Source organism: Nocardia anaemiae NBRC 100462 (assembly GCF_001612725.1).
Classification (GTDB): domain Bacteria; phylum Actinomycetota; class Actinomycetes; order Mycobacteriales; family Mycobacteriaceae; genus Nocardia; species Nocardia anaemiae.
The window spans coordinates 1-57,671 of the sequence record NZ_BDAZ01000051.1 but is presented as its reverse complement, the minus strand read 5'-3'; the positions used below and the strand labels follow the sequence as shown (position 1 = coordinate 57,671).

Here is a 57,671-nt window from a genome sequence, read left to right as displayed (position 1 = left end):
CAGGCGCCTGCCCGAGAACGTGCAGACCGTCGCGGATCTGCACATCCTTGATCTCGCACAGCCAGCCGTCGACATGCAGCAGCATATCGTCGAAGACATCCTCGTCGGGGCGTTCGGCCAGGCCGAGGTCGTGGTCCATTTTCGCCGCACGCATGAGCGTCCAGATCTGCTGGCGGATGGCGGGCAGTTTGGCCGGGTCGAGGGTGGAGATATTGGCGTGTTCGTCGAGCAACTGCTCCAAACGCGAGATATCACCGTAGCTTTCGGCGCGGGCCATGGGCGGGATGAGGTGATCGACGAGGGTGGCGTGCGCACGGCGCTTGGCCTGGGTGCCCTCGCCCGGGTCGTTGACCAGGAATGGATAGATCAGCGGCAGCTCACCGAGGGCGGCGTCGGTGCCGCAGGAGGCGGACATGCCGAGGGTCTTGCCGGGCAGCCATTCCAGATTGCCGTGCTTGCCGAGGTGCACCATGGCGTCGGCGGCGAATCCGTCCGGCGCGGCGATCCAGCGATAGGCGGCGAGGTAGTGATGGCTGGGCGGCAGATCCGGGTCGTGGTAGATGGCGACCGGGTTCTCGCCGAAGCCGCGCGGCGGCTGCACCATCAGCACGATATTGCCGAAACGCAATGCGGCGATGACGATTTCGCCCTTCGGGTCGGCGGATCGGTCGACATAGAGTTCGCCGGGCGGCGGTCCCCATGCCTCGATCACTGCTTCGCGCAGATCCTCGGGCAGGGTATCGAACCAGCGGGTGTACTGATCGGCGCCGATGCGGATCGGGTTGCCTTCGAGCTGTTCGGCGGTGAGCCAGTCCGGATCCTGACCGCCCGCGGCGATCAACGCGTGGATCAGCGCGTCTCCGTCGCGTTCGGCGAGGCCAGGGACCTCGCCTTCGTCGCCGAGATCGTAACCGGCCGAGCGCATCTCGGTCAGCAGCCGGATCGCGCTGGCGGGTGTGTCCAAGCCGACGGCATTGCCGATACGGGCATGCTTTGTCGGGTAGGCCGACATCATGATGGCGATGCGGCGCCGGTCGGCCGGGATGTGGCGCAGCCGCGCGTGCCGGACCGCGATACCGGCGACCCGGGCCGCGCGCTCGGGATCGGGCACGTAGGTGGACAGTCCGTCAGCGTCGAATTCCTTGAAGGAGAACGGAACCGTGATAATGCGGCCGTCGAATTCCGGGACGGCGACCTGAGTGGCGACGTCCAGTGGGGAAAGTCCATCATCGTTGGCCTCCCATTGGGCGCGGCCGCTGGTGAGGCACAGGCCCTGCAGGATCGGCACATCGAGTTCGGCGAGCGCGGCGACATCCCAGGCCTCGTCGTCGCCACCGGCCGATGCGTTGGCGGGCTTGGTGCCGCCCGCCGCGAGCACGGTTACCACCAGTGCGTCTGCGGTGCGCAAGGTGTCGAGGAGTTCCGGTTCGGCGGTGCGCAGCGAGGCGCAGTACAACGGCAGAGCTTTCGCGCCCGCGTTTTCGATTGCCGTGCACAAGGCATCGATGTAGGCGGTGTTTCCGGCGAGATGCTGTGCGCGGTAATAGATTACGGCCACTGTCGGCAGTTGCTCGGCCGTTGTGCTCGACGAGCGCTCCAACTCACCCCAACTCGGCAGCTGCACCGGCGGTTCGAAGCCGTGGCCGGTGAGCAGCACCGTATCCGAGAGGAAGTTGTGCAGTTGACGGAGGTTTTCCGCACCACCGGCGGCGAGGTAGTTGTGCGCGTCGGCGGCCACACCACCGGGCACCGTCGAGCATTCCATCAGCTCAGCGTCGGGGGCGACCTCACCGCCGAGCGCCACCATCGGCACACCGCTGGCGCGCACAGCGGCGAGCCCGTCCTCCCAGGCGCGCTTGCCACCGAGGATCCGCACGATCACCAGATCGATGCCGTCGAGCAGTGCGGGCAGGTCGTCGACCAACAGCCGAGCCGGATTTCCCCACCGGTATTCCGCACCGCTCGCACGGGCGCTCAATAGATCGGTGTCGGACGTCGACAGCAGCAAAATCACAGGTGGCAGCCTTCCTCGGGGTGACGCGCCCATCGGTAACGGTGCTCGCCGGAGAGGGTCTGGCTTTCGACAGTGGCGCGACCGCACCGGAGTTCCACCGGTTTCCTCATCGCCCGCCGAGCAACCCAGATGCTAGCCCGCCACCCCACGCCACTTGCCGACAGGTAAGTGCCCCGCGGTCAGGTCAGGTCGGCGTTTCCGTCGATCACCTTGAGGTGGTAGTGGAATTTGTCGACACGCCAGCCCGCGGCGGTGCGTTCGGCCCCGATGCTGTAGCTGCCGACGAAGGTGCGCGTCTTGCCTTGGGACGCATCGTTCTTCACGTGCACCGCGATGGCGTCGGCGTGGACTTCGGCGTGCTCGCCCTGCAGATCGACCAGGTAGTTGCCCGACTGATGATGGACACCGTCGAGGTCGGCGAGGCCCGTGCGCCAATCGCCGACGATATCGGCCGCGGGTCGCACCGCCACCTCGCCACCGAAGCCACCATCGAAGTCGACTTTCGGCGTGAATACCTCCGCGAGCAGGTCATCCCAGCGCTTCTGATCGGTGTAGACGAACATCCTGGTGACGACGTCGATGATGGCGAGTCGGTCGGCAACGGTGGAGATTTCACTCATTCCGCCAACCTTAGTGGCGGGCGGTGGTCTACGCCGACCGGTCGGTCGCCATCGACCGGACGCTCCCGCGCGTTCGTGCGAGGCAGCGTCTGATTCGCGGCCGGGGCCGTCGGCCGCCAAGTCGGGCCACCATCGCCGGATTCACGGCCCGGCGCTCACGCCGACCAAGCATCACTGCCATCGACGATCACGCATCACCGCCATCAACAGTTGCGCGGCCCGGCATTGACGGCGGTCATGCGTCGCAGGTGCCGCCGGTTGGGGGCCAGGTGCGTCGTAGGCTGGACAGGTCATGACGCGTACGAATGCTGATTCCTGCCCCGGTGTGCTGCGGCTGCATCAGGCGGCCGATGGGCCGTTGGCTCGAATTCGGCTGCCCGGTGGGCGGCTGGAGCCTGGGCAGTTGCAGGTTCTGGCCGAGGCGGCCGCCGAGCTCGGCGATGGGAATATCGAGCTGACCTCGCGGGGCAATGTGCAGTTGCGGCAGGTGCGTGATGCGGCCGCGCTGAGTGAGCGGTTGGCGGGTGCCGGGCTGTTGCCGAGCGATACGCATGAGCGGGTGCGCAATATTGTCGCCTCGCCGCTGTCGGGTCGGATCGGCGGCTTGGCGGACGCACATGCGCTCGTTCCGGCGCTCGACGCGGGTTTGCGCGCCGCACCGCGGTTGGCCGAATTGCCCGGGCGCGTGCTGTTCACCCTCGACGACGGTCGCGGCGACATCAGCGGCCTCGGTGGTGATATCGGCGTACACGCCACGGACACAGCCGAATTCGCGCTCGTGCTGGCCGGTGGTGATTCCGGCATCCGCGTATCCGCGGCCGACGCGGTCCAAGTAATGCTGGCCGCCGCGCACGCCTTCCTCGATCTCGCAGCGGGTCAATGGCGATTGCGCGAAGTCGCCGACGGTGTGCGGCGAGTGATCGATATCCTCGGCCTGGCCCCCGGCCCGGAACGCCTGGAATTCGGTGCCTCCCATGACATTCCGATCGGCTGGCTCGACCAGGACAATGGTCTGGTCAGCCTGGGCGCGGCCGTTCGCCTCGGGTCCCTGCCCGCCCGCATCGCCGAGTTCATCGCAGCCGTCGAACGCCCCATCTTCATCACCCCATGGCGCAGCCTGGTAATCACCGATCTAGACGAATGGCCCGCCGAACAGGTCGTCCGCGTACTCGCCCCCATGGGCTTGATCTTCGACGCCAACTCCCCCTGGCTCCAGGTCAGCGCCTGCGCGGGACGGCCCGGCTGCGCGAAGGCGCTCACCGATGTACGCGCGGACGCGACGGCCGCCGTCGAATCCGGTCGCGTACTGCCGCCCACCGAACCGAGCGATACCAGCGGCGCAGCAGATCTCGGCGCGACCATCGAAGTGCACAGCGCCGACGATGTCACGGTCGCAGGTCGTCAGCACTGGTCCGGCTGCGAACGCCGCTGCGGCCGCCCCCGCGGCCCGGTCACCGACATCGTCGCCACCGAAAACGGTTACCGCATCGGTTGACGTCTGCGCAGCGGTCACAGGCGACCGTGTTGCGCCGCCGTCCGCAAACCGACGCCGTCTTGGTTTGCTACCGGATGAACTCCACGCCGCGAGCGACCGATCAGGAACATGGCGCACCAACCTCCCGTTCCGACGACCAACGCGCTTACGAAGCAACAGCGGTCGGCGCACTCCGCGGATCATCGTGGATCTCCAAGGTGCAGCACTTCACCCCACCACCGGCCTTCAACAACTCCGACAGATCGACGCCCACTGGGTTGTAATCCTGCGCACGCAACTCCGAAGCCAGATTGTCGGCCCGACTGCTGATGAAAACATTCAGCCCATCGGAAACGCCGTTTAGCCCGAGAACCACGGCATCGGCATCGGTGGCGAGGATGGCGTCCGGATAGAGCTCGGCCAGTTTCGCCTGACTCGCGGCACTGAACGCGGGCGCGAAATACGCCACATTCGTGTCATCGAGGACCATCAGCGCCGTATCCAGGTGATAGAAGCGCGGATCGACCAGTTCGAGTGAAACCACCGGCAGATCGAAGTATCGCTGCACCTCACGGTGCGCGGCAATCGAACTCCGGAATCCGGTCGCGGCCAGCATGCGCTCACCGACGAGCAGGAAATCACCTTCGCCCTCATTGATTTCCTGCGCCCCGACCAACTCCACCAGCCCCTGCTGCGCGAACCAGCGATGATACGCCGGACCCTCATCGGCCCGCTCGGCATGGGTGAACCGCGCAGACATCGCCCGATCGCCCACGATCAGGCCACTATTCGCGGCGAAAACCATATCGGGCAGTCCGGGCTCGCCCGGCACCACATCGATGCGATGGCCGTAGTGCTCGAATGTGGCACGCAGCGTCTCCCATTGCGACAGCGCCAGCGCGCGATCGACCGGTTCCTGGGGATTCATCCACGGATTGATCGAGTAGCAGACGTCGAAGTGATCCGGACGGCACATCACGAACCGGCGTGGCGATGGCTGCCGCCCGGGCTCGAATCGGAGGGTGGCTACAGAGGTCAACGTGTCTCCCGGAGGTAGGCGCGGATCATTCGCTGACACGAAGGTAATTCGCCTAGTATTGCGCCAGAAACAACGATTCATTGCGCATGAGTGACCAGATACAGAGAATCATTGCGCCGATTGAGAGTGGGTGTGGCGTGGATGACATCGACCGGCAGATCCTGGCGCATCTGCTCAAATCTGCACGCGCCTCGTTCCAGGAGATCGGCGCGAAGGTCGGATTGTCCGCGCCCGCAGTGAAGCGACGCGTCGACAAGATGGTCGCCAGCCGCCAGATCACCGGCTTCACCGCACTGGTCAACCCCGCCGCACTCGGCTGGACCACTGAGGCCTACGTCGAGGTCTACTACCGCGACAACATCACTCCCACCGAACTCCGCCGCAGCCTCGAACCGATCCCCCAGGTAGTCGGCGTCTGGACCATCGCAGGCGAAGCCGACGCCCTGGTCCACGTCATGGCCACCGACATGGCCGAAATCGAATCCACCGTAGAACGCATCCGCGAGAACACCCGAGTAGGCCGGACCCGCAGCTCCATAGTCATGTCCCGAATCCTCGAACGCCCCAGAACCTGACCCGCCGAGAATGCATTCAGGCAGGCGCTCTCTCGATGTTTGCCGCCATCCCCGCATTCTCGACCCGCGCCGAGGGTGGGGAGGGAGGGCTCATATGGTTTAGGGCATGTCCGTTTATGTCACTGATGGGGCCGAGATTTATCGGCGGTCGTTTGCGATGATTCGGGCGGAGGCGGATCTGGGTCGGTTCCCGCTGGATGTGGCGCAGGTTGTGGTGCGGATGATTCATGGGTGTGGGCAGGTGGATCTGGCGGGGGAGGTGGCATTTTCGGACGGGGTGGTGGCGGCGGCGCGGGATGCGCTGCGTGCGGGGGCTCCTATTCTCTGTGATGCGCAGATGGTTGCTTCCGGGGTGACGCGCAAGCGGTTGCCTGCCGACAATGACGTGATCTGCACGCTCGGCGATCCGCGGGTGCCGGAAATGGCTGCGGCAATGGGCAATACGCGGTCGGCGGCGGCGCTGGAGTTATGGCGTGATCGGCTCGAGGGCGCGGTGGTCGCCATCGGGAACGCACCGACCGCGCTGTTCCATCTGCTCGACATGATCGAGGCGGGTGCGCCGCGACCTGCCGCCATCCTCGGTATTCCGGTCGGCTTCGTCGGCGCCGCCGAATCCAAGGACGCGCTGATCGAATTCGGCGGGGTCGAATATCTGACGGTGCGTGGGCGGCGCGGTGGCAGCGCCATTACCGCGTCGGCACTGAATGCGATTGCGAGCGAACAGGAATGAGCAACGGCAAGTTGTGGGGCGTCGGACTCGGCCCCGGTGATCCGGAGCTGGTGACGGTGAAGGCGGCGCGGGTGATCGCCGAGGCCGATGTCATCGCCTTCCACAGCGCACGCCACGGCCGCAGCATCTCGCGCGGCATCGCCGCACCGTACATGCACGCGGGCCAACTCGAAGAACACCTGATCTACCCGGTGACCACCGAGACGACCGACCATCCCGGCGGCTATCAGGGCGCCATCGACGAGTTCTACGAACAGGCCGCCGAACGCCTGGCAACCCATCTGGCGGCGGGCCGGTCCGTCGCGCTGCTCGCCGCGGGCGACCCGCTGTTCTACAGCTCGTACATGCATATGCACCGCCGATTGGCCGACCGGTTCGAGGCCGAGATCATCCCCGGCATCACCTCGGTGAGCGCGGCCTCGGCCGCCCTCGGTACACCGCTCGTCGAGGGCGAGCAGGTGCTCACCGTCCTACCGGGCACCATGCCAACCGACGAACTCACCCGCCGCCTCCGCGATACCGACGCGGCCGCCATCATGAAGCTCGGTCGCACCTATCCCGGTGTGCGCCAAGCCCTCTCGGATTCCGGTCGCCTCGCCGACGCCTACTACGTCGAACGCGCGAGCAGTACCCGTGAGCGTGTGCTCCCCGCCGACGATGTCGATGACGCGGACGTCCCGTACTTCGCGATCACCCTCGTCCCTGGGCCCCAACCGACAACCACGCTCCCCCTCGCGAATTCGTCGAAAAACCAGCAGTCCGCCGTCGACACGACAACCACCCCGATCCCGAACGCCGGGTCGAATGCCAGTGGAGAGTCCGCGGTGGACCACACACTCGTCTCCCCCGGCGAAGTCGTAGTCGTCGGGCTAGGCCCCGGCTCGCCCGACTGGACGACACCCGAGGTCGAACGCGCACTCGCCGAGGCCACTGATCTGGTCGGCTACACGACCTACATCAACCGGGTGCCGTCGCATCCGGGGCAGCGCAGGCATGCCAGCGACAACCGGGTGGAATCCGAACGTGCCGCCATGGCATTGGATCTCGCGAAGCACGGCGCCAAGGTGGTTGTCGTCTCCTCCGGTGATCCCGGGGTTTTCGCGATGGCGGCCGCGGTTCTCGAGGAATCCGCCGATCCGCAGTGGCAAGGGGTGCCGGTGCGGGTACTGCCCGGACTCACCGCGGCCAATGCCGTGGCCAGCCGGGTCGGCGCGCCGCTCGGCCACGACTACGCGATGATTTCGCTCTCGGACCGGCTCAAGCCGTGGGACATTGTCGCGCAACGGCTTTCGGCGGTCGCCGCGGCCGATATGGCGATCGCGATCTACAACCCGGCGTCCAGCCAGCGCACCTGGCAGGTTGCGGCGATGCGTGACGTGCTGCTCGAACATCGCAAGCCCGACACCCCCGTGGTATTCGGTCGTGATGTCGGCGGACCCACCGAATCCGTCCGTGTGGTGACCCTCGCCGAATTGGATCCGGCCGAGGTCGATATGCGCACGCTGCTGATCATCGGCGCCTCCACCACCGCGGTAATCGAGTCCGAGCAGGGCGCCAGGGTTTACACTTCGCGCCGCTACCAGCGTTGAATCCGGAAAGGCAACCAGATGCGCAAGCTCAAACTCCAGGTCCAGGCCACCATCGACGGCTACATGTCCGGCCCGAACGGCGAGATGGACTGGATGACATTCCCGTGGTCCGATGACCTCGCCGCCCGCATCTCCGCCATCACCGCCGAATTCGACACCATCGTGCTCGGCCGCAAACTCGCCGAGGGCTTCATTCCGCACTGGGCCTCCAAGCCCGAACACGAGCCCCAGGTGGCCATCGACAAGATGAACAACACGCCCAAGGTCGTGATCTCCAACAGTCTGACCGAATCGCCCTGGGAGAACACCGTCGTCGCGGGCGGCGACCTCGTCGAGACCATCGACAACCTCAAGGCCCTGCCGGGTGGCGACATCATCGCCTACGGCGGCGCCACCCTCGTCGCGAATCTAATCGCCGAGGGCCTCATCGACGACCTGCACCTGTTCGTCAACCCGACCGCGATCGGAGCGGGCCTGCCGGTCTTCCGCGGCACCGCCCGACTCGACCTCGTCGCCGCCACCGGATTCGAATGCGGAGTTACCGAGCTGCACTATCGACCGAAGAGCGCCTGACCGCAGCTTCGTCGGGGATGCCGATCGGCATCCCGCGACGTGGATTCGTTTCCGCGCTGATCAACTCACCACCAGGCAACGCGCCGGTCAGAATGCGTTCCTCGACCTCGCGATAGGCGAGTCCGGCGTATAACATTCCACTATGGAACGTTGACAGGGAAGGAGCAGTCGGTTGGCGAACACCTCGACACAACGCAAATCGCTGAATTCCACGGCGGCCTCGCTGCTCGGATTTCTGCACGACGGTCCGATGTCGGGCTGGGATCTGGTGACCCAGGCCCAGGATCGGATCGGCGACTTCTGGACCATTACCCAAAGCCAGGTCTACCGGGAACTGGCCGCCATGGACGCGTCCGGACTCGTCGAAAAGGGTGAGACCGGGGCGCGTGAGCGCACACCATATCAGATCACCGACGCCGGTCGCGAAGCGTTCCTCGAATGGATCGCCCGCGATCCGGGCGCGGAGACCATTCGGGTGCCGCTACTGTTGACCCTGTCCTTCGGCAAGCACGTCGATCCCGATCATCTCGATCGAATCATCGCCGCCAACAAGGCAATTCACCAGCAGCGCCTCGATCGCTACCTCACCGACGACCACACCGACATGTCCCCGTTTCAACGCGCCACGCTCGAATTCGGCATCGGCTACGAGCGCACCGTACTCGCCTGGTTCGACCGCCTGCCGGAAATTCTCGGCCGCTGACCACAGCTCGGATGCAGACCCGAACCGACGACGCCCGGTCGACTACGAATCGCCGGATGCGATATCCCGCAACCACTTCCACGCTTCGGCAACGGATTCGACGACTTCCGCGCCCAGCGGCAGCACCGGACGATCGACAACGACCACGGGAAGGCCCGCCGAGCGAGCGGCGTCGAGCTTGGCGGCGGTTTGATCGCCGCCGCTGTCCTTGGTGACCAGCACGTCGATCCGGTGCCGCGCTAGCAGACGCTGCTCATCCGCGGGCGAGAAAGGTCCACGCGCGAGGATCAATTCGTGGTGCGGCGGTAGCGCGCCGGTGGGCGGATCGATGGCACGGATCAGAAACCACTGCTGCGTCAGGCCCGCGAAGGCGGCGACACCTTGGCGGCCGATCGTCAGGAAGACGCGCTCCCCCAGCTCCGAAACCTCCTGCGCGGCCGCGTCGAGATCGGGCACCCGGATCCACCGATCGCCCGGCTGTTCGGACCATCCCGGCCGCCGCACATGCAGTAGCGGTAGACCGAGATCCGTTGCGGCACCGGCCGCATTCGCACTCATCGTGCCCGCGAACGGATGTGTGGCATCGATGACGACCGTTATCTCGTTATCCGCCAACCACTTCCGCAGACCTTCGATGCCCCCGAAACCGCCGATCCGAACCGGCCCCTCCGGCAGCAGCGGGTCGCGAACACGACCGGCGAGCGAGGAGACGACATCGAATCCTCGCTCGCCGGAAGCGATATGGGCGATTTCCCTGGCTTCCCGGGTGCCGCCCAGAATCAGCGTTTTCAGGGCTGCCCACTGAAGTAGGCGATGCCCGCATTGATCAGGTTCGGACCGCCAGCGATGAGCAGGCCGATCAGCGCACCAACGGGCAGACCGATGCCGAAGAAGAAGAATCCGATGATGCCGCCGATCAGCGCGCCGAGCGAGGCGCGCTGCAGTTCGCTGAAGAACCACTCCTGCGAGGAGATCGCCTCGGCACTGAGTGCGGCGGTCGGCTCGACCTCCGGTGTCAGCGTCAGCTGTTGCCCCGCGGCGTCGATGGTGGCCGCGATCGGGATCAACTGGTCACCAACCTGTGCCTTCAGTGGAATCGAGGTGACGACCGCGCCTTCGGCGTTCTGTACGGTGACGTACTTCTGGTCGGCATCCAGACTGAACGCGCCGCCGGTGACAGCCGCGACGATCGACTTGTCGACCAGTTGCACCGCGTAGTTCAGACCGTCGCCCGCACCATGCACGGCGGACGCGGTCCGGTTCTGCACGGCCGGAGCGGGTGCCGCGCCGGACGTACCCGCCGCAATAACGGTGGCGGCAACGGCCATCATCGCGGTGGCGGCGAACTTCTTGTACTTCATAAATCTCCCCAAGAGGACAGGGATCCGGCGGTTACGGCCGGATCTCGGGCACCGACCCTACCGCCGGTTGCACCCGCGAAGCGCGATTTTCAGACAGAGCCGCATTTCACAACAGCCAACTGGGTGACCGGCAATTGCGGCCGCCAAGTGGTGAATTTGCCGAGCGCTTCGGCCCGGTAAATCTGAAACTTCCGCAGTTCACCGCCGTGTGTGGCAGCCCAACTCAGTAGCAGTGCTTCGGATTCCGCCGTCACGGCATTCGCCACCAATCGGCCGCCCTGGCGTAGATGCGACCAGCATGTCTCGAGCACGCCATCCTGGGTGAGCCCGCCACCGATAAATATTGCGTCCGGAGGCGCCGATTCGGTAGATTTTCCGATGTCGGTGCGTATCTCTCCGAACACATCGATGTATGGAACACCAAGGGCGGCGGCGTTGTCGGCGATCTGCCGCCGCCGGTGTTCGAGCCGCTCGAAGCTGACCGCCCGGCAGCTCGGATGTGTGCGGCACCATTCGATCGCGATACTGCCCGAACCCCCGCCGACATCCCACAGCAATTCCCCGGGCGCGGGTGCAAGCGCGGCCAGTGTCAATGCCCGGACCTCGGATTTGGTGAGTTGACCGTCACCGCCGAAGAGTTCATCCGGCAGTCCGGGTACGCGGGTCGCGCGCAGGTGTTTCGGATCGGCGACGCAGTCGATCGCGACGATATTGAGTGGATCACCGGCCGCACGGTCCCACCTGGCCGCGCGATCGCGCACGACCCGTTCGCCCGGGCCGCCCAACTGCGCCAGCACCGTCAACGTCGACTCCCCGAAACCATTGTCCCGCAACAGTTCCGCGAGCCGTCCCGGGGTGTGCTCGTCCGCGCTGAGCACCAGCACCCGCCGCCGGTCCGCCAACTCGGGCAACACCGTCTCCACCGGCCGCCCCACCGCACTCACCACCGGAGTTTCCGCCAACGCCCACCCCAGCCGGGCACATGCCAACGATGCCGAGGATGCCTGCGGAAATACCCGCAGGTGCTCCGCCCCGAACAGCCGCGCCAATGTCACCCCGATGCCGTAGAACATCGGATCTCCGCTGGCCAGCACGCATATCTGCCGACCGGTGCCGTCGGCGAACAATCCGGGCAGTGCGGGCACCAAGGGCGAAGGCCACTCCCGCCGCGCCACCGTAATGTCGCGCGGAATCAGTTCGAGTTGCCGCGTCGACCCGAATACCAGCTCGGCCTGCGAGATCGCTTCGCGTGCGGCCTCGCCGAGCCCGCCCCACCCGTCGGCGCCGATACCGACTACGACGATCGGCGGCCCACTCCAAGCTGCCGTCACCGCGGCATCCGACGCCAGATGGATTGGGGCAGTAGGCGGATCGCGAAGATGACCGGACGCAGAATGCCGGGAACCCAGACCCGACCGGCACCGCGACGCAAACCGCGCACGACCGCCTCCGCCACCTGGTCCGGGGTGCTGGACATCGGGGCCGGGTCCATACCCTCGGTCATCCGGCCGATGACGAACCCGCAACGCAGCAACAGCAGGTGAACACCGCTGCCGTGCAACGCATCCGCGAGACCGCTGGCGAATCCGTCGAGGCCCGCCTTCGCCGAACCATAGACATAGTTGGCCCGCCGCACCCGCGCGCCCGCGAACGAACTGAATACGACGAGCTGGCCGCTGCCCTGTGCGCGAAGCAGATTCGCGAGAATGGTGAGCACGCTGACCTGCGCTACGTAATCGGTGTGCACCACCGCGATCGCATGGGCCGGATCACGTTCGGCCCGCGCCTGGTCCCCGATCACTCCGAATGCGACCACCGCGACCCCGATGCCCCCGTATTCGGCCGCGATTTTCTCCAGCAGCGCGGGATGACTCGCCGTATCGTCCGCATCGAACTCGACGGAATGCACTGCCGTCGCCCCGGCCTCCGCAACCGCCGCACTCTCCCGCGTCAACTCTGCGCTGCGCCGGGCCGCGAGGATCACCACTCGCCCCGGCGCCAGCCGCCGCGCCACCTCGAGCCCGATCTCACTGCGGCCCCCGAGTACCAGCACCGGGCCTTCGGCAATTCCACGCGATCCCATGCCGCCAGTCTTTCATCCCGCCCCGATATGCCGATCCGCCAGGTCAGACGATCTCGAGCTGGTAGGAGGCCTCGACCCAGAAGCCACCCGGCTCGTATTCCCCGCCGAAGGTGAGGATGTAGTCGCCGCGAATCAGGTCGTCGAGCCTGCACCAGAGTCCCCAGGCGGTCGCCTTGAAACGGCCGGTCACCGGGAATGGGCCCCCAGCTGCCGCGTTGATGGGGAATGCGGCGCGGTTGGTCACCTCCAGCAGCGGCAAATCGACGCCGTTGAGCTCGGCGTGACCGCTCGCCGTCGGTACTACCGGCGGCCTACTGCCGAATTGGAAAAACGATCTTTCGACCTTCTGGAACATATTGAAGGCGGGGAAGAAGATCGGGCGACCGTATGGCACCGAACAGCTTCGACCGACCTTGCCGCCGAATGTTCCGGCGAGGAACCAGACATCGTCGGGCTGACCTTCGGCCGCGCAGGCTCCGGTCTCGTCGCAGACCGGATTCTTGGCGATCGGAATCGACATGGCCCACTGCCACCATCGGGCGGCCAACTGGACATCCGTGCTCTGCATCCCTGAACCCCTCGATTGTCGATCTCGCGGTCAGAATATCCGAGCACCCCGCCACATATTGAACGAACCAGTCGGTACTGGAAGCCGACTCGGTATGTGCTGGAGACGGGCGGTCCGCCTACCGCTACGGTCATGGAATGCCGACCAGCACCGCACAGCTGTCCACCGCCGCACTCGAATTCGTCGCCGAGCGCCACCTCGCGACCTTGACCACCCTGCGCGCCGATGGCACGCCCCATGTGGTCGCGGTGGGTTTCACCTGGGATCCGGAAGCCGGGATCGCCCGGGTGATCACCAACGACGGCTCGGTCAAGGTGCGCAATGTGCGGCGCTCCGGTTACGCGGCGGTGAGCCAGGTGGACGGGATCCGTTGGATCACCTTGGAAGGCCCGGCCACCGTGCTCGACGATCCGGAGAACGTCGCAGAGGCTGTCGACCGATACGCGGGCCGCTACCGAGTCCCCCGCGAGAACCCGACCCGCGTCGTCATCGCCATCCAAGTCCAGCGCGTCCTCTCCAGCAGCACCCTCGCCCATACCCCTGCCTGAACCCACCGCCAAGCCCGCCTGGCAAGTCGTTCCACCCCAAGGCATTTCGCCGTCCCACGGCTTATAGCAGCGCATGCGAGCAGCAGACCCATCGAGCGGGGAACCTCATTCACGTCCGCGGCCCACGCACCACCTGCTAGCGGGCCAGACCCGTCCAGTCAGGGAGCGTCTTCACCCTCCCGAATTCGCGGGGTCCGGCTGCGGCAACTCGACAACCATCCATCGGCGGCTCCCCAGCGACGCATCGCATCTGCGCGCTCTGCCCTGGCCGTCTCACGGCCTCGCCGACTATCCCGCCCCCCGGTTCATCGACTCACCGCACACCGCAAGGCAACCGCCCCTGGCCAGCGCCGCTCAGAGCACTCAACAATAGGACGGCCGCGATTGGCAATTCCCTCCCAACGCATCGCATCTCAGCGCTGTTGCCGGACCGACCCCGCAGCTCAGCAAAATGTCACACCAGGCCGCCGCTGCTACATCAACTCACGGCCACCCCAGCAGCGCACTCTGCACCCAGCTCGCAGTCTCATCAGCCCCACGCCGCGACGGACATACAGCCACCAAGACGCGCCGCACGCCGGTGCATTCCCAAGGATCTCAGCTCAGAGCACTGTCAACCCGTGCGGCCGCTGGTTCATCGACTCGCAGCCGTTCTCGGTCACCACCACGATGTCCTCGATGCGTGCGCCCCAATCACCGCGGAAGTAGATCCCGGGTTCGATGCTGAAGGCCATACCGGGTTCCAGGACCAGGCTGTTTCCTTCGACGATATAGGGCTCCTCATGGACCGAGAGGCCGATGCCGTGGCCGGTGCGGTGGACGAAGGCGGCACCGAAACCGGCTTCGGTCAACAGGTTTCGGGCGGCCGCATCAACGGATTCGGCGGTGACACCGGGACGGACGGCGGCGACCGCGGCGGCTTGGGCGCGCTCCAGTTCCCCGAATTGCGCGGCAACGGTGGGCTTGGGTTCACCGAGGACGTAGGTGCGGGTCGAGTCCGAGTAGTAGCCGGGATCGACCGGACCGCCGATATCGATCACCACCACATCTCCGGCTTCGATGCGACGGTCGGAGACGCCGTGATGCGGGTCGGCACCGTGTGGTCCACTGCCGACGATGACGAAGGCCGCCTCGGTATGTCCCTCCTCGACGATGGCCGCCGCGATATCCGCGCCGACCTCGGCCTCGGTCCGCCCGACCCGCAGGAATTCCGCCATCCGCGCATGCACCCGATCGATGGCCGCGCCCGCGCGGCGCAGTGCCTCGATTTCGGCCTGGTCCTTGATCATTCGCAGTTCCCGCAACACCGGCGTCGCCGAAGTGGGCAGGCCGCTGACGGATTCGGCCAGCGGCAGCAGATGCAATGCGGGCATGACATCGGTCACCGCGACCCGGGAGCCGACGTGCAGCGACGACTTCACGAGCTGGTACGGATCGACGCCGTCGACCCAATCCAGCACCTGCAGCCCGAGCTCACCGACGGCCGAACTCTCCAGCGAGGCCAGTTCGAGCTTCGGAATCACCACCGACGGGGTGGCGCCATCGGCCGTGATCACCAGACAGGTCAGTCGCTCGAAGGACTCCGCCGCCGAGCCGATGAGATAGCGCAGGTCCGGCCCAGGCGTAATCAATAGTGCGTCCAGATGAGCGGCGCGCATCAACTGCACCGCCCGTTCGAGTCGATCACCGTAGACATCCGCCGCGAATCGGGACTCCGTGTGCGAGCTCATACCGCCCGACGTTACCCGCCACCGCCATCGACCCGAATGCGAATACCGATCACCCGGGATTGTCGTTGCGGACAGGTAGCCTCAGCGGCGTGAACACTGCGACTTCCGGCGGGCCCCTGCTCTTGCTCGATGGCGCGAGCCTGTGGTTCCGCGCGTTCCACGCGATTCCGGAGAAGATCACCGCACCCGACGGCCGATCGGTGAACGCGCTGCGCGGCTTCACCGATATGGTCGCCTCGCTCATCACCAAGCACAAGCCGAGCCGGTTGGTCGTCTGCCTGGACCTCGAATGGCGCCCCGCATTCCGAGTAGCGCTGGTGCCGACCTACAAGACCCACCGTCTCGACACCGCCGCCGACGCGGCACCCGGCGCCGAGGACGTGCTGGACACCCTGACCCCGCAGGTCGAGATGATCCTCGACGTGCTCGCCGCGGCGGGCATCGCCACCGGCGGCGCGGCCGGACTCGAGGCCGACGACGTGCTCGGCACCCTCGCCACCCGTGAGCGCACCGATCCGGTGGTGGTCGTCAGCGGCGACCGCGACCTGCTTCAACTGGTCCGCGACACTCCGGCGCCGCCGGTGCGCGTGCTCTACGCCGGTCGCGGCCTTGCCAAGGCCGAATTGTTCGGCCCCGCCGAGGTTTCCGCGAAATATGGTGTGCCAGTGGAGAATGCGGGCCCGGCCTACGCGGATATGGCGACCCTGCGCGGCGACTCCTCCGACGGCCTGCCCGGCGTCGCCGGTATCGGGGAGAAGTCCGCCGCGATGCTCATCTCCCGCTTCGGCTCGCTCGACGCGCTCACCGCGGCCGTCGACGACCCCGCCGCCGACCTGGCCCAGGGCATTCGCGCCAAACTCCGCGCCGCCGAGACCTATCTGAAGGCCGCCGCCCCGGTCACCCGCGTGGTCTGCGACGCCGATGTGGAACTGTCCCGCCCCGACCCGCTCCCCACGACTCCCGCCGACCCGGACCGGCTCCGTGAACTGGCCGTCACCTACAACGCGGAAAGCCCCATCACCCGCCTGATCACGGCACTGACCGCAGCACACTCGGCGTAACCGCGCACCGGTGATCACGGGGCCCCGCAGCCCCAGAAATGGCCTCGCATAGCCAGTGACGACCTCGCAGAGGTTGCAGGCTGTGCGAGGCCCTCACTACCTCTGCGACACCACTGCCTGCCCTCTTCTAGTCCCGCCACCGGCAACGGAGTCGGACGAGGCACTGCGCATCAGTGCTCGGCTCAACAGCCGGGCCTAACACGAGCAGAGCTGCCCCAAACAGAACCTGGTCGCCGTGCCTACGTCTATGCGCTCGCCTACCTACGACGAGCAGCGGGGTCGCCCCACCGACACCCGCTCGCCAACTGCCAACCGAACAACGTCAGTTCGGGCGGCCGACCTCGTAGGTTCCGTCGTCCTTGGTGATCTTGACGGTGACCTTCTTCTGCTCACCGCTGACCTTCAGGTCACAGGTGAAGGTCGCATCGACCTTGACCTCCTGGCCGGAGGGGCATGAGACATCGGCGACATCCTGGATTCCGTAGGAATCCGAGAGCACCTTCTTGACGCCGTCCTGAACGGCGGCCTGGTCCAGCTGATCCTTGCTGGTCAGCACGAGCACGAGCACCACAATGGCGCCGATGACGGCGACCGCGAGTACACCCAACCCGATGAACAGGCCCTTGCTCTTGCCACCGCTGCTCGGCTGCGGGGTCTGCTGCTGCCACGGCTGCTGCTGGCCCTGCTGCCAGGGCTGTTGGCCCTGCTGCGCGGACCAGTCCTGCTGGGCTGGCTGCTGGCCCCACTGCGGCTGACTCGGCTGGCTGGGCTGGGGCTGGCCCCACTGCGGCTGGCTCGGCTGGCTCTGCGGGTTCGGCTGCCCCCACTGCGGTTGACTCGGCTGGCTCTGCGGATTCGGCTGACCCCACGGCTGCTGCTGCGCGTTCGGATCGCCCCACTGCTGGGTCGGCTGCGCCTGCGGGGTACCACCCCACTGCTGGGTCGGCCCGGCCGCACCGGGTGCCTGTTGTCCGCTCCACTGCTGGGTGGGATCGTTGCGTCCCTCCCCGGGACCAGGGGCGTCGTTCGGTCCGTACGGGCCGCTCATCTGGTTGCCTCCACTCGCATCGTTATACACACGGTAGCCCCCCGCGTGAGACTCGTCGCACAACAGGACCAATCCGGTGTGAGGTGCGATCCTGTCCGACTCCTCCGCCACGGTCGGTACGCGAAAGAAATCAAATCACAATCGAATCGGCTACGCGGCGTCCACGGCTACGACACCCCGTCGGATCGCGCGGACTGCCTTGGCCGCGGTCCCCGCGACCTCCACATCGTCGGCGGTTCCATGGATCTGATCGAGCAGATCGATCACCTGTCGGCACCACCGCACGAAATCGCCCGCGGACAGCGGCGCGTTCTGATCACCGCTGGCCAGCAACGACTCGGCCAACCCATCGCCGCGCGCCCATTTGTAAACACCTGTCACGAAACCGAGATCCGGTTCGCGGGTGGGCGGCAGCTTGTGTCGCGCCTCATCGGAGCGCAACTCGCTCCACACGCCGACGGTCGCGCCGACGGCACGGCGGACCGGTTCGGTCGGCCCGGTGGCGCCGAGATAGCCACCCTCCTGGCGGGATTCGTACACCAGAATGGAAACCACCGCGGCCAATTCGGCCGGACCGAGCCCGCGCCACAGACCCTGCCGCAGGCATTCGGCGACCAGCAGATCGCTTTCGGCGTAGATCCTGGCCAGCCGACGACCGTCGGCCGTCACCTCGCCGACGTCCACGAACCCGCGCTCCTCGAGCAGACCGAGGATCCGGTCGAAGGTGCGCGCCAGCGAATTAGTGGTCGCGGCAACCTTCTGGCGCATCGTCTCGGTCTCGCGCAGCAGCCGGTTGTAGCGCTCGCCGACCCGGCTCATCTGCTCGCGATCGGGCCGGGTATGCGCCGGATGCGAACGCAGACTGCGCCGCAATGTCGACAGCTCGCGGTCCTCGCCCGCCTGTGAACGGTCACCGCGCCGCGACCGGCCCGGCGCGGATATTCCGGTGCTGCGCAATGCCGACGCCAGATCGCGCCGAGTCCGTGCCGTGCGGTGATCGATTTTGCGCGGCAGCCGCATATGCCCAAGGGTCTTCGCGGGCACCGGGAAATCGGCGACCGATACCCGCCCCGCCCATTTGTCCTCGGTCAGTACCAGCGGACGCGGATCCCCCGGCGTGGCATCCGGCTCCAGAATCACCGCGAGCCCGGCCCGCCGCCCGGACGGAATGGCCACCACATCGCCGCGCCGCAGGGACACCAGCGCGTCGACCGCGGCCCCGCGCCGATCAGCCCGACCCTGCTGCGCGATCTGACGTTCACGCTGCTTGATCCGCTCGCGCAGGGAAATGTATTCCAGGAAGCCGCCGTCCTCGCCGCCGAGCTGATCGCGCAATTTGCGCAACTGCCCCTCATTGCGCTCGATCCCGCGCACCAGCCCTACCACCGACCGGTCGGCCTGGAACTGCGCGAAAGACCGCTCGAGCAGTGCCCGCGACTCGTCGGCACCCATCCGATCGATCAGGTTGATCGACATGTTGTAGCCCGGCCGGAACGAACTGCGCAGCGGATAGGTCCGGGTGGAGGCAAGACCGGCGACCGCACTGGTATCGACCTCGGGCTGCCACAACACCACCGCATGGCCCTCGACATCGATCCCGCGCCGCCCGGCCCGACCCGTGAGCTGCGTGTACTCCCCCGGCGTCAGCTCGGCGTGCGACTCACCGTTGTACTTGACCAGCCGCTCGAGCACCACCGTCCGCGCGGGCATATTGATGCCCAAAGCCAGTGTCTCCGTTGCGAATACGGCCCGCACCAGACCGCGCACGAACAATTCCTCGACGGTATGCCGAAAGGCGGGCAGCATGCCCGCATGATGCGCGGCCAAGCCGCGATGCAGCGCCTCGCGCCACTCCCAGTAGCCGAGCACCTCGAGATCGCCCTTCGGCAGATCCCCGGTGTGCTTCTCGATGATCGCGTCGATCTCTTCGGTCTCGTCGTCACGGCTGAGATCCAGTCGCGAACGCAGGCATTGGGCAAGCGCCCCATCGCATCCGGCCCGGCTGAAGATGAAGGTGATCGCGGGCAGCAGCCCTTCATCATCGAGCTTGGCCAGTACCTCCGGCCGTGGCAACGGCCGGAAGTTGCGGTTCCCACCGCGACCGCGCGGTCCGCCCCAGCCGTTCATCCGGTCCGCCGCCTCGCGGTGGCGTATATAGCGCACCAGATCCTCGTCGACGAGCACCTTCTGTTCGCTGGAGTCGGTATCGAACAGATCGAACATCCGCCGCCCGACCATGACGTGCTGCCACAGCGGCACCGGGCGGGTCTCGTCGACGACCACTGCGGTATCGCCGCGCACGGTCTCCATCCACGCGCCGAATTCCTCGGCATTGCTGACTGTCGCGGACAGGCTGACCAGCCGCACATCCGGCGATAGATGCAGGATGACCTCCTCCCAGACCGCGCCGCGGAAGCGGTCGGCGAGGTAGTGCACCTCGTCCATCACCACATACGACAGTCCGCGCAGCGCGTCCGAGGAGGCGTAGAGCATATTGCGCAGCACCTCGGTGGTCATCACGACCACCGGCGCGTCCGGATTGATCGACTGGTCACCGGTGAGCAGTCCGACCTGGTCGCGCCCGTGCCGCTCGGTCAGATCGGCGAACTTCTGGTTCGACAGCGCCTTGATCGGGGTGGTGTAGAAACACTTTCCGCCCGCTGCCAACGCGAGGTGCACCGCGAATTCGCCGACGACGGTCTTACCCGCGCCGGTCGGGGCACAGACCAGCACGCTGTGCCCGCCCTCGAGGGCTTTGCAGGCATTGCGTTGGAAGGGATCCAACCCGAAAGTCAGCTCGGCGGAGAACTTTGCCAGCTCGCCCGCCTGCGACTGGTGATACGTCACGGTCAGAGGGTATCGGAGTAGTCCGACACAGGTCGCGCCGATTTCTCCGGAGGGTCCGTGATCGAATCGGCCGGGTTGATCGGCTCCGGGCCGGAGATCGTGGAGGCTTCCTCATCGGAGAGTGCCGCCAATTCCTCGGCCTCCCGACGTGCGCGTCGCTTGTCGTTGATCCGGGAGATCTGAATGGCGACCTCGAACAGCACCGTGAGGGCCAGCGCCAATGCCAGCATGGAGAACGGATCCTGCGGGGTCACGATCGCGGCGAAAACGAAGAGCCCGAACACGATTCCGCGCCGCCACTTGGCGAGCTTGTCGTAGTGCAGCACCCCGACCAGATTCAATCCGACTACCAGCAGCGGGATTTCGAAGCTGACACCGAAGATGACGAGCAGCTGGATGATGAAGCTGAAGTACTGCGAACCGCTCAGCGCGGTGATCTGCGCGTTGTTGCCGATATTCAGCAGGAAGCTCAACGCGTGCGCGACAACCCAATACGCGAGGACGGCACCGGTCGCGAACAGCGCGCTACCGCAAGTGACGAAGCCGATCGCGTACTTGCGTTCCTTCGCGTACAGACCGGGCGTGATGAAAGCCCAGATCTGATACAGCCACACCGGGGCGGCCAGCACTACACCCGCCGTCATACCGACCTTCAACCGCAGCATGAACTGTTCGAAGGGCGCGGTCGCCAGCAGACGGCAGGCGCCGTCGGTGGTGAGCACGGCTCGCGACGAGGCGGGCAGGGAACAGTAGGGTCCGGTCAGCAGCGAGCCGAGACTTTCGACACCGAAGATCGTGTGCGCGTACCAGAAGAAGCCGAACAGCGTGGTGATGACGACCGCGGCGATCGAGACCAGCAGCCGACGGCGCAGCTCCTGCAGATGCTCGACCAACGACATGGTGCCGTCGGGATTCGTCCTGCGCTTACTGCGCCGGGGATCGAACGGGATTCGCATGGTGGTGTGTTGGCCCCTGGGGTCGACGGTGCCCGCAGCGGTCGGCGGGCAACAGCACTGCGCCCGGAGCGAGTTCGCGACTCACCCCGGCGGCAAAGGCTGGGCTCAGAGTGACTTCGGCTGTGCCTGGTGCTCGGCCTGCGGCTGCGCGACCGTCGGCTGGACGGCCGAGGCTTGCGGCAGTTCGGCGGCCGGTTGCTGGGCCGGTGCTGCACTTGCCTGTGCGCTGCTCTCGTTCTGCATCTGGCTGACTTCGCTCTTGAAGATGCGCAGCGAGCGGCCCAGGCTGCGGGCGGCATCGGGCATACGCTTCGCGCCGAAGAACATCACGAAGACCGCGGCGATGATCAGCCAGTGCCAGATGCTCAGACTGCCCATAATTAAACCTCCAAAGAATGTGGTAGCTCCGATGCTACCGGACTATGACATGCGAGAACGCCCGCGTCGGCGTGCTCCTCCACCGCCGGAGCCTTTTGCCGGTCGCCAGTGCGTCGATGGTTTCGTAGCGGGCCCGCGGTAGCCTGGCCGGGCCATTTCTGGACCTGCCCGACGAGTTGCCAGTGTGCTCTCGGAACGCACCGCCGCTGGCCATGATGCCCTCAGTACCGGGGTTCTGTGTCCAGCTGCTATCTAGTCGTCAAGAATTCGGCCGACGTATGTAGGGCGGTACTGAATGACGGGGTGTGCTGGCCTCGCCCGGTTGGGCCGGGCTGGTGGCGCTCTGCGGTGTCGCCGGGAACCCACCTGAGGTCACGCGAGCGGCCGGGTCTCCAACGTCGGCGGTGTCGCGGGCACAGCCTGAGGCTGCGGCGTGGGTGGTGTCGTCGGGATCAGGCGCGCCGCCTCGTATCTACGGTTCACTGTTCCCGCAGCCGGTGTCGGCCTGGCGGGTGGGTGACGAAGCTGCCGGTCACGGCGGGGATCTGGACGGTGGGTTCGTCGAGTAGTCGGTGCAGCCGTGCGCAGAACGCGTCGATCGACCCATAGCGCATCAGGATCTCGCTGACAAGCTGCCGCATGCTCGCGGCGATCAGGGGATCGGCCACCGTATCGAGCGCCTCGTCCAAATCCTGCCTCCTATGTCCGGGGACAAGCATCCGCGCGGTTCACAGAAGCCGGGCACCTCCACGAGACGAACCAGGCCCGGACTTCTCGCTCCTCGATCGGGCTCCTGTGCGGTCCCGGCTCGTGAGCCCCCAACAGAAACGGCGGTTTGCGCAACCATCCAGTGATTCGACGCCGCGAGTGCGGGTGGATTGCCCGCGATCCGACCGAATCAGCATCGACACCACCTCGACCGGACACTCACCGCACATAGCGCGATCGAAGCCGCCCACCCAGACCTGATCACGGCGATGTAGTGCGGTCGCGCACGAGGCTACGCTGGCGATTCCGCCCTCCCGGTCGGTCCGTCGTCCCGATACCAGGGGGCGAGGTCGATGCCCAGCGAAAGCAGGGCCACCATCGCACTGGCAGGAGAACGAAAAGCGCGCAGGGTCGCGGGCATCGGTTTTCGAGCACTGTTCGATCGGCGAATGGACTGGGAAATGAGCAGTGGTCGCGGCGACCATGACAATGACTCGGCCGTGGCAAGGAGTTCAGGGATTGTGCTGGAGACAGATGTGGGGTTGTTGCGGCTTTCGGTGCTCGGACCGGTCGAGGTGTGGCTCGGCGATGTGCCGGTGGATGTCCGGCAGCCGAAGCTGCAGGCGCTGCTGGCGATGGTCGCGATGCGCGACGGCCGCGCCGTCTCGATCGAGGAGTTGATCGACGGGATATGGGGCACCGACGTCCCTGATTCGGCGGTCAGCGCCGTGCGCAATTTCGTGTGGTCGGTGCGCAGACAGCTCGCTGACAACGGCGGTGCCGACATCCTGGCCTCGGTGCGCGGCGGTTATCGCCTGGCGGTTCCGATCTGTATCGATGCCGAGGTCGCCAAGCGGCGTCGGGATGCCGCTGACGCGTCGCGCGCGGCGGGACGGCTCGCGGAAGCCGAGATGGAAGTGCTTGCGGGACTGGAACTCTGGCGAGGTGGTCCGTTGGCCGGAGTGCCGGGTCCGTGGGCGGCGGCAGAACGAACGCGATTGCAGCGGCTGCGCCGGAGTCTGCAGGAGTGTTCGATCGAGATTGCCACGGCCGTCGGCGAGCACGACCGGGCCATCGCGGAGATCGAACTACTCCTCGGCACGGATCCACACTCCGAGCGGTTGTCCGCACTGCTGATGACGGCGCTTCATCGAGCGGGGCGGCGTGCCGAGGCGTTGGCCGCCTACCAGCACGCCAGACGGCAACTCGTGGAGGACCTGGGCCTCGAGCCGGGCTCGACTTTGGTCGACTTGCACCAGCGGATACTCACCGACGACGCGGTATCCGTCACCACCGCATCCGCTGCGCCCCGCGTCCGGCACGTTCCTGCCCAACTGCCTCCGGACATCACTGACTTCACTGGGCGCTCGGCCGAGGTCGCCCAACTGGAGACCGACCTCGACGGGGTGGACGCGATGGCCGTTGCCGCCGTGCAGGGCATGGGCGGGGTGGGCAAGACGACGCTGGCGGTACATGTCGCGCACCGTGTCCGGCACCGGTTCCCCGATGGCCAGCTTTACGTCGACCTCCGCGGCACGGGGACGGATCCGGCCCGGCCCGATGACGTTCTCGCCGAGTTTCTGCACGCGCTCGGCGTCGCTGAGGACGACGTGCCGTCGGGGATGAGTAGCCGCAGCGCCCTGTGGCGGTCGATGGTCGATGGTCGGCGTATGCTGCTTCTCCTGGACAACGCTTACGACGCCGCCCAGGTGGCGCCACTGCTACCCGGTACATCGGCGAGCGCGGTGCTTATCACCAGCCGCCGTCCGATCCATGTTCCTGGTATCCGAGCACAACGACTCGCCGCACTCGACGCATCGACCGCGGCGGCTTTGTTCGCCAGGGTCGTCGGTCGCGATCGGGTGGCCGCGGAGGCGAAGGCAGCCCGGCGCATTGTGGGTCTCTGCGCAGGTTTGCCGCTCGCCGTTCGCCTGGTCGCCGCGCGGATCGCGAGCCGCCCCGAGTGGACACTCACGACCGAGGCCGAACGAGTGGCCGCGCGGCGGGCGGAGTTGGCGACGTTCGCGTTCGCGGGCGTCACCTTGGACTCCGCCCTCCGCGCCGGTTATGCGCAACTGGATCCGGAGGCGGCCCGTGCCTTCCGGCTCATGGCCCGTGTCGGGCTGCCCGACCTTTCGCTGGCGGTGATCGCGGATGCGCTCGATCGGGACCGCCAGGTCTGCGAGCGTATCTGTGAGGAGTTGGTGGACCACAGCATGCTGGAGTCAGCTGCGCGGGGCCGCTACCACTATCACGATCTGGTGCGGATCTTCGCCCGTGGTTGCCAACCACGCGATGGCGGACCGGTTTCCTGATGGCGACCGTTGGGTCGATAGATGACCGCGACGATTGGAGGAGAGGACATGCTCGCGCACAGCTTGGCCGAAGGGCGCGACCGGGCGTTCGTCGGACGCACGACCGAGCTCGCCTGGTTCCGGGCGGCGGCAGCAGGTGCTGCGGGTACATGCCCGATCCACTATCTGCACGGTCCCGGCGGCATCGGCAAGTCGGCCCTACTCAGAAGGTTCGCCAGCGAAGCCCGGCAAGCGGGCCGCTCGGTCGTCGAAGTGGACAGCCGCACGGTGACCCCCACCCCGGAAGGCTTCACCGAGGCCGCGGGGATCGCGCTGCACGAGCCGGGGGCAGTGCTGCTCGTCGATACCTTCGAGAAATGCCAAGGCCTCGAGGGCTGGCTGTGGGAACGGTTCCTGCCGCAGCTCCCGGTAGGCACGATCGCGGTGATCGCCGGACGAGTGCCCCCTGATCCGGTGTGGACGTCCGATCCGGGATGGGCCGACCTACTCCAGGTCACCGCCCTGCGCAACCTCGCACCGGGTGAGGCCGCCGAGTTCCTGCGCGCGCGCAGAGTGCCCGCCAGCGCACAGCAGGCCTTGCTCGGATTCACCGGAGGCAATCCCCTCGCGCTCGCTCTCGCCGCCGCGGTCGCGGTGAAAGACACTGCGGTGACGCGGAATTGGAAACCGACCCAGGACACCATCGCCACTCTGCTGGACCAGCTCGTCGGCGACACTCCCAGCCCCGAGCACCGCAGGGCGCTGGAGATCTGCGCCCATGCCTTCGTCACGTCCGAATCGCTGCTGCGCGCCCTCCTCGGCGATCAGGCCGCGGAACTGTTCGCGTGGCTGCGCGTGCAGCCGTTCATCGAGTCGACCGCCCTGGGGTTGTTCCCGCATGATGTGGTCCGGGAAGCACTCGAGGCGGACTTGAAGTGGCGCGACCCGGAGGGGTTCGCCGAAATGCATCACCAGATGCGGGAACTACATCTAGCCCAGCTGCGCTCGGCGCCGGTTTCCCAGCTGCTCCAGGCGACCGGTGCGTTGATATTCCTCTACCGCACCGACCGGCAGATGTCGGAGTTCAATGTCTGGCGCGAGGTCGGGCTCGTCGAAGACCGCGCCTACCACGATTCGCAGCGTGAGCGGGTGCTGCAACTGGTCCGACAGACCGAAGGACCGGAGTCGGCCTCGATCGCCGCCTTCTGGCTGGACCGCCAGCCCAGGGCCTTCCGCGTGTATCTCTCCACGCATACCGGAGAGCTCGTCGCGTTCTCGGCATGGCTCGAACTGTCCGAACCCGAAGGGCTGGATATCGATCCGATCGTCGCCGCGGCGTGGAATCACGCCCGCGCCACGGAGCCCTTGCGCTCGGGGGACTATATGGCGTTGGCGCGCTTCACCATTGATGAAAGCTGCTATCAGCGACCTGCGGCCTCAACGACTTTCGCCCAGTGGCGGGCAACCGGGGAAATGATCCGCGGTGACCGGCTCGCCTGGTCGTATGTCGTGATGCGCGACGACGGCTACTGGGACGACCACCTCGGTGATATCAATATGATGCCGATTGACTCGCCCCCGACTGTCGGGGATCACCAGTACGCGCTTTTCGCTCATGATTGGCGCGCGCAGCCCCCAGGCCCGTGGCTGCAGCAGAAGACCGAGGCGATGCTGTCGGGTTCGTCCATGGCCGACCGAGCGGCCCGTGTGCGCGGTGAGCTGGTCGTGCTGTCCCGGCCCGAGTTCGATGCGGCGATTCGCAATGCCCTGCGCGCCCTACGTCAACCGGCAGCGCTGGCCGACAACCCACTCAACCGCAGCCGCCTGGTCCTCGACAGCGGCACGAGCCTGGCCGAGGTACTCGCGGACGCGGCGCAATCCCTGCTCGGCGAACGCGGCGGCGAGAAGCTGCATCGTGCGCTGACCATCGCTCACTTCAAAGGTGCTCCCACCCAAGAGGTAGCGGCCGAACTGCTCGGGCTGCCGTTCAGCACCTATCGCCGCCATCTGACCACCGCGGTCGAGCGGATGAGCGATCTGCTGTGGCAGCGCGAGCTGAACGGACACTGATCGACCGGACCCTTCAGGTGCGTCACGCATGAAACGGCCAGTGGCTGCCCTCCCGGGGGAACAGGGATTCCCAGAAGTCGTTCAACGCCGCTGCGGCCGAGGCCGGGTCCTCCAGCATCCACCAGTGCCCCGCCTCCGGCATGAGGTAGAACGTCGCTCCGAGTTGGCGTGCGACATCTCCGGCCAGGAGGTAGTCGTCGAACTGATCACGCACCGGATTGATGACCAGCCCGGGCACGTCGGATCGCTTCAGCTGATCCCCCCAACCGCGATAGGGATTGGGGATCGCGGATCGGTAGAAGTCGAGGAGCGACTTGCCCATCTCCGCGTCGAACCGCTGCTGCATCCGGATCGCATGGGGATCGGGTGCACCCGCCGACCGTAGGCTCGCCGCGACACTTCCCCGCGCGTCGACATCGGCGGCCACGCCCTGTCTGACGAACTCCTCGCCCGCACCGGCGGTCTGCCAGATCTTGGCCAGTTCGTGCCAGACATAGTCCGGATGCATGCTGCTCGCGATGTCGGCCACCCAACTGCGCAGCGCGATATCGGGTCTCGTCACTATCCGATAGGTCAGCAAAGCTCCGACGTCATGGCCGACCAGGTCGATGGGGCCGCGCATGCGCCGCAGTTCGGCCACCAGCCACTCGGCGTACTCGTCCTTACTGGCACCGAAGGAATCCGGCCTGCCGCGGCCGAATCCGGGCAGCATCAGCGCCACACTGTCGGTATCGATGTGCGCACGCACGCCATCCCAGATGTCCGCAGTCTCCGGGGCGCCGTGTACGAATACGACGGTCACGCGAATTTCCTTTCGAAATGGTTTGGACCGCAACGTGTTAGCGCAAGAGGAGGTTTGCGACCCGCCCGGCGCATGCCAGGGATTCCGCGAGCACGAGCGCGTCCTCCACGGGTGGTCTCCTCGGTATCGCTGTTCTCGACCCGACGGCGCCCCGAATCACCGCTCGGGCATTCGGGGCGCCGAAAGGCTCATTGCGTCGACAGGAAGTCGAGCAGCAGCTCGTTGACGGTTTCCGGTGCCTCGAGTTGCAGCCAGTGGCCGATTCCGTCGAGCCGCTCGTACCGCCAGTATCCGCCGACGTACTGCCCTGTTCCGAGCATCCCCTGCTCGGTCAGATACCGGTCTTCGCTGCTCCAAACACCCATGACCGGTGCGAGTACGGGCGGTAGTTGTGGCGGGTCGACCAGCAGTTGCGGTCCGGCCCCGGTGCGATACAAACCGAGACTGGTGCTGAGCGCGCAGGGGTCGCGGAGCCGCTCGATGACCTCGTATAGGTCCGGATGGGTGGCCAACCATTGTCGAGCGTTGGCGAAATCGTCTTGCGCGAGCCAACGTTCGGCGATCCCCTGGAACTGGAACAGCAAGAAGTACCAGGACATTTCGCGCTGACGCAATCCGGCGTCCACGATCGCCGCGGGGTGCCCGACCGAGAGGCAGGTGAGGCTGGCCACCCGCTCCGGGAAGCTGCCCGCAAGCAGCTGGCCCAACGATGAGCCCCAATCGTGGCCGACGACGTGCGCCCGTTCGACGTCCAGTTCATCGAGGACACCGACCAGGTCACCGACGTACTCCGCGAGCTCGTACTGCGCCAGCTCCACCGGTTTGTCCGAGGCGCCGAACCCGCGCAGATCGGGTGCGATCGTGCGGTATCCGGCGGCGTTCAGTGCGGGCACCTGGTATCGCCAGGTGGCGTGTGTGTCCGGATAGCCGTGCACCAGCAGCACATCCGGTCCGGTGCCGCTGACCTGTACCTGCATTTCGATCCCGTTGGTTTCGATGCGTGTCACTTCGCTCCGATCACAGCGAGCAGCTCCGTGCGTGACGGTCCCGGCTCCGGATAGCGGGTAGCGCCACCGCCGAGCTCGACGATCCGCTCGACCAGTCCGGGAGTTGCCAACGCCTCGTCCGGGGTGCGGTTCAGCGAGCCGATATCACCAAAGGCCCGCAATACATTCGGATCTTGTAGCTTCGCGGCTTCCACCGCGTGCCGTAACGCCCAGTCCTGATCATCGGTTTCGTAAGGGACACCGGCGATTTCGCCGTCGATCTGGGCGAGCCTGTGCTCGTCCCATGCGGCCGTGGCGTGATGAGCCGGGCCCTGCGTGGCCTCGGTGACCTCGTCGAACCGCAGGACGAGCTTCTCCGGATCGCCCAGGCCGACCTCCCGCAGCACATCGCGCAGCAGCGCCGCGTGCGACATACCCATCGTGATCCCCATGCCGAAGGTGGGATTGGTTGTCGCCCAGGCATCTCCGATGCTCAGCAGTCCGGTCGCCACCGGCCTGTCATCGACGACGAATCGGCGATGCCGCGCTTCCATCCCGGACATGGCGAGCACTCCGGTGATCGGCTCCCCATGAGAAGCCCAGTGCGCCATGTTGGGATACAACGCCGCGACCCGTTGCCAGACCTCCGGATCGCTCAGCGCTCGGACGGCGCGATCGCGGCCCGATACGAACAGCGCCAGCGCCCAGGTCCCCGCATCACCCGGAACAGTGGTCATCGACAGGCTGTCGTGGTGGTCCAGTGGCCACCCCGCCTGTGCGGGCATGGAGCCGTCGGCGGAGCGGAAGTAGCGACTGTAGGCCAAGAAGCCGGTCTCGTGCTTGTTCTGAACGGGCGCGGTAGCGCCGATGTCGGTCAGCATCTTGCTCACCGGGGAGTTGCGACCGAGGGCGTCGACTACCAGATCCGCGTGGATGGCCTCACCGTGAGCGGTCAGCACTCCGGTGACATGCGGAACCCCGGCGGCCGATGCGCCGTCGGACAGCAATCCACTGACCGGTGTGCCGCGGCGAACGATGACTCCGGCGGTTCGCGTGGCGGCGTTACCGAGTCCCTCCTCGATGACCGGGCGGCGGGCGGCGAGGGTGTCGAACCGTTCGTCGCCCGGCAGTCGGCCACCGATCGCGGCCAGATCGTAGGCGCCGCCGAGCATATTGTGCCGCCTGGCCCCCACAGCCATCAGCTCATCGATGGCGTCGGGCAGTTCGCGGACGAGCAGGTGGTAGGCCCCCGGCAACATGATGTGCGGGTGCCGGAACTGAGTGACGCCCGGTCGCCGCCATTGGTCCCACGCAGCCTCGGCGTCGTTCCCCGGGCTGCCGGAATCCTTGTCCAGCACTGTGACCCGATGGCCTTCGTGCGCCAGCAGCAGCGCCGCCGTCATGCCAGTCGGACCGCTGCCGAGAACTATCACGTTCCTTGCTCGAGCTGCTCTGGTGATTCGCATGTTCGGTTCCTTGTGACTATTTGTTAGGACTTGGCCAACTTTCGGCTCGGGTGGAGCTCACTTGCCAGACCAGAAAGTGCTCAGTTGCCACAGCGCCCGCTGGGCCGAGCGGAATGTCGACTCGGCACAGCGGGCGCTGGTGGTCAGGAGACGGAGTTGACGGCGTCGACGATGACCTTCGCCACGGCGTCGGGCTGCGAAACCGTGAGCGCGTGCGAGGAGCAGTTGTTCGACGAGGCGGTCCGGTCGGTGCTGCAGGTGTACAGCGAGATGCGCGACGCGATCGTCGAGCTGTACGACGATCCGGCGGATGTGTTCGCCGTGAGTTTTCGGATGACCGGTCGATTGCAGCGCCAGGTGCCGGAAATGGTTCGGGTACTGCTGCATTCGGGCATGTCGGTGCTACCGCTCGATGAGGGCCTGGCACCACGGGCCCGCCGGGACATCATTGCCGCGCAGGACGCGGGCCGCGTGCTATCGCCACCCGACCGTCGGTCGTGGTCGTTGCGGGCCATACCCGCCGCAATGACTGCGCACTGGAGTCAGTGACCGGCCCGGCCACCGGCGATGTCGAGGGCGATGTCGACAATCATGTCTTCCTGCCCGCCGACCAGACCGCGGCGTCCGGCCTCGGTCGACAGAGTCCGTACATCGATGTCGTATGCGGCAGAGGCCTTTTCGGCGTGCCGGAGGAAGCTCGAGTAGACACCGGCGTAGCCGAGTGTCAACGTTTCCCGGTCCACCCGCACCGGGCGCTCTATCAGCGGCCGGATCAGGTCGTCGGCGGCATCGGTGAGCCGGTCCGGTTCGCACCATGCTCCCAGCCGTTCAGATCCGCGACGGCGATAAAGGTTTCCAGCGGCGTATTGCTAGCACCTGCACCGAGCCCGGCCAGCGACACATCTACGCGGGACACGCCCTCCTCCACGGCAACAACACTATTGGCGACCGACAGCGAAAGATTCTGATGGGCGTGGATACCGATCTCGGTGTCATCCGCCAGCACCGCTCGGTAGGCGCGCACGCGTTTGCGGACGCCGTCCATGGTGAGCCGTCCACCGGAATCGGTGACGTAAACTCAATGCGCACCATAGGATTCCATGAGCTTGGCCTGTGCGGCGAGCCGCGCGGGGGTGTTCATATGGCTCATCATCAGGAAGCCGGAGACGTCCATGCCGAGTTCGCGGGCGAAGGCGATGTGCTGGGCGGAGATATCGGCCTCGGTATAGTGGGTGGCCACCCGCACCGAGCCCACGCCGAGATCGTAGGCGCGGCGCAGATCGTCGATGGTGCCGATGCCGGGCAGCAGCAGTGTGGTCAGCCGGGCGTAGCGCAATGCGCCCGCGGCGGCTTCGATCCACTCCCAATCGGTGTGGCTGCCCGGTCCGTAGGTGAGGCTGCCACCATGTAGGCCGTCGCCGTGCGCGACCTCGACCGCGTCGACTCCGGCGGCGTCCAGCGCCGCCGCGACGGCGGCGATATTCTTCGGCGTGATGCGGTGGCGCAGCGCGTGCATGCCGTCGCGCAGTGTCACGTCCTGCAGGAAGATCTCGGGCCCATCCGGCACCTGGCCACCATTGCTCATCGAATCGCGGTGCGATGCTGTGCTCATTTCACACTCTCCGGTGTCGGTGCGGTTGTGGCGAGACGTTCGGCGACACGGAAGGCGGCCGAGGTCATGATGTCGAGATTCCCGGCGTAGGCCGGGAGATAGTGGGCCGCGCCTTCGACCTCGAGGAACACCGAAACCTGGTGTGTCACAACCGCATCACCGACCAGCGTGTGCATCGGCGCGTCTGGTGCGAGCGCGGTGATCTGGATGTCCTGTTCGAGCCGGTAGCCGGGCACATAGGCCGCGACTTCGGCGACCAGCGATCGGTCCCGAGCTCGAATCCACCTGGGAACCAAGCACTTACCAGGGCATCAGTATTTGGGGCCACAAACCCGTCGGCGAGACAGTGTTGGACAAGTTCGCCCAATTCCGGCAGGCAGTTCGGAGCACGACCACGCCGGAGATCACTGTCCCGGAGCTCGCGGGAGGACTGTCGCGATGAACACTACCGACTACGACGTCGTGGTCGTGGCTTTGGGTGCCGATATTGCCCGAGCCGATGACGGCGACTTTGGTGCGAGTCATTGTTCCTCCAGCGTGAAGTCGACGGAGCCGAGTGTCTGTGTGCCGCTGAATAGTTCGGACCGAACGCGGGCGCCGGGACGCAATGGCGCCATCGGTCCGAGCGCACCGGAGAGCACGATCTCACCGGCGCGCAGCGCGGCACCGAAGTCGCGGGCGGTGCGGGCCAGCCACGCCAGCGCGTTGAGCGGATCACCGAGACATGCCGAACCGGTTCCGGTGGAAACGATCTCGCCGTCGATCGCCATATTCATCACGATCTCGCGCGGCTCGAACTCATCGAGCGAGAGCCGCTCGGCGCCGAGGACGAACCAGCCGCTGGAGGCATTGTCGGCGACGGTATCGGCGAAGCTGATATCCCAGCCGGCGATGCGACTATCCACAATCTCCAAAGCGGCAACCGCATAGTCCACCGCACCACGGACGCTGATCGCATCCAACTGCTCGACATCGAGATCAGCAGCCAGCACGAACGCCAGCTCGGCCTCGATCTTCGGCTGCAATAGCGGCGGCCGGTATGCCGCAGGAGTTTCGGTGACGTCCATATCGTCGAACAGCACGCCGAAATCGGGCTGATTCACCCCGAGCTGCCGCTGGACCGCTGGGGATGTCAGTCCGATCTTGCGTCCCACGATCCGAGCACCCGCGGTCAGGCGAGTCCGAACACCGATGCGCTGCACCGCATACGCCGACTCGACATCGGTCAGGGCCGATAAGGTCACGCACCGCAGTGCTCGGCGCACCCGTGGTCGCGGCGATGGACAGCCGCTCGGCCGCTGCACGTACCGCGGTGGAATCGGTCACGAGCTCGCCCGTCATCCGGGCACTGCCCCTCATCGAATCGCTACGCGATACTGAGCTCATCGAGCCTCCTCGAGGTGGTCCGATGGTGCCGCGGCGACGGATTCGTCGCCGTTGCCGTCTGATCGGATATCCGGTACCGGTCGTATGGTCGGCAGATTCAGTCGACGAACGAGGTCACCGACCAGGGCATTTGCGCCGGGCCCGGTGGCCGTGCCGAACAGATATCGGTCGGGGCGCAGGACCGCGACGCCGCCGACACACAAGCCCGCCTTGGCGAACCACCGACATAACGCGCCGGTGTGATCCTCGATATCGATGTAGTCGTCGCCGGTTGCGCGAGCGTCACCCGGCTCGCCTTGCGGGCGTCCGCCGAGCGGATAAACGGTGACGAAACGCGCGCCGAGCATGCGAAGGAAGAGCTGGGCGTCGTCATCGAGCACGCTGCGCGGGTCGACCCCATAGCCGAGCACCGAAAAACCGAGACCCAGCGCGTCATCGAAACGTTGGTGCCGACCGTTATAGGTGCGCACGTCGGGTTGCGGTGCGAGCGTGCCCTCCAGCCCCCACCAGCGTCGCCGAGGCAAGCCCAGGTAAGCGTCGCGCCGGAAACGCGGCACGGGCTTCACCTTCGCGCTGCGAATCCAACCCCCCAACCCCGGTACCCGCAGCGCGGTGGTGATCGCGATATTGCGAGCCGAGGCGGCGAGGGGATTGCGCAGCGAGACGAAGCTCTTCATGAATACCGACAGATCGATCATCGCCTTGGCGTGCGGGCGTCGCTCGGTCTCGTAGCTGTTCAAAATGCTCTGGCTCGCACCGTGTTTGATGATCGCCGTCAGCTTCCACGACAGGTTGTCCGCGTCACGCACACCGGAGTTCATGCCCTGCCCGATGAATTGCGGGGTCATGTGCGCGGCATCCCCGGCGATCAGGATGCGACCGACGCGCCAGCGGTCCGCGACGACCGCATTGAAGGTGTAGACGAGTTTGCGCAGCACCTCGACCTCGTCGGGGTCGACGTAGCGGGAAATGTGGCGGCGTACCGTCTCCGGATCCTCCATCTCCTCTTTCGTCTGTGCGTCGTGCAGCATGAACTCGAAGCGGTGATGACCGCCCGGCTGCGGGCACGACACGCTCGGCAGTTCGGGATCGCAGACGAAGTTGAAGTACGGCAGATGCCGGAACGCGTCTACCCCGTCCTTGGCTTTCAGGTCCACCACCAGCCACCGCTCGGGAAAGCTGGTGCCGGTCATATCGATGCCGAGGTTGGTGCGCACGATACTGCGGCCACCATCGCAACCCACCAGGAACTTCGCACGGACCCTTTCGGCGGTGCGAGGGTCGGATTCGGGCGTGCGCTTGCCGTAGTCGGTGCCTTGGCATTCGGTGTGCTCCACGCTGACGGTGTCCGCGTTCTGGTCGAACTCGACCACCTGCCGACCACGTCGCACCGTGACGTGCGGGTAGCGGTCGAGCGCGCGCGAGAGAATTCTCGAGGTACGGCTGGTACAGGTGGTTCACCACCGGCCAGCCCAGCGGGCGTTCGGTCTGATGGAACTGCGCCAGCAGCGAACCATCCTTGCGCACCCATTGCACCGTGGAGTCGAGGTTCATGTCGGCCGAGAGTTCCTCTGCGGCACCGGCGGTTTGGAAGATCCGCATGCCTTCGTCGTCGGTGTAGACCGCGCGCGCGAGCCCGTAGTACTCCGGTTCCCGTTCGAGCACGAGCACGCTCACTCCGCGCCGCCCCAACAGGTTGGCCAGGGTGAGGCCGGTGGGGCCCAGGCCCACGACCACGACGTCGTAGTCTGTAGTGTTCATCGCGACAGTCCTCCCGCGAGCTCCGGGACAGTGATCTCCGGCGTGGTCGTGCTCCGAACGGCCTGCCGGAATTGGGCGAACTTGTCCAACACTGTCTCGCCGACGGGTTTGTGGCCCCAAATGCTGATGCCCTGGTAAGTGCTTGGTTCCCAGGTGGATTCGAGCTCGGGACCGACGACGATCGGATTCCAGCCGACCTCGAGCTCGAATCCCGACGGCGTCACGCAGTAGTAGGACAGTTCGCGGTCGTTGGTGTGCTGACCGACCGACCACGCCATGCGGAAGCCGAGTTCGCGCACCCGCTGATACGAGGCGAGCATGTCGTCGAGGGTCCCGGACTGAATATTGATGTGCTGCACCGAGGTTCGGATCGGGTCTATCTTGATGCCGCGAATATTGGCGATGGCGATCGAATGGTGCCGTTCGTTGACCCGCAGGAACCGGGCCTTCATCTTCAAACCGGAGATGTTCTCGTCGATGTAATCGCTGATCCGGCAGTCGAAAACGGTCTGGTAATAGCCGCGCATCGACTCGGGTGCGCGCGAAGTGATCGCCACGTGACCCATTCCGGCCTCTCCGGTCACCCAGCCGGAGCTGATCATCCGCAGCGGCTCCGGGGTGGTCACCGGGACCGTGAAGATCTCCTGCACGATGCCCTTCGGCCCGGCGAAGCGCCACAGCCGCTCCACACCCCGCGCCGCGGCCTCTTCGGCGGTGCCCTCGGCGATCGGCACGCCACGGTCGGTCACCCGCGCGACGATGCGGTCGAAGGTCTCATGGTCGTCGACGTGCCAGCCCAATGCGGTGACATCCTCGGCGGGGCCGCGCTGGATCAGGAATCGACAGGTGCGATCGTCCAGCCGGAACCGCAGCCGGTCACGGTCCGGCTCGTCCACGTGCACGCCGATCGCGTCGGCACCGAATCGGCGCCAATCGGTCAGCCGATTCGACTGCACCACAACATATCCCAGATGAACAGCCCCGAACACCGAGTCGGGATTCGGCCGCAGAAAATCAGTCATGTCGTCGCCTCTAGGAAGGCGGTCGTGAGGGTGTTGAACAGGTCCGGGCGCTCCCACTGCACCCAGTGACCGGTATTGGCCGCCATATAGACATCGCAGTTGGGCATCGCCTCGGCGAGCATGCGGGCACCCTGCGGCCGGTTGACCTTGTCCGCGGCACCCCAGATCACCAGGGTGGGATGGGTAACCTCGCGCAACCGCGAGTCCCGGGTGAAATCCATCCGCCACAGAGTGCGCAAGGCCAGCGGCCCGGACGGGCGACGCAGCGGCGGCTCCGCCACCACTTGCGGCTCGATGCTGGCCTGGAAGCGCTTCTCGATCAGCTCGTCGGGCACAGCACTTCCGTCGAACACCAGATACTCGCGGATGAACCGGATGATCTTCTCCCGGCTCGGTCCGCTGCCCCGGTAATAGTTCAGCAACTCATTGAGACCGTCCGTCGGCAGCGCACGAGTGGTGCCGACACCACCCGGCCCCATCAGCACCAGCCGATCCACCTTCTCCGGCCGCTCGATCGCCAGCCGCAGCGCCGCCGCACCACCGTAGGAGTTACCGACCAGATGCGCCGAGGCGATGCCCAGCTCATCCAGCAGGCCACCGATCATCCGGGCCAGATATCCGAACGGATCGGACTGGTCGACGAACTTCGACGACTGCCCGTAACCGGGCAGGTCCGGCACGATCACCCGAAACCGCTCCGCCAGAGTCTCGACGTTGCGCACATAGTTCGACAGCCCATTCGCGCCCGGCCCACCACCGTGCAACAACACCACCGCGGGACCGGATCCGGCCTCGCTGTAGAAGATGTCACGCTTTCCGACCCGGACTGTCCGCCCAGTTCCGACGCCCTTGTCGATGCTTGTCACAGGTACCTCCATCGGGGTTATTGATTAAATCATCAGTTGCGATCATATGCTCTGTCAAACGAAACTGATGAAACCATCACATTCAGGGCGATGACCGACTTGACGGCTCCTCACTCCTGAGATTCACTGAGCTTTAGATCACATATGATGAATTGATCAGGAGATTAGATGGTCGACTGTTTGCTGCGCAGACCTCTCGACATCGGGGCGATGCGAGTCGATGGCCGCCTTTTCAAGTCGGCCACGAGCGAAACGCGGGCAACCGAGGACGGCTTCGTCACCGATGACCTGCTCGCGTTCTACGAGCCGATGACCCGAGCGGGCACCCCGCTGATCGTCACCGGGAACCTTTACGTCTGCCTGCAGGGCAAATCGGCAGGTCGGCAGGCGGGCATCGACCAGGATGACAAGATCGAGGGCCTGCGCGAATGGGTCGCCGTCGCGCATGCGGGCGGTGCCAAGCTCGTGGCTCAGCTCAATCACGGCGGACGGCAGATCGCGAGGCTCGCACCGGGTGCGGACCGCATCGTGTCGGCGTCGAACGTGCGCGAACCGCTGTACGGGACCAAGCCCTCTCCCCTGCGTCTGGACGAAATCCGCGGCGTTGTAGACAGTTTCGTGGCCGCGAGTGTCCGGGCACGCGAGGCGGGTTCGACGGTGTGCAGATCCACGCCGCACATGGCTACCTGCTCGGACAGTTCCTGACCCCGCACACCAACCGCCGCACCGACGAATACGGTGGGCCGCTCGAGCGACGCGCCCGCCTGCTGCTCGAGGTGATGGACGCGATCCGCGCCCGACACGGCGACGATTATCCGGTACTGGTGAAGATGAACAGCACAGACGATCTGCCGTTGCGCCATGGCGCCACGACCGACGAACTCGTGCGCGTCGCGCGGTGGCTGCAGGACGCGGGCGCCAACGCCATCGAAATCTCGCGCGGGCACTACGAGTCGTGGCCGGGGATGGTTCAGGGCAACTATCGCGGATTCCTCAGGGCCAGTGTCAGTGTCGGCCTGCTGATGCACTCGTCGAGGGTGCGCAAACTCGCGCTGGCAGCCATGGCACCGGTGGCCGAACGCGTCGCCGAACGACTGCGGCCACCGCAGGAAGGCTTCAACCTGCCCTACGCTCGCCGGTTCACCGAGGCACTCGACGTTCCGGTGATCGCGGTCGGGGGCTTCCACACCCGTGCGGGCATGGAGAACGCGCTGGCGAGCGGCAGCGTCGACGCCGTTTCGGCCGCGCGGGCCTTCATCGCCGACCCACACCTCTACCGCAACCTCACCGGCGAACCCACCCCCGGACATCCGGTCTGCGGCTACTGCAACGGGTGCATCGCGCGATTCAGTGGCTCGCGAATCGATTGCTACAACGACGAAATCCGGGGAAAACGTGAGGTCATGCTGGCCCTCACTCGATCACCGCAAGACAAGTAAAGGACGAGATGTCGATCAACAACACCCTCGACCGCGCGAGCTCGCGGCGCGGGTTCCTCACCGGCGCGACCACAGCGGGCCTCGCCGCGATCTTCGCGTCTCAGCTGCCGAACGCGGTCGCGGACCCCGAATCCGATCGGATCAAGATGGTGTGCGCGCTCCGATGCCGAGCCGACCTGTCACCGGAACAGTTCGACGACTACTGGTCGAACCGCCACGGCCCCTTGGCCACCGAGCAGATCAAGCTGCTCGGTGGTGACCGCTACGTCCAGAGCCATATCACCGATGCAACCCAGAACCTGCTGCTCGCCACCACAAAGGGCACCGGGGAAGCCTTCGACGGACTCACCGAAGTCTGGTTCCCGTCCCAACAAGCAGTGCTCGCGGCGCTGGCCACAGTAGCCGGGATCGAGGCCAACCAGCGCCTCTCCGATGACGAGAAGAATTTCCTCGATCTACCGCGGTGCTCGTACTTTCTGACCACGGAGCACCTGCTACTCGGCTAGCCCGACAGGCAGTTCTGTCGTTCCGGCCGCACGGATGCGGCCGGAACCCACACCTATCTCCGGCCGAACGCCACGGCCTCCCGACGAGTGTCGAAGGCCGAAGGCATCAAGAAGATTCGCGTGCTCACCGCCGACTGGACCCAGGAAGGCGGCGAGCTCACTCCGAAGCTATCGCTCAAACGCGCCGTCGTACTCCAGCGCTACGCGGCCGAAATCGACGCGCTGTAGTACACCTGAGCGGGTGGCGTGCGGATGCCGAAGGACACGGCATACGCGGTACCAGGTAGAACATCAACCCACGACTTGGCGACGAACATCGGGGGACACCGCCGCCGAAGCGGATGAAATCGCCCGTGCGGCAGTGGAACTGAAACGCTCAGCCTGACGCGGGAGCACCGGCAATTCCTCGGCGCGAAGGCCGCCGAGAAGATCCCTGCGATCGGCGGCAGCTTCGGACAGGGGAATCTCGAACACGTCATCGCCGCCCTCCCGGACCCTCGTCATCGGCCTGGACGGCGTCCACAACGGACTGGGTCCGCGATCCAGAAGCTTCCTCGCCTCCGCACCGGAGGGAGCTGGACCGGACCGCTGGTCGCCACGCTGATCCTGCTCCTCGTTGACGCCGCCCTCAGCCCACGAGCCGCGACCATGCTCGCCTAATCCTCGGGTGCCAATCCACAGGCCTTGCCAATTCCTCGAACGCTGTCCATTCGGCAAGCCGAGCCGACTGACCGGAACATTTGTACAAGATATCGGCGGGCACCGGCGGTGACAGTAGGCCCATGATTATTTCCCAGGAGCTCGATGACCCCGCTGTTTCGATGACGCCGACCTGCGGTTTCCGCACCGGCAGGCTGAAATGAGCAGTGGGACACGGCGCCGGTGGCGCCTTATGATCGCCTCGGCTGTCCTGTTCTTCGTCGTCGGGTTGCTTCTCGTGAACGCGGAGCTGGTGACGCGGCAGAGCGCCGAGGCCAGTGGGAATCCGACCCTGTCCCTCGACGGCGGGAATATCCACGTGCGCCAGGACGGCCCCTCCGATGCCCCGGCACTCGTACTGATCCACGGGCTCGCCGCGTCGACCCGCTCGTGGGACGCGCTTGTTCCGCTGCTGACCAAGTCCCATCGCCTCATCCGGATCGACCTGCTCGGGCACGGCCAGTCGGCCAAACCAGCCGGTGGTGGCTACGGGATGCCGGAGCAGGGACGTCGCGTCGGTCAGGCAATGGACAGGCTCGGCGTCGAGCACGCCGTAGTGATCGGCCATTCCACCGGTGGCGCGGTCGCCACCGCCCTCGCCGAGCAACGCCCCGACCTGGTGACCTCGCTCGTACTCATCGACACCGCGCCACGTTTGGACGCCTTCATCTCGAGCGGCTTCGTCGGCGGGCTCTTGTACGACCCCGTCATCGGGCAGCTGCTGTGGCGGCTTCGGACCGACAGCCTGATCCGCAGGGCCGCGAGCACCGCGTTCAGCCGCCCTGGCTACCAGGTCCCGCAGGAGGTCGTGGACGACGCGCGCGGCATGACCTACCACGCCTTCATTGCGACATCGCAGGCCGGTGACGACTATGTGAACCAGCGTGCGCTCCCCGATCGCTTGATTCCGCTCGGTAAGCCGCTGCTGGTGATCTTCGGTGAAGACGACCGGAGATGGCGATCCTCCTCCGCCGCCGAATACCGCGCCGTTCCGGACGCGAAAGTCGAGTTGCTGCCCGGTATTGGGCACTCGCCCATCATGGAGGATCCGCCGCGGACCGCCGCGCTTCTTCTGGCCTTCACCGCGAGCCACACCACCGATGCGCACTGAACGAGATGATGCGCCGATGGCAGGACCTCGGCATAGCAGGACCGGCCCGCGGTGCGGGGGATCTGGCCGATGTGCGCGAACACATGTATGCCCAACAAACTTCGCCGAGCCTAGGGAGATCTCGATGCCGCACACCAGTTCAAATATTTACTGGCAGGAACACGGCCAGGGCCCACTGACTCTTGTCATGTTGCCAGGATTCGGCGCCACGGCTGACCTCATGACCGGAATCGCGCGCCACCTGAGCGGGTTCCGCGTCCTGATCTTCGACCTGCCCGGACATGGTCAGTCCGTACACGCGCCAGCGGACGGGAGACTGTCCACACTGGCCGCGACCCTGCACGACGCGATCAACGACGCGGGCGTCGAAAGCTACTGCATGGTCGGCTATTCCCTCGGCGGTGCGATCGCGATGCGGATCGCGCTCGACTACCCCGACGAGGTGCGTGCGCTGATCGGAGTCGTTCCGTGGAACGCCGCGGGGACGACTACCGGCGACGCGGTGACCGCTGGCTTCGACGCCGCCTATGGCAATGTCGAAGCGCTCGCACAAGGCGTCGCGGCAATCTCGGTGGACCCGTCGAAGACCTCGAGTCTGGCGAGCAGCATGCTGACCGTCACCGAGCAGATGTGGCACGGCTGGCTGGCGGGCGGTGCGCTGACAAGCCAGGCCGACGAACTGTCCGGGATACGCATCCCGACCTGCTACATACTCGGCGGGAAGGACGTCGTCGTAGATCAAGCCAAGCAGCTCGACGATATCCGGCGCATCCGGGGAGGCCGTGCGGTCCTACTGAGCGAGCTCGGCCACCTGTGTGGTCTCGAGATGCCCGACGTCGTCGCGAACGAGATTTCGAACTTCCTAGAGACGCAGATACGCACCGATCCAGCTGAAAGTCGTTGACAGGCAGGGATGCCGAGGGCGTAGCCAGTGCGCTCAAACTGCTTGCGTGCCATCCTGATCCCCGCGCCATCAGCCAGTGCCTGAGCGCCGCACCCATCCAGTTCGTCCTCCGACCACACCAAGGAAATGGCGAAATCGCCTGCGGCGGACAGGTAGGCGTGAGTGGTGTACATGCCTGTGTCGACCAGTAGGTCGATGGCGCTGCGAACGCATTGGCGCATGGTCTCGTCGAGGTCGGTATCGAGCCCGATCGGGAACCCGAAAACCACGAAGGCGCTCGGTCGAGCGTGCAGAACAGCGGGTGGATGGAGCGTCACATGGTTGCATCACGTCGGCTCGCAATAAGCGTGGGCGACAGTAGAGACAGCGGCAACTAGCCGAACCAACAATGCGGTGTAGCGACGAGGGACCGAAGACTGGATCTACCTACCGTAGCCACACTCGAGTGATGCCTGTCACATTTCCGGTGCAGCGGAACATCATTTCCGCGATCGGAAGGATGAGGGATGGGGATGTTGAGTTGGCGTCGCGGCCGGGCGGACAGTGGACGACCGGAGGATGCAAGACACTCGCCGGGACAGTTGGCCGCCTACGGAGCCCAGCATATTCTGACGATGTACGGGGGTGTGATCGCGCCGCCACTCATCGTCGGCGGCGCGGCTGGGCTATCCGCCGCCGACATCGGATTGCTGGTGACGGCGGCCCTATTCGTATCGGGCCTCGCCACGCTGCTGCAAACCCTCGGAATCGGACCGTTCGGCAGCCGATTGCCCATCGTGCAGGGGGTTTCCTTCGCAGGCGTATCGACCATGGTGGCGATTGCCACCACCGGCGGGTTACGTACGGTATTCGGCTCCATCATCGTCGCCGGGGTAATCGGCCTGGTGCTGTCATCGTTCTTCGCGCAACTGGCGCGATTGTTCCCCGCAGTCGTGACGGGCACGATCATCACCGTTATCGGCCTTTCACTGATGCCGGTCGCCTTCAACTGGGCAATGGGCAACAATTCCACCGCACCCGACTACGGTTCCCTGGCCAACCTCGGATTCGCCGGCCTGACGCTGCTGATCATCCTGGTGATCAGTCGCCTGTTCCAGGGCGCGCTGTCACGGCTGTCGATTCTTATCGGACTGGTACTCGGTACCGTCATCGCGGTCTGCGCAGGCAAGGCCGATTTCTCCGACGTGGGCGTCGCCCGCCTGGCCGCGCCGCCGCAATTGCTGCACTTCGGGTCACCGACCTTCGAAGTCGGGGCCATCGTCGCGATGACAATCGTGATCCTGGTGACCCTGATCGAAACGACGGCCGACATCCTCACGATCGGTGAAATCGTCGGGACCGACGTCGATGCCAGGCGCGTGGCGGACGGGTTGCGAGCCGACATGCTGTCGACGACGGTTGCGCCGCTCTTCGGATCGTTCACCTGCAGCGCGTTCGCACAAAACGTCGGTCTTGTCGCACTGACCGGAATCAAAAGCAGGTTCGTAGTGGCAACCGGTGGCCTGATTCTCCTGCTGCTCGGCCTGCTCCCGGTGGTCGGCGCGATAGTCGCCGGAATACCGTACCCGGTACTCGGCGGCGCCGGACTCGTGCTCTTCGGATCGGTTGCGGCGAGTGGGATTCGCACGCTATCCCGGGTGGACTACCAGGACAACCTCAACATGGTCATCGTTGCGGTCGGCATCGGCTTCGGCCTCATACCTGTTGCGGCGCCACAATTCTGGGACGCCTTCCCCGAAAAAATCGCAGTGGTCCTTGACTCCGGAATCAGCGCAGCCGCAGTCGCCGCCGTCCTGCTCAACCTGGCCTTCAACGAATGGAAATTCGGCAAACGACCGGGGTCCTCCGTCCTCGCCGCAGCCGCCGACGAGCGCGACCGGCTCGACAACGACGTCAAACCATAAGCACCCCGATCCTCATACGGTGACGCGATAGGCAGTATTCAGCGTTCCCTGATCGAACAGGCGATTAGGCCGAAAATGGGCCCAGGCAAGAGAGTTCGAAAATCTCTCTGGCCTGGGCCCCCAGTACCGGCTGCCAATCGCCCGGACCGATCCGCTCGTGCCCGGTGAACCGGCGGTCCTGCGCGACACCGGTGCCCGACGCATCGTCCGCGGCCAGCACAATCTGTGGCGGCTACCCGGGGCGATGGATTTGGCACGGCATCTGTAATAGACGGCGTCGCGGACCAACTCCACCAACATCCTGATCCAGGATCAGTGCCCCGACGACCTGGGCGGCCACAGCGGCCTGTTCGCCGACAACCCCGCGCTGCAAAACATTCACCGTGGCTCTTTCGAACCGCGCGGTAGGCGCATGAGCGTGTTCTAACCGATCATGGGCCGGGTCTCCGGTCCTACGCGAGGATTAGGCAAGGCCAAGCCAGCATCGTTCTACGTTTTCGCAGGTCACGGTGCTTGAATAGGTTGTCTCGTTCGTCACGGCACAGGAATATCCAATGATCGCCAGCGATGACCGTAACTTCGTCCCGACACATCCGAGTTGCCAACGGGAAGTGGCGCATTGGATCGGCTGGCACGAGGTCGGCGGCATGTTCGCGCAAATCGGCGGTGTTGTTGCTGAGTTGGGGGATTGCCTCGAGCCTTCGCGCTTTGTCGATGGTATGGGGCCCCGGAAATGTCGACACTTTTCGAAAGGTAAGGATCTATGACTCGTCGTCTCGACGGAACCGTCGCCCTTGTTACCGGGGCATCCAGCGGAATCGGCCGCGCCACAGCGTCCGAGCTTGCCCGCCAGGGTGCATCGGTGGCCGTGGTCGGCCGCCGCGAGGACCGTCTCAGCGAGCTGGCGTCCGAGATCTCCAATTCGGGTGGGCGGGCCGTTATCATGCCCGCCGACATCACCGACGCCAACGCCGCTGCCGACGCGGTCGACCAGACGGTCGAAAGCCTTGGCCGCCTTGACATCTTGGTCAACAATGCGGGTTTGATGCTGCTCGGACCCGCACCGAGCGCTGACCTGAACGACTGGCGGCGCATGGTCGACATCAACTTGATGGGGTTGATGTATTGCACCCACGCGGCCGTCCCGCACCTGGTCAAGGCGGCCGCGGATGGCCCACGTCAGGTCGCCGACATCGTCAACATCGGCTCGCTGGCCGGTCGGATGGCCTTCGGCATGTCGGCGGTCTACTGCGCCACAAAGTTCGGTGTCGGCGCCTTCAGTGAGGCGTTGCGGCAAGAACTGACGCGTCAGCATGTGCGGGTATCGGTGGTCGAGCCGGGCAGTGTCGATACCGAACTGCGCTCGCACAACGCACCGGCCGTCCAAGAGCAGATCGCCGCCGGTATCGGCGGCATCGAACGGCTGCAGAGCGAAGACATCGCCGACACCGTCGGCTACATCGTCACTCGCCCCCGGCACGTCGCCGTCGCTGAACTCGTTGTCCGCCCCACCGAACAAGCCTGACCAACCGCGCGACGGCGCGCAGACCAACCTCACTAACGGAAGAACGAATTCACCATGGACACACAGGGACTGACGCTGGCAGACGGCCCCGCTTCCTTCACCGCCTCCTACATCACCGTCATGGTCTGTCTGCTGCTGACCGCAGCCGTAATCGTTGCCGGTGCCGGGCTTCAGATAGTGCAGGGAGCCAAGGGAGGCGATGCCACCGCAGACCACATCCACCGCTTCATGGCAGGGGTCTACATCGGCTGGGCTCCCATGTTCGTCTGGGCAGGGATCACCATCCGCGATCACGAACACGGCCCACTGATCTACTTGATGGCTGTACCGATCTTCCTCGGGTTCGCCGGGCGGATGCTCTCCCTCGCGCGGAAAGGCCTTCCGATCCGTCCGGCAGAATTCCTCTCCTTCGCCGCTCTGGAATTCGTCCTCGGATGCGTCATCGTTCTCGCACACGTGCTGGGGTGATTTCGGCTCATGCTGCTCGACGAGCTCTGCATCCTGTTGGACCGCCACGCCCGAGACGACGGGGCGACGGCCATCGAGGACCTGCTGGTCGGCCGGGAGGAGTCGGACTTGCCTGCACCGCCGTCCATGGCAAGAACGCGCATGACACTGATCGCCCAGGGCGCCAAACGTCTCGCCTACGGCGAGCACGTCTACGACTACCGGGCCGGGCAGTACCTGGTGACATCGGTCGCCATGCCCCTCAAATGCCGATTCAGCGACGCCACACCGGAACGGCCGGTGCTCGGCCTGTGCCTGCTACTGCAAGCCTCGGAGGTCGCCGAGCTGGTGTTGCAGGCCGGGCCCGGCACCATTCCGGATACCGATGACACCGCGCCACCGGCAATCGCATTCAGCACCGCCTCCGACGAACTGCTCGACGCCACCGTGCGGCTGGTGCGCCTGCTCGACCGCCCCGGCGACAGAGACGTCCTCGCACCGCTGGTGAAACGGGAGATCCTGTGGCGACTGATCACCAGCGAGCACGGCGCGACGGTCCGCCAGATCGGACTCGCCGATCCCAGGCTCTCCCCGATTGCCAAAGCCGTGCAATGGATCCGGCAACACTACCGAGAGCCTTTCCTGGTCGAAGACCTCGCCGAACTCATCGGGATGAGCCCCTCGGCCTTCTACCGCAACTTCCGGACCGTCACCCGGACGACTCCCGTCCAGTACCAGAAGAAGATCAGACTTCACGAGGCCCGTCTGCTGCTCGCGGCAAATCCCAGAGACGTCGCCAACATCGGATATCTCGTGGGCTACGACAGTCCATCCCAGTTCAGCCGGGAATACCGCCGCCTTTTCGGAGCACCGCCCAGCCAGGACGCGATAGGATTCGCATCCCGCATCCGATCCGAAAGCGATTGACCAGCAGGTAATCCGGCACATCTCGGGTCGCCGGACTGGCACGGATTCGGCGGTCAGGCTGCGGTGATTTCGATTCCTATGTTGGCGTTCTTGCCGCGTTGCAAACGGCTGGCGAGATAGGCGATCCAGTCGTGTATCCCGTAGCGGCGCCTGATCGCATTGCGCGCGTTGACGCTGGCGGCCTCGTCGAGCAGAACGGCGGTGCCTTTCACGATCTCACCGTGCGTCTTGCCGCGGACATTGCATGGTTGCAGAGTCCGAGGGTTCCGGTCATGGATCGAGTTGAGGCTCGATCCAGTGTGTGATCATTCGGGAGGTCGCCACTATGTACTCGCCACGGCGCACGCTGTCGGATTCGAGTGCCGTGCGCAAGACAATGGCGAACATGGTATCGAGCGCTGTGGAGGTCATCCGGCGATGTTGGTGCTCGTCACCGGGACCGAGAATTCGGGTTATCAGCGTCTCGATCACCCTGTGGAGGCGAGGCTCGAATTCGGGAATGACAGTGTCGTAGAACTGCAGATCAGCCACCAATGCCCGCACCAAAGACGCGTTGTCCACCAGCACATCGGTGGCGACGGTCAGAATTGACGCAATCAACTCCGGGCTGGATTTCTCGGCCAGCTCGTCCAGACACTGTTTGATGCGCTGCTCGACAGTCACGAGCAACCACTCGAGAAGCTCATCGACCATGACCGAACGGTCGGCGAAGTACCGATAGACAGTGCCGACGCTCACCTCGGCTTCCGCTGCGATCCGGTTGGTCGAGGTGTTGCCGATCCCCCGTTCACCGAAGAGCTTCGCCGCGGTATCCAGGATGTGCCGACGTGTGGCCTTGGCGCGTTCCTGGGTTGGACTGCGACGCTGCCTCACCTGTTTCGGCGGCATCCCACCCAATCCCTGCTGCTGTAGCGAAAGATGTTGCGGCGTTGAGTATAACTGCTCACCGAGACCGCAAACCGAACGTGCGTCTGCCCCGTCCGCGCAGCACTTCAACAAAGTTGTGATGCTGCGCTACGTAGCCGACTAACAGCCCGTCCGCATTAGTCCGCGTTCGAGTGCGACCCCCACTGCCGCGCGGACCAGATGGCCGCTGGAGCGATCGCCGCCAACCCGACAGGCAATCGATCCAAGAATGCACAACCGGCGGTCGGTGGGTGGGCCACCGATCGCCGGTCGTAGGTATGGATTTGTCATCGCGAGAGCGAGTTGCGCAGATCGGTGACGATGGCGCGGCGCTCGTAGGCGATCCAGGCGAAGATCGCGGCGAGCACCAGTGGGAAAATCCCCATCAAGGGCATGTCGGCGATGAAAGCCTGCGTCCCGGCGGCCAGCACGGTGAGAACCGACAGGCCCGCGGCAGCCAGGGCACTGAGCCGTGGCACCATCAGGCCGACACCGCCCGCGACCTCCGCAACTCCGATGAAGATGAGCAGCCCGAGCGGGATGGTCAGATTCTCGGGGGCGTTGTCCATCAGGGCGTTCGGCATAACGAGCTTCGGCCCGCCGGAGGCGATGATGAAGAACAGGCCGAGCAGGATCTGCAGGGTCCACAGGGCGCGGTTGCGGATCTTGCCGGGACAGGCGGCGACGTCGTTGGAGAAGCTGACGGAGGGGTGGTCAACTCGCAGTGTCGCGATGAAGTGGTCCACAGAGACGAGCAGAACCGTAGCGAATATACGGCTATCAGGTGGAGTCTTGCGAGCCGACAAGACGACAACTGACCGAATGCCAGGCAAGGACGGAAGTGGTGGGTGAAGCCCGGGAGATATTCCTGGGCTTCACCACTTCGATGCAGCCTTGTCGGCCGCGTCGGGCATGAGGGTCCGCTCCACATCCCCGGATTTCACATCGGGACCGGACTCATTGTAAATGTGCTGCGGGTTAGCGGCGGGCGTTTCAGGTGCGCGGATTTCCAGCACCGCTGACACCCGCAGCAAGTTGATCTGGCTCGCTGGGAATCACTGCGGGGCGGCACCGCGCGTGTTTGCGGCAGCGCCTCCGCCACGAACATCCATCCGTTGCGCCCGGCGTCATCGTTTCGGACACTGCCGTCGTCGGGCCCTACGTCATCGGAGTCGGGTCATTGGGCGGTGTTCTGATCCTGCTGGGCAAGGACGAACCCGCCTTGGCCGTGCGGGTCTTGCCCGGTGTCGAGGATCTTGTCGTCCAGGAAGGCTGCGGCCTGCTCGTCCAGGAACACCCGCGCTCCTTGGGCGGTGACGACCTGGTCTTGCTCGTCTGGTCCTGCGGTGACGGCCATCTGCAATGTCTCGGCGCCGTCGGTCGCCGAGATTCGCAGCCCGGCATCCATGGGCGCGTCCGCGGTGGAGGTAATAGTGCGAACGGCCTCGATTGCAGTGGGAGTAAGCATCAACATCCGTCTGGTTCCTTCCGCTGTCGTGAAGCAACTTCTTGGGATGGGTAGGTCATAATCGAGATGCCCTTCCAGGTCCTCATAATTCGAGATAGGGATCTCAGCGGGATTCGTGGATCGAACCTCCCGTGTAATGGTCGCAGATCGCACGTCGCCCCACTCACCGATTCCAACCTGCAAGCTCTCCTGCTCGGAGTTACCGGCCTGAGAGCGGCATCGGCGCGGTTATCCGTGACCGTGCCCGCGCGGAGGAATCCCGTAGCCGTACTCGGAGATGACATGAGCAGCGGGTTCGTGCGTCAAGCTCGCAACCGAGCAGCTGCAGTCCCGGCAGACACTCCAGCAACCGGGAGAGACTGTGCAACAACCGATCACGACGGCTGCGAGTCGAGGGCGGAGGGGAAGACTCAAATCTCTTGTCGCGCAATGGCATTCCCCGCCCCGGCACGCTTCTCACTCCCTGTCGGCCTATTCAGGTGTCCGCCTTGGGCCTGGCGCCATGCACACATTCGACTGATTTCGCGGAATCAGAACACATCCGTTCGAAATCGCTCAACACCAATGCTCCGGCCCGAACAAGGTCCTGAACCAGGTTGTGTTTCACCATATTTCCGATCGGGCGCAGTAGATTCTCGGCGCGGTCGGCCCGACGACGCCGATGCCGCACAGGCGATGGCGCACACCGGTTACGAGTTCACGGCTTGGATCCGCTGCTCCTGGTGGTCATCGGTGCTGGGAGTCCGGGCCGGGTCTGGCGTACCTACCAGGAGCCCGCGTTGGTCAAGGCCGAGTCGCCACGGGAAGGGCAGTGGCGACGGTGTCCCGGTCTCGGATGGCGTCGTGCCAGTCCAACAGGTGCGTCAGGAATGGGTGCGGGTACTGCTGCGCCAGCTCGGACAGCACGGCGCGGTCGGTGCTGGCTTCCCGTTGGATCGACAAGCCGAGCTCATCGGCCAGCACAATGTGCACCTCATCTGGCGATCCGAGGTCGATGTACCGCCCGACCTCGTCGCTGGCCGCGTTCTGTGCGGCAGCGGCCCGCTCGGCGAACCGGCGGTGCAGGCGAGCGAGCAAATAGCCGCCCAGCAGTCGGTCGCGGCCGAAGCGGACGGTGTGGTCCCTGCCGAGCGCGAACAGACCCGACGAATCATGGTGTTGCCCGATATCGGTCATGGGGGGATCGTCGTCGACGAGTCCAGCAAGACCGCCTTGACACGCCGGACCTACCACCGACGATCCGCATCGTTCGTGTAGATCCTCGCCGACCTGCTCGCGTAGGAACGCCTCGGCAGGTGAGTGTCGTGTGGCGTTCCGCCCGGCGTGAGCGCGGCGGCCTGGGAACAAATCAACAAAATCGGTTGTCGCCCGTGTCGGCGCAGCTTACCGTGGATGGGCAACGTATCCCGTTGTTCCCGTTTCTCTTTCACAACCTCAGCCGTGCCGCGTGACGGGCGGCGGTGGGCGCTTCCCGGAGTGCGCAGCCATGACGATCCCTTCCGCTTCGGTCCCATTCGGTCGCCACTCTCTCATCCGGCAGGTCGCGACAGCAGCCGCCGTGCTCGCCGCAGTCCTCGCCGCCGCCACGATTCCCGCGGCTGCGGCGCCGTCTTCGATTGCGCCGCCGCCGAATTCGAGCGTGACCTCGGTGCCGCCTCCACCGACCGGCGCAACCGTGCCGCCGACCGCCCGCATCGACACCAGAGACGGCACCGGCAACAGAGACGGCAGCGGCACCAGCGACGGCTACACACTGATTCTCGAGGTCCCGTCGACGGCGGTGCAGGGTACGACGATCACTGTGCACGGCGGGAACTGGTTGTGCAGCAAGGTGACCGTCACCCCGGGCTGGACCACCTCCGCCACCACGGTGAGCATCACGAGCTACAAGTTCGACACGACCGTCACCGTGCCCACCAGCGCCACACCCGGCAAGTCCACCCTGACCGCCACCTGCACCACGGACAGCTCGATCACCGCGACGAAGCCCATCACCGTACTCGCGGCCCGGAAGGTGACCACGGACCCGATCGTGACCTCCGACCCCGATGAGGGGAATCCCATACCCACCGCGGAGGCACAGGCCCCCGAGAACAAGTCCGGGACATTGTCTATCGGTCCGCTGGCCGTCAGTGCCGTCCTGATCCTCGCCGCGATCGTGGGCGCCCTCAATCTGCTCGGCCGCCGCACACCCGCAACAGAGTCCCCCACTCCGGGCGGCAGCCGTGTCCCCGGCCCCGCACCGTTCCGCAGTCGCGAGACCGACACCGCACAGCCCGGCGTCCGGGCACCCGGTGCTTCACCGTTCGATCGCCGCACCGTCGAATCCCCTCGCTTCGGCAGCCCGGCACCCAGCCCCCACCACACGGGTCGCGTACCCGACGTGCAGATCCGCGTCCATCAGGACCAGAACCCCCGCCTGGACATCCGGACCATCCCTTCTCGGCCACCGAATGTGCAGATCCGCGTGCACCGGGCCGAACCCATCACGACCGTGCGAGAGGTGCGACGCTGATGTTCCCCGAAACCCTCACCGCACGAGCCGTGCTCTACGACAACGGATCCCGCGAAATGGGCTGCGCCGAGCTCACCGCCCGCCTGCGCGAGGTCGACTTCGACCACACACTGCACACGGCCGCACCGGCGCTCGGCGACCTGGTGCGCGATATCGCCCTGCCGAGAATCGCCCAGGCCGTCGACGGCCTGCTCGACATCGATCTCGGTGACGCGGCGGTCGCCGGCTGGCGGGGCTACGATCGCCTCCGCTCCGCAGCCGTCCGCTCCCAGCGCGGCCCCGAGGAAACCGTCGAGCTGCTCGCCCACGAGCTCACCCACACCTACCGCCCGAACCTGGAGATCCTCGTCGACGGACAGTCCACCGGCTCGGTCACCGTCGAGCTCGCCCTCATTCTGGAGATCCAGCCGCTGGCCGCCACCGTCCGCCACGGCGCCCTAGTCGCCCTCGGCCCCGGCGACTGCACCGCGACCGTCTCGCTCGGCACAGAGTCCACCGGCCCGATCCTCGAACGAGAACGGCAGATCCCCACCGCCCGCATGGTCGACCTGCGCAGGCCCATTCCCCTGATCCGGTCCCAGCCCGCAGGCCGTGGCACCCCCGCCCCACCGAATTCTCAGAGTTGACGGGCTGTTGCCCCCGCACCACCTAGGGGTTCTCGTTTCTGAGCTAGGTCCTCGGACGGAACGGAAACCGCCCCACGTCTGGGTGTCGTAGACCGCGCGGTCGCCCAGTTGGCTTCTTCGGGCCGGACTCATCGAAGCGCTCACCGCCCAAGTGCAGCGCCGCCCACCGAATTTCGCCGAACCGCCGCCCTGGTAACAACTGCGGCGGCACTTCTGGGCGAAGGCACACCGCCAGCATCGCGCCCGTGCCTACGCTATGCCGATGAACGCGCGTCGGCAGGGATGGGGAGTTCTCGACAATGCCCGTCCCTGCCGTGTCCCGGCCAACTGGCCAGTGCGCCCTATTTCGGCGCCTGGAAGCCGCCGATCTTCTGCTCTAGCAGTTCAGCTAGCCGTAATGGGGTGCGGTCCTCGAACATCGGACCGATGAGCTGCACTCCGACCGGCAGGCCTTCGGGGGAACGGCCCGCTGGGATGGCGGTGGCGGGCAGGCCGGGCATGGTGGCCATACCGGCCCAGACGAGCTGGTCGAAGTACGGGTACTCGACGCCGTCGATGTCGATGTGCCGGTTCTCCAGACCTCCGTTGTGGTCGTGTGGGAAGGCGGGCGTGGGTGTGATGGGGCACACCACGGCATCGAACTCGGCGAAGAGTTGCCGCCAGCCGTGGCGGTGGAGTTCGCGACGGTTGTTCGCCTCGACCCAGTCGCGATGGCTGAGCACCATGCCGCGCCGCCGCGCCGCATCGAGACCCCGGTCGTCCGCGCTCAGGGCGGCGGCGTGGGTCTGCAGCTGTTGGTACACGTCGAGGGAAAGACCTGCGGCGGCGTTCGACAGCATCAGCAGCATGTAGAGCGTCGCCGCTTCGGTCGGATCGGGCAGTAGCGGGCTGTGCCGTTCGACGCGGGCGCCCTCGTCGACGAGCGCCTCGGAGACCCGATTCACGCCAGCCCGCACCGCCGATCCGGTCGCAATGAGCGGATGGTCCTCGATGATCAGGACACGGAAGTCCGATAGCCGCTCGTGGCGCGCGGGCGGCCGTGCGACGTTGTAGGCGATGCCGTGGGTCAGTGGGTCCGGTCCGGCCATGACGTCGAGCAGGAGCGTGAGGTCGCGGGCGGTGCGCGCCATCGGGCCGACGACGGCGAGGTCGAGGTCGATCGGCAATGCCGGTGCGGGCGGCGCGACCATGCCGCGGGTCGGCGCCAGCCCGAGTGTCGGCTTGTGTGCGTAGATGCCGCAGAAATGCGCGGGCGTGCGCAGCGAACCGGCCAGGTCGGAGCCGATGGACAGCGCGCCGAATCCGGACGCCAGGGCCGCGGCCGAACCGCCGGAGGATCCGCCCGAGGTGCGGCGGTGATCCCACGGATTGTTGGTGGTGCCGTAGATCTCGTTGAAGCTCTGGATATCTCGCAGCATCAACGGCACATTGGTCTTACCGAGCAGCACCGCGCCGGCGGCCTTCAGCCGGGACACCTGTACCGCATCCTCGGTCGGTACGTAGTTCGCGTACTGCGGCATGCCCCAGGTCGTGGGCAGCCCGGCGATGTTGTAGGACTCCTTGACCGTCACCGGAATACCGAGCAGCGGCCGGTCCTCGCCGCGGGCGCGCGCCTGGTCGGCATCGCGCGCGGCGGCCCGCGCACGATCGAAATCCGGTACACAGATCGCGTTGATCACCTTGTCATCCCGCTCGATACGGGCGATCGCCTCGTCGGTGAGTTCCACCGAGGTCACCTCACCCGCACCCAACGCAGCTGAAAGCTCTTCGGCCGAAAGAAAATTCCACTCCATGAATCCGAAGCTATCGGCCTGCCAGGTAGGCCACGAAATGCCGTTTCGCGCAACGGGGAGGCCGAAACGGGCCACCTTCACCGGCACTCGTTCTGCCACCGAAGACGGCCCGCCCCAGGTCACAGCGTCGACGGTGGGCCAACTCCACCAGCGCAGGCCATGAAATGCCGCGTCGTGCAACAGGATGGATGTCTCAATTCTTGTCCGCTGACCGTTGATGTTCCCGATCGCCGGATTGCCGTGGCGGCCAGTTGGCTGTAGCGATCGTCGACAACGGTGGCGCCGGTGACAGACACGACCACGGCACCGGCCGTGGCCTCGACGGAATACGCCGACGCGCAAAACAATTGCAAAGCCACCATGGTCAACGTCCTCACGACCGGGATTCCGCTGCCAGGATGTGACGCGCATGTGTAGCCGATCGGAGGTGAGGGTGGCCGAGGCCTGGCAGGCGGTGAGTTGGAATCGCGGGCGAGTAGCCAGGGTCCGGATCGAAGATGTCCGGTGCCGGGAAATGGACCGGATGCCCTTGCAGCGCATAGAGACCGAACAGAACGTCCGCACCCGGGGGGGAGGATACGCTGCTCACCGGCACGGCGTGAAGTGCCGCAGCGACATCTTCCATTCTTCCGCACCGGAAAGTCCAACAGCAACTCCGCGGTGATATCACCCAGCTGCGTCGATTCGATAATGCGGGTGAACAGGTCGCGATGTGGATTTTCTATTGACAACGCCTAGACAAAGAAACCGATATTTCGTGCCGGGCAGGAACCGTCTATACGGGTAAGTAATGCCTACCGTCACTGCCACCGCTTTTGCATCACTGTTCGGAATTGCTGTTCATAATGTAGACCTGCGATTGCGTGAACGGTCAGGAACGGAGATGGCTAGGATTGCCACAGGGTGTGGTTTCCCCCGGCGGTCCCGGCGGTTTGCCGGATGGCCACCAGTCAGGACTGTAATGGGCACCAACGCACCTGGCAAGCGGCGGCGGCGCCGAGCCCAATTCCATACGAGGGCAGATGCGAGTGGATTCGAAGGCAATGCAATATACCTAGGTAGATGCCCAAGATAGGTACTCATAGGCGCCGCGGTAGGTAGTTCGGAATCATTACTGCCGAGGAGTGTTCGCGCCATTGACCGGCGTCCATCCGGCGACGTACATTTGCCCGCATTCGGGCGCGGTAAGACGTCCGAACATACATCGCAACGATGAGGGCTACGCGATGGATATCCGAGAAACAAGTGCTGCCGTTAACAACGCATGTGCCGTTTCGACCGAAACCGACCGAATACCTGCCGAGATCGGCGAAATACACTCGGTTGCCGTCATCGGTTGCGGGCTGATCGGAACGTCGGTGGCGTTGGCACTGCGCCGCCGCGGACTGAGGATCTACCTGCACGACACCGATCCCACCGCCGTGTCCGCGGCCGCGGGCCTGGGTGCGGGAATTCTGGGCCTGCCGCCGTCGGCCGTCGATCTCACGGTAATCGCGGTTCCGCCGCGCAGCATCGCGGCCGTACTCGCCGACTGCCAGTCCAAGGGGCTTTCGCGCTTCTACACCGATGTGGCCAGCGTCAAATCCGCCCCGGCGCGCGAGGCTGAGCTGTTCGGCTGTGATCTCACCACCTACGTCGGCGGACATCCGATGGCCGGTGGCGAGCGATCGGGTCCGATGGCAGCGGCCGCCGAACTGTTCGACGACCGAGTGTGGGTGCTCACACCGGATGTGCGTACCCGACCTGACGCATTGCGCGCCGTCGCCGACCTCGTCACCCGCATCGGCGCCCGCACGATCGTCATGACATCCACCGACCACGATCGCGCGGTCGCGCGCACATCGCATGTTCCACACCTGATTTCGGCACTTCTCGCTGCCCGCCTCGCGGACGCGGACGAGGCGGTCCTGCGGCTGTGCGGCGCGGGCATCCGGGACACGACCCGAATCGCCGCCGGAAATACCGGGCTGTGGACCGAGATCCTGCGGACCAATGGCGACGAGATCGCAGCGGTGCTGGCCGAGATCGCCACCGACCTGCGGACCGCGACCAACGCGCTACGCGGCGATCCCGCGCAATTGACGGCGCTGCTCGGTCGCGGAAATGCGGGGCAGGCGGCGCTGACGGCCGCGATGTCCGCGCCGGTGCGGACAGTGGCGGGCGTCGGCGCACACCGGCAGCTCGAAGAGTCGGTCTCGCCATGACTATCGGCAATCGCGGCGCGGCGGGCGTGCTCGGCGGTCGGATCGAGATACAGCGCGAGGCGGCGCTGCTATCCGCTGCCGTCGGGCCGTGCCTGTTCGGAACCGCGTTCCTGGCCACCGCCTATCTGCCGAGCACGCCGGTGTGGAATGCGGTCTATCGAGTGCTGCCCGCCGGTGTTCTGCTGATCGCACTGCGCCCGGCGCTGCCCCGGGGTGTGTGGTGGATGCGTTCGATCCTGTTGGGGGCCTTGAACTTCGGCGGCTTCTTCGCCCTGCAAGCGCTGGCCGCCCACCGCCTGCCCGGTGCCGTGGTGGCCACGATCTCCGCCGCGCAGTGCCTGGTTGTACCGGTGCTGCTGACCGTGCTCGGGCAGCGAGTCGGCACGCGGGATTTCTGGGTGCCACCGATCGGGCTGGCGGGAGTCGCGCTGCTGATATTCGAGGGCGGGGCCGCGTTCGACACGCTGGGCGTCGGTGCCTCGGCCGGGCTGGCGCTCCTGTCGGCCACCGGGATGGTGCTGACCCGCCGCTGGGGTGCGCCGCTCGGGGTGCACCCGCTCGGGGCCACCGCGTGGCAGATGATCTCGGGCGGGCTGCTCCTGCTGCCGATCGCCGCACTGGTCGACGGCGCGCCACCGCGATTGAGCATCGGCCAGCTCAGCGCGACGATCTGGCTATCGGCCGGAGCCACGGCACTCGCGTTCGCACTATTCTTCGGGGGGCTCTATCGCGGCGTTCCAGCGACGACGGCGTCGCGGTTGATGCTGCTGGGTCCTCTCGTCGCGACCACCCTCGGCTGGACCATCGCCCACCAGAGCCTGCGCCCCGCACAGCTGGCAGGCATACTTCTCGTCCTCACCGCGCAACTAATCGGTCTGGCCCGGCCCGGCGAACCGGCGCCGTCGCCGGGCAACAAGGCAGCCGCCGTCCGGAGATGGATGGCACCGACCCGAGTCGCGGTAGCCGGGGAATGGAAGACGCGGACCCAATGAGCAATACCACGCACCAGTCGGCCGGACAGCACTCCCACCGGATTCCGGCGGGCCGCAGCGTGTGGGCCGACGAGCTGAGCAAACCCCACCAGCCGACGCTAGGATCGGTTCTGGCAGGAAGCAGCTGCGTCCAGGATCAACTCGGAGAACTCCGCTGGCCGCGCGAGTGGGAAGTAGCGCCCGGCGCGGGGGAAATGACAAGCAGCCGACCGCACGCCGGTCCGCGTCCGTCGCTGCCGGGTCGTCGTCGGTGACGGCCGTGGGACTGCCGCCCCGGCCGTCGCGCCGCACGCACGCATCAACCACCGTGACATCCGGCCAGGACATCGGTCCACCTTTGACGCTCAACGAACCGGCAACCGAGAACGGCATTTCCGCCGATAGCCGGACCTGGCCGCAATGGTCGGCCGAACGCGTCCCGGAGCGTGCCGCCCTGTCTCAGCTGGTGCCGTCCTGCACCGGATAGTCGATGACGACCACACCGCCGGTGGCGTAGTTGACGACATCGGCGGCCGCCCGCTGGCCGTGCGAGGACGCCCGCGCCGCGGCCAAGGCGGCGGCGTCAGCGAAGTCGGCTTCGAAGACTGCGAAATACGGCGCTTCTCCGTTGGTCGCCGCCACGTCGAAGCTGTAGCGCCACGCAAGCAGGCCGGGCCAATTCATGACCAGCGGAAGGTGGTTGTTCACGTAGTATTCGCGGAAGTGGTCAGGGTCGGCGGGCTTGGGATATAGGACCACCAACTTATGCATGACTGCCTCCTGCTTCTACCGTGGTCGGTTGAATCGTCATATGCGCAGGTTAGGGCTTGGTGTGCGGTCGAGGGAAAGACCGGTA

At 65.8% G+C, this 57,671-nt stretch carries 52 protein-coding genes and 5 pseudogenes (1 of these 57 running past the window's edge); 25 read left to right on the top strand and 32 right to left on the bottom strand.

All coding sequences use genetic code 11. The features are described from left to right. Positions 1-2,014, bottom strand: partial view of a cobaltochelatase subunit CobN gene (gene cobN, locus NA5_RS26980; RefSeq protein ID WP_062990907.1) — the 5' portion only. It extends 1,595 nt beyond the left edge of the window; only the first 2,014 of its 3,609 coding nucleotides appear in the window; it begins with the start codon at positions 2,012-2,014; its stop codon lies beyond the left edge, outside the window. Positions 2,015-2,193: 179 nt separating this feature from the next. Next, positions 2,194-2,634: a nuclear transport factor 2 family protein gene (locus NA5_RS26975; protein ID WP_062990905.1), complete on the bottom strand. Its 441-nt coding sequence runs from the start codon at positions 2,632-2,634 to the stop codon at positions 2,194-2,196. Positions 2,635-2,926: 292 nt separating this feature from the next. Here NA5_RS26975 and cobG point away from each other — a divergent pair, with 292 nt between their 5' ends. Next, complete coding sequence (gene cobG, locus NA5_RS26970; RefSeq protein ID WP_062990903.1) at positions 2,927-4,129, top strand: precorrin-3B synthase; 1,203 nt, start codon at positions 2,927-2,929, stop codon at positions 4,127-4,129. A 145-nt stretch (positions 4,130-4,274) separates the two neighbouring features. On the opposite strand, the gene ddaH is transcribed toward cobG, so the two are convergent. Then, on the bottom strand, positions 4,275-5,147 hold the full coding sequence (gene ddaH / locus NA5_RS26965; protein ID WP_245672416.1) for a dimethylargininase: 873 nt from the start codon (positions 5,145-5,147) through the stop codon (positions 4,275-4,277). Positions 5,148-5,284: 137 nt separating this feature from the next. On the opposite strand from ddaH, the gene NA5_RS26960 reads away from it, so the two are divergent. From NA5_RS26960 to NA5_RS26940, 5 genes are all read left to right on the top strand, one after another. Further along, positions 5,285-5,722 carry an Lrp/AsnC family transcriptional regulator gene (locus NA5_RS26960; protein WP_062990899.1) on the top strand — a complete coding sequence of 146 codons (438 nt, stop codon included), beginning with the start codon at positions 5,285-5,287 and terminating at the stop codon, positions 5,720-5,722. 106 nt (positions 5,723-5,828) lie between these two features. Continuing rightward, a complete protein-coding gene (locus NA5_RS26955) occupies positions 5,829-6,452 on the top strand; it encodes a precorrin-8X methylmutase (protein ID WP_062990898.1) in 624 nt (207 codons plus the stop codon). Next, complete coding sequence (gene cobJ, locus NA5_RS26950) at positions 6,449-8,041, top strand: precorrin-3B C(17)-methyltransferase (protein WP_062990896.1); 1,593 nt, start codon at positions 6,449-6,451, stop codon at positions 8,039-8,041. The genes NA5_RS26955 and cobJ overlap by 4 nt, the downstream gene beginning before the upstream one ends. Before the next feature lie 18 nt (positions 8,042-8,059). Continuing rightward, positions 8,060-8,614 carry a dihydrofolate reductase family protein gene (locus NA5_RS26945; protein ID WP_062990894.1) on the top strand — a complete coding sequence of 185 codons (555 nt, stop codon included), beginning with the start codon at positions 8,060-8,062 and terminating at the stop codon, positions 8,612-8,614. A 172-nt stretch (positions 8,615-8,786) separates the two neighbouring features. Then, positions 8,787-9,317 carry a PadR family transcriptional regulator gene (locus NA5_RS26940; RefSeq protein WP_062990892.1) on the top strand — a complete coding sequence of 177 codons (531 nt, stop codon included), beginning with the start codon at positions 8,787-8,789 and terminating at the stop codon, positions 9,315-9,317. A gap of 42 nt (positions 9,318-9,359) precedes the next feature. On the opposite strand, the gene NA5_RS26935 is transcribed toward NA5_RS26940, so the two are convergent. The 5 genes from NA5_RS26935 to NA5_RS26915 all read right to left on the bottom strand — a co-directional run bounded on the left by NA5_RS26935 (position 9,360) and on the right by NA5_RS26915 (position 13,329). Beyond that, positions 9,360-10,109 (bottom strand): cobalt-precorrin-6A reductase, encoded by a 750-nt coding sequence (locus NA5_RS26935; protein ID WP_062990993.1) that lies wholly within the window; start codon positions 10,107-10,109, stop codon positions 9,360-9,362. Next, entirely contained in the window at positions 10,106-10,678 is a 573-nt protein-coding gene (locus tag NA5_RS26930; RefSeq protein WP_062990890.1) for a DUF8020 domain-containing protein, read from the bottom strand. Before NA5_RS26930 ends, NA5_RS26935 begins: the two co-directional genes overlap by 4 nt. A gap of 89 nt (positions 10,679-10,767) precedes the next feature. After that, a complete protein-coding gene (locus NA5_RS26925) occupies positions 10,768-12,027 on the bottom strand; it encodes a bifunctional cobalt-precorrin-7 (C(5))-methyltransferase/cobalt-precorrin-6B (C(15))-methyltransferase (protein WP_062990991.1) in 1,260 nt (419 codons plus the stop codon). Beyond that, the gene (dprE2, locus tag NA5_RS26920; RefSeq protein ID WP_062990989.1) at positions 12,006-12,761 is read right to left on the bottom strand and encodes a decaprenylphospho-beta-D-erythro-pentofuranosid-2-ulose 2-reductase; all 756 of its coding nucleotides are present in this window, start codon (positions 12,759-12,761) and stop codon (positions 12,006-12,008) included. The genes NA5_RS26925 and dprE2 overlap by 22 nt, the downstream gene beginning before the upstream one ends. 43 nt (positions 12,762-12,804) lie before the next feature. Further along, positions 12,805-13,329 carry a hypothetical protein gene (locus tag NA5_RS26915; RefSeq protein WP_062990888.1) on the bottom strand — a complete coding sequence of 175 codons (525 nt, stop codon included), beginning with the start codon at positions 13,327-13,329 and terminating at the stop codon, positions 12,805-12,807. Positions 13,330-13,466: 137 nt separating this feature from the next. Between NA5_RS26915 and NA5_RS26910 the strand changes: the two genes are divergently transcribed. Beyond that, entirely contained in the window at positions 13,467-13,877 is a 411-nt protein-coding gene (locus NA5_RS26910) for a PPOX class F420-dependent oxidoreductase (protein ID WP_062990886.1), read from the top strand. Between the two features lie 602 nt (positions 13,878-14,479). Here NA5_RS26910 and NA5_RS26905 read toward each other — a convergent pair. Further along, positions 14,480-15,607 carry a M24 family metallopeptidase gene (locus NA5_RS26905; RefSeq protein ID WP_062990884.1) on the bottom strand — a complete coding sequence of 376 codons (1,128 nt, stop codon included), beginning with the start codon at positions 15,605-15,607 and terminating at the stop codon, positions 14,480-14,482. Positions 15,608-15,696: 89 nt separating this feature from the next. Between NA5_RS26905 and NA5_RS26900 the strand changes: the two genes are divergently transcribed. Continuing rightward, complete coding sequence (locus tag NA5_RS26900; RefSeq protein WP_062990882.1) at positions 15,697-16,668, top strand: 5'-3' exonuclease; 972 nt, start codon at positions 15,697-15,699, stop codon at positions 16,666-16,668. Between the two features lie 322 nt (positions 16,669-16,990). On the opposite strand, the gene NA5_RS26895 is transcribed toward NA5_RS26900, so the two are convergent. The 5 genes from NA5_RS26895 to NA5_RS26875 all read right to left on the bottom strand — a co-directional run bounded on the left by NA5_RS26895 (position 16,991) and on the right by NA5_RS26875 (position 22,586). Next, positions 16,991-17,716 carry a DUF4333 domain-containing protein gene (locus NA5_RS26895; RefSeq protein ID WP_062990987.1) on the bottom strand — a complete coding sequence of 242 codons (726 nt, stop codon included), beginning with the start codon at positions 17,714-17,716 and terminating at the stop codon, positions 16,991-16,993. 150 nt (positions 17,717-17,866) lie between these two features. Then, entirely contained in the window at positions 17,867-20,569 is a 2,703-nt protein-coding gene (locus NA5_RS26890) for a DEAD/DEAH box helicase (RefSeq protein WP_062990880.1), read from the bottom strand. Next, entirely contained in the window at positions 20,566-21,519 is a 954-nt protein-coding gene (tatC, locus tag NA5_RS26885) for a twin-arginine translocase subunit TatC (protein ID WP_062990878.1), read from the bottom strand. Before tatC ends, NA5_RS26890 begins: the two co-directional genes overlap by 4 nt. Positions 21,520-21,624: 105 nt before the next feature. After that, a complete protein-coding gene (gene tatA / locus NA5_RS26880) occupies positions 21,625-21,897 on the bottom strand; it encodes a Sec-independent protein translocase subunit TatA (RefSeq protein ID WP_062990876.1) in 273 nt (90 codons plus the stop codon). A gap of 479 nt (positions 21,898-22,376) precedes the next feature. After that, complete coding sequence (locus NA5_RS26875; protein WP_062990874.1) at positions 22,377-22,586, bottom strand: hypothetical protein; 210 nt, start codon at positions 22,584-22,586, stop codon at positions 22,377-22,379. A gap of 540 nt (positions 22,587-23,126) precedes the next feature. Here NA5_RS26875 and NA5_RS26870 point away from each other — a divergent pair. Next, positions 23,127-24,920, top strand: a complete 1,794-nt coding sequence (locus NA5_RS26870) for an AfsR/SARP family transcriptional regulator (RefSeq protein WP_169811368.1) — start codon at positions 23,127-23,129, stop codon at positions 24,918-24,920. Between the two features lie 48 nt (positions 24,921-24,968). Then, entirely contained in the window at positions 24,969-26,969 is a 2,001-nt protein-coding gene (locus tag NA5_RS26865; RefSeq protein WP_062990870.1) for a P-loop NTPase family protein, read from the top strand. 22 nt (positions 26,970-26,991) lie between these two features. Here the strand turns inward: NA5_RS26865 and NA5_RS26860 are convergent, their stop codons facing one another. From NA5_RS26860 to NA5_RS26850, 3 genes are all read right to left on the bottom strand, one after another. Continuing rightward, complete coding sequence (locus NA5_RS26860) at positions 26,992-27,771, bottom strand: alpha/beta fold hydrolase (protein WP_062990868.1); 780 nt, start codon at positions 27,769-27,771, stop codon at positions 26,992-26,994. Between the two features lie 188 nt (positions 27,772-27,959). Further along, entirely contained in the window at positions 27,960-28,778 is an 819-nt protein-coding gene (locus NA5_RS26855; RefSeq protein ID WP_218020162.1) for an alpha/beta fold hydrolase, read from the bottom strand. Then, positions 28,775-30,223 carry an FAD-dependent oxidoreductase gene (locus NA5_RS26850; protein WP_063813606.1) on the bottom strand — a complete coding sequence of 483 codons (1,449 nt, stop codon included), beginning with the start codon at positions 30,221-30,223 and terminating at the stop codon, positions 28,775-28,777. The genes NA5_RS26855 and NA5_RS26850 overlap by 4 nt, the downstream gene beginning before the upstream one ends. A 156-nt stretch (positions 30,224-30,379) precedes the next feature. Here NA5_RS26850 and NA5_RS43040 point away from each other — a divergent pair, with 156 nt between their 5' ends. Then, positions 30,380-30,772 carry a hypothetical protein gene (locus tag NA5_RS43040; RefSeq protein WP_174555274.1) on the top strand — a complete coding sequence of 131 codons (393 nt, stop codon included), beginning with the start codon at positions 30,380-30,382 and terminating at the stop codon, positions 30,770-30,772. Here the strand turns inward: NA5_RS43040 and dmpG are convergent. The 7 genes and pseudogenes from dmpG to NA5_RS26815 form a co-directional block, all read right to left on the bottom strand. Beyond that, positions 30,766-31,808: pseudogene (gene dmpG / locus NA5_RS26840) on the bottom strand (4-hydroxy-2-oxovalerate aldolase). The gene NA5_RS43040 and the pseudogene dmpG overlap by 7 nt on opposite strands. Positions 31,809-31,831: 23 nt before the next feature. Then, positions 31,832-32,116 (bottom strand): annotated as a pseudogene (locus NA5_RS26835) (acetaldehyde dehydrogenase); the annotation flags it as partial. A 240-nt stretch (positions 32,117-32,356) separates the two neighbouring features. Then, positions 32,357-33,176: pseudogene (locus NA5_RS26830) on the bottom strand (2-keto-4-pentenoate hydratase). 41 nt (positions 33,177-33,217) lie between these two features. Continuing rightward, complete coding sequence (locus NA5_RS43585) at positions 33,218-33,898, bottom strand: hypothetical protein (protein WP_503826378.1); 681 nt, start codon at positions 33,896-33,898, stop codon at positions 33,218-33,220. A gap of 69 nt (positions 33,899-33,967) precedes the next feature. Further along, positions 33,968-34,982 (bottom strand): annotated as a pseudogene (locus NA5_RS43580) (FAD-dependent monooxygenase); the annotation flags it as partial. Next, positions 34,979-36,004, bottom strand: coding sequence for a VOC family protein (locus tag NA5_RS26820; RefSeq protein WP_062990860.1), 1,026 nt, complete (start codon positions 36,002-36,004; stop codon positions 34,979-34,981). The gene NA5_RS26820 and the pseudogene NA5_RS43580, both read right to left, overlap by 4 nt. Continuing rightward, complete coding sequence (locus NA5_RS26815) at positions 36,001-36,861, bottom strand: alpha/beta fold hydrolase (RefSeq protein ID WP_245672418.1); 861 nt, start codon at positions 36,859-36,861, stop codon at positions 36,001-36,003. The genes NA5_RS26820 and NA5_RS26815 overlap by 4 nt, the downstream gene beginning before the upstream one ends. Positions 36,862-37,038: 177 nt before the next feature. Between NA5_RS26815 and NA5_RS43290 the strand changes: the two are divergent. The 9 genes and pseudogenes from NA5_RS43290 (at position 37,039) to NA5_RS26770 (ending at position 46,332) form a co-directional block, all read left to right on the top strand. Then, positions 37,039-38,309 (top strand): annotated as a pseudogene (locus NA5_RS43290) (NADH:flavin oxidoreductase). Positions 38,310-38,317: 8 nt separating this feature from the next. Next, entirely contained in the window at positions 38,318-38,815 is a 498-nt protein-coding gene (locus tag NA5_RS26805; protein ID WP_062990858.1) for an EthD domain-containing protein, read from the top strand. 87 nt (positions 38,816-38,902) lie between these two features. Then, positions 38,903-39,043, top strand: a complete 141-nt coding sequence (locus tag NA5_RS41415) for a hypothetical protein (protein WP_245672414.1) — start codon at positions 38,903-38,905, stop codon at positions 39,041-39,043. 664 nt (positions 39,044-39,707) lie between these two features. Next, positions 39,708-40,625 (top strand): alpha/beta fold hydrolase, encoded by a 918-nt coding sequence (locus NA5_RS26795; protein WP_084484438.1) that lies wholly within the window; start codon positions 39,708-39,710, stop codon positions 40,623-40,625. Then, positions 40,615-41,529, top strand: coding sequence for an alpha/beta fold hydrolase (locus NA5_RS26790; protein ID WP_084484437.1), 915 nt, complete (start codon positions 40,615-40,617; stop codon positions 41,527-41,529). Before NA5_RS26795 ends, NA5_RS26790 begins: the two co-directional genes overlap by 11 nt. 506 nt (positions 41,530-42,035) lie before the next feature. Continuing rightward, the gene (locus NA5_RS26785; protein WP_157110656.1) at positions 42,036-43,433 is read left to right on the top strand and encodes a nucleobase:cation symporter-2 family protein; all 1,398 of its coding nucleotides are present in this window, start codon (positions 42,036-42,038) and stop codon (positions 43,431-43,433) included. Positions 43,434-44,196: 763 nt separating this feature from the next. After that, positions 44,197-44,958 (top strand): SDR family NAD(P)-dependent oxidoreductase, encoded by a 762-nt coding sequence (locus NA5_RS26780; RefSeq protein ID WP_062990850.1) that lies wholly within the window; start codon positions 44,197-44,199, stop codon positions 44,956-44,958. 54 nt (positions 44,959-45,012) lie between these two features. Then, positions 45,013-45,426, top strand: coding sequence for a DUF4345 family protein (locus NA5_RS26775; RefSeq protein WP_062990848.1), 414 nt, complete (start codon positions 45,013-45,015; stop codon positions 45,424-45,426). 9 nt (positions 45,427-45,435) lie between these two features. After that, complete coding sequence (locus NA5_RS26770) at positions 45,436-46,332, top strand: AraC family transcriptional regulator (protein WP_062990846.1); 897 nt, start codon at positions 45,436-45,438, stop codon at positions 46,330-46,332. A 53-nt stretch (positions 46,333-46,385) separates the two neighbouring features. On the opposite strand, the gene NA5_RS40680 is transcribed toward NA5_RS26770, so the two are convergent. The 6 genes from NA5_RS40680 to NA5_RS26745 form a co-directional block, all read right to left on the bottom strand. After that, positions 46,386-46,544: a hypothetical protein gene (locus NA5_RS40680; protein WP_157110655.1), complete on the bottom strand. Its 159-nt coding sequence runs from the start codon at positions 46,542-46,544 to the stop codon at positions 46,386-46,388. 58 nt (positions 46,545-46,602) lie between these two features. Beyond that, positions 46,603-47,220 (bottom strand): TetR/AcrR family transcriptional regulator, encoded by a 618-nt coding sequence (locus NA5_RS26765; RefSeq protein WP_062990844.1) that lies wholly within the window; start codon positions 47,218-47,220, stop codon positions 46,603-46,605. A 305-nt stretch (positions 47,221-47,525) separates the two neighbouring features. Then, positions 47,526-47,984 (bottom strand): DoxX family protein, encoded by a 459-nt coding sequence (locus NA5_RS26760; RefSeq protein ID WP_245672412.1) that lies wholly within the window; start codon positions 47,982-47,984, stop codon positions 47,526-47,528. A gap of 129 nt (positions 47,985-48,113) precedes the next feature. Next, entirely contained in the window at positions 48,114-48,263 is a 150-nt protein-coding gene (locus tag NA5_RS40675; RefSeq protein ID WP_157110654.1) for a hypothetical protein, read from the bottom strand. A gap of 152 nt (positions 48,264-48,415) precedes the next feature. After that, on the bottom strand, positions 48,416-48,712 hold the full coding sequence (locus tag NA5_RS26755) for a hypothetical protein (RefSeq protein ID WP_062990842.1): 297 nt from the start codon (positions 48,710-48,712) through the stop codon (positions 48,416-48,418). Between the two features lie 777 nt (positions 48,713-49,489). Next, entirely contained in the window at positions 49,490-49,882 is a 393-nt protein-coding gene (locus tag NA5_RS26745) for a hypothetical protein (RefSeq protein WP_062990838.1), read from the bottom strand. A 310-nt stretch (positions 49,883-50,192) separates the two neighbouring features. Here NA5_RS26745 and NA5_RS26735 point away from each other — a divergent pair, with 310 nt between their 5' ends. Together NA5_RS26735 and NA5_RS26730 are read left to right on the top strand one after the other, a co-directional pair. Then, positions 50,193-51,221 carry a hypothetical protein gene (locus NA5_RS26735; protein WP_157110653.1) on the top strand — a complete coding sequence of 343 codons (1,029 nt, stop codon included), beginning with the start codon at positions 50,193-50,195 and terminating at the stop codon, positions 51,219-51,221. After that, positions 51,221-51,847: a hypothetical protein gene (locus NA5_RS26730; protein WP_062990834.1), complete on the top strand. Its 627-nt coding sequence runs from the start codon at positions 51,221-51,223 to the stop codon at positions 51,845-51,847. Before NA5_RS26735 ends, NA5_RS26730 begins: the two co-directional genes overlap by 1 nt. Before the next feature lie 341 nt (positions 51,848-52,188). Here the strand turns inward: NA5_RS26730 and NA5_RS26725 are convergent, their stop codons facing one another. Continuing rightward, positions 52,189-53,640 (bottom strand): amidase, encoded by a 1,452-nt coding sequence (locus NA5_RS26725; RefSeq protein WP_062990977.1) that lies wholly within the window; start codon positions 53,638-53,640, stop codon positions 52,189-52,191. A 285-nt stretch (positions 53,641-53,925) separates the two neighbouring features. Between NA5_RS26725 and NA5_RS42910 the strand changes: the two genes are divergently transcribed. From NA5_RS42910 to NA5_RS26715, 3 genes are all read left to right on the top strand, one after another. Continuing rightward, positions 53,926-54,057 carry a hypothetical protein gene (locus tag NA5_RS42910; protein ID WP_281201759.1) on the top strand — a complete coding sequence of 44 codons (132 nt, stop codon included), beginning with the start codon at positions 53,926-53,928 and terminating at the stop codon, positions 54,055-54,057. Between the two features lie 809 nt (positions 54,058-54,866). After that, entirely contained in the window at positions 54,867-55,844 is a 978-nt protein-coding gene (locus tag NA5_RS26720) for a prephenate dehydrogenase (RefSeq protein ID WP_218020159.1), read from the top strand. After that, positions 55,841-56,836 carry an EamA family transporter gene (locus NA5_RS26715; protein ID WP_062990833.1) on the top strand — a complete coding sequence of 332 codons (996 nt, stop codon included), beginning with the start codon at positions 55,841-55,843 and terminating at the stop codon, positions 56,834-56,836. Before NA5_RS26720 ends, NA5_RS26715 begins: the two co-directional genes overlap by 4 nt. 438 nt (positions 56,837-57,274) lie before the next feature. On the opposite strand, the gene NA5_RS26710 is transcribed toward NA5_RS26715, so the two are convergent. Next, entirely contained in the window at positions 57,275-57,586 is a 312-nt protein-coding gene (locus NA5_RS26710; protein ID WP_062990832.1) for an EthD family reductase, read from the bottom strand. Positions 57,587-57,671 lie beyond the last annotated feature (85 nt).

What these genes read in the sequence shown, in the direction of transcription:
- NA5_RS43585 (WP_503826378.1), bottom strand. Translation starts at nt 33,898, where the DNA reads ATGAAGAGCTTCGTCTCGCTGCGCAATCCCCTCGCCGCCTCGGCTCGC.
- NA5_RS26975 (WP_062990905.1), bottom strand. Translation starts at nt 2,634, where the DNA reads ATGAGTGAAATCTCCACCGTTGCCGACCGACTCGCCATCATCGACGTC.
- NA5_RS26850 (WP_063813606.1), bottom strand. Translation starts at nt 30,223, where the DNA reads ATGCGAATCACCAGAGCAGCTCGAGCAAGGAACGTGATAGTTCTCGGC.
- cobJ (WP_062990896.1), top strand. Translation starts at nt 6,449, where the DNA reads ATGAGCAACGGCAAGTTGTGGGGCGTCGGACTCGGCCCCGGTGATCCG.
- NA5_RS26895 (WP_062990987.1), bottom strand. Translation starts at nt 17,716, where the DNA reads ATGAGCGGCCCGTACGGACCGAACGACGCCCCTGGTCCCGGGGAGGGA.
- NA5_RS26820 (WP_062990860.1), bottom strand. Translation starts at nt 36,004, where the DNA reads ATGACTGATTTTCTGCGGCCGAATCCCGACTCGGTGTTCGGGGCTGTT.
- NA5_RS26905 (WP_062990884.1), bottom strand. Translation starts at nt 15,607, where the DNA reads ATGAGCTCGCACACGGAGTCCCGATTCGCGGCGGATGTCTACGGTGAT.
- tatA (WP_062990876.1), bottom strand. Translation starts at nt 21,897, where the DNA reads ATGGGCAGTCTGAGCATCTGGCACTGGCTGATCATCGCCGCGGTCTTC.
- NA5_RS26780 (WP_062990850.1), top strand. Translation starts at nt 44,197, where the DNA reads ATGACTCGTCGTCTCGACGGAACCGTCGCCCTTGTTACCGGGGCATCC.
- NA5_RS26770 (WP_062990846.1), top strand. Translation starts at nt 45,436, where the DNA reads ATGCTGCTCGACGAGCTCTGCATCCTGTTGGACCGCCACGCCCGAGAC.
- NA5_RS26710 (WP_062990832.1), bottom strand. Translation starts at nt 57,586, where the DNA reads ATGCATAAGTTGGTGGTCCTATATCCCAAGCCCGCCGACCCTGACCAC.
- NA5_RS26725 (WP_062990977.1), bottom strand. Translation starts at nt 53,640, where the DNA reads ATGGAGTGGAATTTTCTTTCGGCCGAAGAGCTTTCAGCTGCGTTGGGT.
- NA5_RS26715 (WP_062990833.1), top strand. Translation starts at nt 55,841, where the DNA reads ATGACTATCGGCAATCGCGGCGCGGCGGGCGTGCTCGGCGGTCGGATC.
- tatC (WP_062990878.1), bottom strand. Translation starts at nt 21,519, where the DNA reads ATGCGAATCCCGTTCGATCCCCGGCGCAGTAAGCGCAGGACGAATCCC.
- NA5_RS26730 (WP_062990834.1), top strand. Translation starts at nt 51,221, where the DNA reads ATGTTCCCCGAAACCCTCACCGCACGAGCCGTGCTCTACGACAACGGA.
- NA5_RS26910 (WP_062990886.1), top strand. Translation starts at nt 13,467, where the DNA reads ATGCCGACCAGCACCGCACAGCTGTCCACCGCCGCACTCGAATTCGTC.
- NA5_RS26735 (WP_157110653.1), top strand. Translation starts at nt 50,193, where the DNA reads ATGACGATCCCTTCCGCTTCGGTCCCATTCGGTCGCCACTCTCTCATC.
- cobG (WP_062990903.1), top strand. Translation starts at nt 2,927, where the DNA reads ATGACGCGTACGAATGCTGATTCCTGCCCCGGTGTGCTGCGGCTGCAT.
- NA5_RS26805 (WP_062990858.1), top strand. Translation starts at nt 38,318, where the DNA reads ATGTCGATCAACAACACCCTCGACCGCGCGAGCTCGCGGCGCGGGTTC.
- NA5_RS26790 (WP_084484437.1), top strand. Translation starts at nt 40,615, where the DNA reads ATGCGCACTGAACGAGATGATGCGCCGATGGCAGGACCTCGGCATAGC.
- NA5_RS26915 (WP_062990888.1), bottom strand. Translation starts at nt 13,329, where the DNA reads ATGCAGAGCACGGATGTCCAGTTGGCCGCCCGATGGTGGCAGTGGGCC.
- dprE2 (WP_062990989.1), bottom strand. Translation starts at nt 12,761, where the DNA reads ATGGGATCGCGTGGAATTGCCGAAGGCCCGGTGCTGGTACTCGGGGGC.
- NA5_RS26720 (WP_218020159.1), top strand. Translation starts at nt 54,867, where the DNA reads ATGGATATCCGAGAAACAAGTGCTGCCGTTAACAACGCATGTGCCGTT.
- NA5_RS26775 (WP_062990848.1), top strand. Translation starts at nt 45,013, where the DNA reads ATGGACACACAGGGACTGACGCTGGCAGACGGCCCCGCTTCCTTCACC.
- NA5_RS26755 (WP_062990842.1), bottom strand. Translation starts at nt 48,712, where the DNA reads ATGTTGATGCTTACTCCCACTGCAATCGAGGCCGTTCGCACTATTACC.
- NA5_RS26865 (WP_062990870.1), top strand. Translation starts at nt 24,969, where the DNA reads ATGCTCGCGCACAGCTTGGCCGAAGGGCGCGACCGGGCGTTCGTCGGA.
- NA5_RS26785 (WP_157110656.1), top strand. Translation starts at nt 42,036, where the DNA reads ATGGGGATGTTGAGTTGGCGTCGCGGCCGGGCGGACAGTGGACGACCG.
- NA5_RS26795 (WP_084484438.1), top strand. Translation starts at nt 39,708, where the DNA reads ATGATCGCCTCGGCTGTCCTGTTCTTCGTCGTCGGGTTGCTTCTCGTG.
- NA5_RS26745 (WP_062990838.1), bottom strand. Translation starts at nt 49,882, where the DNA reads ATGACCGATATCGGGCAACACCATGATTCGTCGGGTCTGTTCGCGCTC.
- NA5_RS26945 (WP_062990894.1), top strand. Translation starts at nt 8,060, where the DNA reads ATGCGCAAGCTCAAACTCCAGGTCCAGGCCACCATCGACGGCTACATG.
- NA5_RS26765 (WP_062990844.1), bottom strand. Translation starts at nt 47,220, where the DNA reads ATGCCGCCGAAACAGGTGAGGCAGCGTCGCAGTCCAACCCAGGAACGC.
- NA5_RS26955 (WP_062990898.1), top strand. Translation starts at nt 5,829, where the DNA reads ATGTCCGTTTATGTCACTGATGGGGCCGAGATTTATCGGCGGTCGTTT.
- NA5_RS26930 (WP_062990890.1), bottom strand. Translation starts at nt 10,678, where the DNA reads ATGAAGTACAAGAAGTTCGCCGCCACCGCGATGATGGCCGTTGCCGCC.